Source organism: Flavobacterium gillisiae (genome assembly GCF_900107635.1).
Taxonomy (GTDB): Bacteria; Bacteroidota; Bacteroidia; order Flavobacteriales; family Flavobacteriaceae; genus Flavobacterium; species Flavobacterium gillisiae.
On sequence record NZ_FNRD01000002.1, the window covers coordinates 346,027 to 395,584 of the forward strand.

Consider the following 49,558-nt stretch of genomic DNA (forward strand, 5'->3'; position numbering starts at 1 on the left):
AAGTATGCTACTTAACCCTAAATTTTATTTGGGGTTAGGTCGTTTTATTTAAAAAAAGAGTGCGCAGTAGTATCTTGTTTTTCAGTTCCAGCCTCATCGAAAATTCTTAGTTGCTTAATCCAGTATACCATTGCAGCTGCACAAATAATCATGAAAATCCAGTTGATTGTATTGGCAACAAACCATGAGCTAAGTTCTAGTGAACGTAAAAAATCTAAGGGAGCAAATAATATATTTACAAATAGGTATTGAATTCCTTCAAAAAATGCTTTCATATCGTTTAAATTATGTTGTTGTTCTTTTTAATTTCCCAGAAGTAAAAAACGCTTTTGTTAAGAATCTTTTTCAACTTGGGGGTTTCCTTTTTAAACAAGTATTATATTTACAGTTTTAAAGTCACAAAAGTATAAAATATCCTTATGATTACAAGTCTTTTTAAAAAATCTACACCATTAAATTTTTCTCTGGTTGTAATTTTAATACTGAGTTTTTTTTCAATATATCAAATTCAGGATTTGGTCTGGACAGATTCCACTATATTGATTCTTCAAAAAGTGGGGATTTTACTTGTTTTATTAGGCTCTATTTTCCTGACAAATTTCATTTCGACAAAGAACGGATTGAGTAAAGACAGTAGTTACACGATCTTTTTCTATTTTCTATTTTTAATTTTCTTCCCTTCGGTTTTAGACAACATTAATTTAGTTTTTGCCAATTTCTTTATCCTTTTAGCCCTGCGAAGATTACTTTCCCTTCAGTCACTAAAAGCGTCCAAAGAAAAAATATTTGATGCCTCCTTATGGATTTTTGTAGCCGCTTTATTTCATTTTTGGTGTATTCTCTATTTAGTTTTGGTGTTTATTTCGATAATTTTCCATGTTTCAAGAGACTATAGAAATTGGATATTGCCCATTATTGCCTTTTTTGCAGTAGGAACTCTTTTTGCACTTAGTTCGATACTTTTTGACATCAGCGCATTAGAATATATCAATAGCAGCGTTAAAACCAGTTTTAAAATAAATTATTTTACTAATAATTATCAAAACGGTGCTTTGTCAATCTATGCGACAGTGGCTTTGTTTTTTGTTGTTTCGATGTTTGCGACGCTATCTAGTAGATTATCAATAACGCATTCTTCTTTCAAAAAAATCATCGCTTCCTTTTTTATTGGCGTAGTGATTTTCTTGGTTTCTTCAAATAAAAGCAATGATTTACTGATATTTACAATTGCTCCTTTGGCTATAATGGCAACAAACCATATCGAAATGCCTCAGTTAAAATTGAAACAAGAAATGGTTTTGGTTGTTCTTATAGCCTGCAGCTTTTTTGCTTTTTTCTCTCAGTTATAATTTAGTTCCATAAGATAAGTCTCCTGCGTCACCTAGTCCAGGAACAATATAACTATGCTCGTTTAGTTTCTCGTCTAAAGAGGCTACCCATAAATGACAAGTGTCCGGTAAGTGTTGTTCCAGGTAAGCTATTCCCTCAGGTGCAGCAATTACAACGGCAATATGAATTTCTTTTGCTTCTCCTCTTTCCATTAAGCGGTTAAAGACTGCCACGATCGATTGTCCGGTGGCAAGCATAGGATCTACTAGTAATAAATATTTCCCATTAAAATCTGCGATAGCCTGGTATTCTACAAGAATATCAAAGTAATCATCGTTGTTTGGATGGTGTCTTGATGCAGAAATAAAACCATTTTCAGCCGAATCGAAATAATTTAAAAAACCCGTGTGCATTGGGAATCCGGCACGTAAAATAGAACAGATTACTAATTGATCGGAAATCTCAGTGGTCTTTTTGATGCCTAGTGGAGTTTGGATTTCGACTGCTTTATAATGCAAATCTTTACTCAATTCATACGCCATTATTTCTCCTATTCGCTCAATATTTCTTCTAAAACGCATGCTGTCATTATGTATATTTACATTTCTGATTTGTCCCAAAAAATGATTAAGAACGCTATTGTTTTCCGATAGATTGTGAATTTGCATGATTTGTTTAATTAACATTTTTAGTTCCCAAATCAAATTTTAATGCTGATTTTTGGGTTCTAGATTAGATTTGTGATTTGTAATTTTTTTATAAAAGTATAAAAAGTATCTTTGTAACTATAAAATATAAAAATATGTTTTCAAAATTAGCGTACTCCGTATTCGAACAAAGCATCAAAGATTATCATCAATTTGATAATGTAGATCAGCCTATAAATAACCCTTTTCCTAAAGAGCAATTTGAACATTTATTGTATCTAAAAAACTGGATTGACACAGTTCAATGGCATTTTGAAGATATCATTAGGGATCCAAATATTGACCCTGTTGCTGCTTTGACGTTGAAAAGAAGAATTGACGCTTCTAATCAGGAACGTACTGATATGGTAGAATATATTGATGGTTATTTTTTACAAAAATATAGCGATGTAAAAGCAAAAGATAATGCAAAAATCAACTCAGAAAGTCCAGCTTGGGCTTTTGACAGATTGTCAATTTTAGCATTGAAAATTTATCATATGAATGAAGAAGCGACTCGTGCAGAAGCGTCTCAAGATCATAGAGATAAATGTCAGACGAAATTAAATATCCTGTTAGAACAAAGAACTGACTTGTCTACTGCAATTGATGATTTATTAGTTGACATCTCTAGTGGAGATAAATTCATGAAGGTGTACAAGCAAATGAAAATGTACAATGATGACGAGTTAAATCCTGTTTTGTACCAAGGAAAAAAATAGTTGACAAGTACTAATTTGTCAAATAAAATAAAGCATATAGCCGTCATGAGACTTTCCGCAATGGGAGATGTCGCCATGACGGTTCCTGTTTTAAGGGCTTTTGTAAATCAATATCCTGATGTTAAGCTAACGGTCATATCCCGTCCTTTTTTCAAACCTTTTTTTCAAGAAATACCAAACCTTTCTTTTTTTGATTTCGATGAAAAAGAACGGCATAAAGGAACCGTAGGCTTGTTTCGCTTATTTGAAGATGTGAAAAAATTAGATATCGATGCTTTCGCCGATTTGCATAACGTTTTACGTTCTAAAGTTGTTAGGACATTATTTGCCCTAAGCGGAAAAAAAACCGCGTATACGGACAAGGGACGTGAAGGTAAAAAAACATTAACTCGTGCCGAAAATAAAATCTTCCAGCCTTTACCCACGGTGTTTGAAAGACATACAAAAGTGTTTGAAGAACTCGGTTTTCCGATAGATTTGTCAAACCCGATATTTCCCAAAAAAGCCAATTTAGATAAAGAAACAGTAAATCTTATTGGAACAGATAATAAAAAATTAATTGGAATCGCTCCCTTTGCACAATACGATTCTAAAGTGTATCCCTTGGATTTAATGCAAGAAGTTATCCGTCAATTGGCTGATAATCCAAATTATAAAGTTCTGCTTTTTGGAGGAGGAAAGAAAGAAGTGGAAATCTTAGCTTCTCTTTCAGACTCAAAAGACAATGTAATTAACATGGCAGGCAAAATCAAATTTCAGCAGGAGTTACAACTTATAAGTACTCTTGATGTAATGCTTTCTATGGATTCTGGAAATGCCCATATTGCAGCAATGCTGGGAGTAAAAGTCATTACACTTTGGGGTGCTACGCATCCGTATGCTGGATTTGTTCCTTTTAATCAATCATTATCGAATTCTTTAGTTTCTGATAGGGAAAAGTACCCTATGTTGCCAACATCCGTATATGGCAATAAAAAAGTGGAAGGTTATGAAGATGCTATGCGAACGATTGAGGTTACTGCTGTAGTAAATATTTTAAGTAAGTAACATCATATTTTTAGCTTCCTTTTTTTTGAAAGAATAATTTTAGCAGTTATTTAACGTTTAGGCCTAGCTATATTAGTATTAATAATACTACTTTTATTTTGTGTAAGTTAGTTCTTACGCAAGAAATTAAGTCGGTATTTAAATTGCCATAATATATCTAAAGGAGCGTACTACAAACAAAAACTATTTATGCAGAAAATTAAAGGGTTAATCATAATTGTGTTCTTATTTTCAATTTCAGCATTTTCTCAAAAAGCAAATCTTTCGGGTGTTATAATTGATAGTAAAGATAAAACTCCCGTTTACAATTCAGTTGTTGCTTTATTAATCCCCAATGATTCCATTCTATATAAATTTACCCGATCAGATAGAGAGGGAATATTTAATCTCAAAAATGTAAAAGTAGGAAACTATATATTAATGACCTCTAATAATCAATATGCAGATTATGTAGATGCTATAATCGTTGATGAAACCGAAAAAAAATTAGGAACTATCGCTTTAAAAAGTAAAATAGAACTACTTAGAGAAGTAGTTATAAAGTCGGGTTCAATTCGAATTAAAGGAGATACAACGAGCTACCGGGCAAGTGATTTTAAAGTGGATGCTAATGCAAACGTAGAAGAATTACTAAAAAAATTACCAGGTATTCAAGTTGGTAAAGATGGGGTTATTAAAGCAATGGGGGAAACAGTACAAAAAGTATTGGTAGATGGTGAAGAATTCTTTGGAGACGACCCGAGCATGGCGGTAAAAAACTTACGAGCTGATGCCGTTAAGGAAGTACAAGTTTTTGACAAGAAAAGTGATCAAGCAGAGTTTACAGGAATAGATGATGGTGACTCAAAGAAAACCATTAACCTAAGATTGAAGGATGATAAAAAGAAAGGCTTCTTTGGTAAAATTGATGGAGCAAATCAACCATTTACGGATGCTGATTCCAGATATAACACTAATTTATTGATTAGTAGTTTTAAAGGTAAAAGAAAGGTATCAGCTTTTTTACTAAATGGAAACACTGGGCAAGATGGCTTAGGCTGGGAAGATGGCGAGAAATATGGAGCACGTGATAGTAATATAAATATGAGTATGGATGATGACGGAAACGTAAGTTATGAATGGGCTAGTGGTAATACTGATGATGAACCTTATGTTGATACACAGAATGGATTTATTAAAAATACCAATGCAGGTTTGCAGTACAGTAATAAGTGGAATGATAAACAAACATTAAATTTATCACCAAAATACAATAAGCAGATATACACAAACAACAACAGTAGAGTTTCTCAAACACAAGTAGGAGAAACGCAATTAAATGAAAATAGATCCACAACAACTAATGTAAACAGAGGTAATTTTAAGCTCAATGCTACGTATGACGTAAAATTAGATTCAATAAACTCCTTAAAAATCACTGCCAAAACTAATTTTTATAGGACCGATAGTGATGAATTTACTAACGGAGTTACTACTGGTGAAGGTGGAATTTTAAAAAATAAACAAGAAAAAACATTTACTACAAATTCCGATAAATCATCATTGTTTACTAGTATTTTATTTAAACATAAATTTGCCAAAGCCCGTCGTACATTTTCTGTAAATAGCAGTTGGAATATTTTAAATACAAATTCGGATAATTTTTTAAAATCGTCTAACGAAAGTTATGTTGATGGTGAATTCTCTTCAAGAGATGATGTTGATCAAAATAAAATAGGAGATAAAACAAATCAAAAATTTGCTGTCAATTTCAGTTATACTGAGCCACTTGCAAAGAAAATCGCTTTACAATTTGCCTATCAAATTACTTATGATAAGGGCATGAACAACTACTTCACATACGATTATTCGGATATTACAGGTAAGTATGATGTTATTGTAAATTCATTGTCCAATGAGTTTAAGCAAACAATGATTACAAATAGACCTGTTATGAAATTAAGTTATAATGCTAAAAAAATCAATTATAGCATTGGAAGTGGTTTTGGTTTTACTTCTTTTGATTTGTTAGATCAAACTTTAGATAAAGAATACAAACAAAAGTATACCAACTTTTTTCCATCGGCAAGTTTCTCTTATAAGTATAAAAACAATGGTAATTTACGTGTAAATTATCAAGGCGCAACCACGCAGCCAACGCTAGATCAATTGCAACCTTTGAGAAACAATCAAGACTTTTTTAATCAAATTTTAGGTAATCCAGATTTAAAACAATCTTTTACAAATAGTATAAACCTATCCCAGCATAGTTACGATCTTTTGACGGAAACTCAAATCTATCAAGGCCTTTCTTTTAGGACAACAAGTAATTTAATTTCTTATAGTAGAGTTATAGATCCTGAAACTGCTAAAACTATTTCTAAGCCAATAAATACAAATGGAAATTTCTCAGGTAATTTTTATTTTGGATATGGATTTAAAGTAAAAAAAATAGATTTAAATGTTAATCTTAATCCATCATTTAGCTATAATAAAACAGTACTTAGTATTAATGACAAATTGATTAATTCCAAGAATTTAAACTCAGGGCTTTCGCTTTTTTTATATAAGTCAAAAGAAAAGAAATATGACTTTAGTTTAAGTAATACTTTTTCGTTTAATAGAAACAGTACCTCTCAAAACGATGAAATAAAGTCATTTAATACTAATAATTTGAATCTAAACATAGGCGTTTATTTCAGAGAAAAATGGAAAATTTCCACAGATTATAATTTTGTTTCTAGGCAAAAAACGATTGATTTTCAAGACAACCTTACCAATCAATTATGGAATGCAAGATTACAACGCACCTTTAAAAGTGACGAGTTTACAGCATATATTTTAGTAAAAGATATTTTGAATCAAAATATCGGCATCAATAGAGCTATTTATCAAAATACAATTAGCGAGGAGCGAAACGATAGATTAAAAAGATATGCGATGATTGGTTTTACTTGGAATTTTAAAAATAGTGGTGAATCAAAAAAATAAATAACAACATTATGAAATCAATACTTTTTTTTATTACTGCCCTAATTTTTACTAGCACTTCAATAGCACAGCAATATGTTGATCAAGCGGTAATTGAATATGAAGTGAATACCAATGTAAAAAAAACGATGAGCAATGATAGTTGGGATGAGATGATGAAAGAGAATCTGTCTGATCTTAAAACTTCCTACTTCACCTATACTTTTGCAGATAACAAAAGTATATTCAAATTTGATAGATGGAGTCCAAAAACAAAAGTTCCAAAACACCAAAAAGAATCAGATGAGGAGAATATCTGGTATTTTGATTTTACTGCAGGAAGAATGAATATGCAAAAACAAATCGTAGGAACTAATTTTGTTATTGCCGACAGTATTCCAAATATTCAATGGAAAATCACGAATGAAAACAGAGAAATAGCGGGTTATAATTGCCGAAAAGCAGTAGGGAAAATAATGGATGATGTATATATATTTGCTTTTTATACTGATGATATTACTATTACTGGTGGTCCTTGTTCTATAAATGGTTTGCCAGGTATGATTTTAGGACTTACAATACCAAGACTATATACGTCATATATAGCTACCAAGGTTGATGTAATGATCAGTAACACTTCAGATATAAAACCCATCACAGCCAAAAAAACCTATGATTTAATAAGTTTAAAATTGCTAATAGAAGAGAAAACAAAAGATTGGTATAGCTATGGTGATGATAAAGAAGAAAATAAGAGACAAAAGACTATTTTCTTGCTGAATGCTTTTTTATAATTTGTAGTACGTCTACACAAAATAACGCATTCATTGCTGTTAAGATATACACTGGTGAATCTAAAGAACAATTTTAGTAGTTAAAGAGTACTTAATCAGGATTTTGAGTATTTTGAATACAAAAAAAGAGTTTACATAGTAAACTCTTTTTTTGTATTCAAAACAGCTATAGTAGCTTGTACACTTTCCTAAACATCATCATAATCTACATAAATCGTTTCTGATGTAGGATGTGCTTGACAACTAAGGATTAATCCGTCTGCAATTTCTTTATCAGTTAGGATGGAATTCTTCGTCATTTCAGCAGTTCCTGAAGTTACTCTACAAAGACAGCTGCTGCAAATTCCGCCTTGACAGGAGTAAGGAGCATCAATTCCTTGTTTTAGGGCAGCTTCAAGGATGGTTTGTTTTTGAGACATTTCAAAGGTGGTTTCTTCGTCGTCTACCATAATGGTAATTTTCGAATGTCCTCCTAAATCTTTTATTACGTTTTCATGAGAAGACGAAGTAAAAAGCTCAAATTTTATAGCCGATTCTTTTACGTTTTTCTCTTTCAAAACGCCAGTAACTAATTCGATCATTTCCTCTGGTCCACATAAATAGAACTTATCAAATTCCAGTTCCTTGTGTTTGTTGTTTAGAACAAAATTCACCGTTGATTTATCGATTCGACCAAATAATGCATTTTCTACTTTGGCTTGACTATAAATATAGTGAGGGAAAAGGCGACCTACATATTGTAATTGCAAATCGTGCAATTCGTTGTTAAAGATCGTTTCTTCGGCAGTTTTGTTACCATAAACTAGTACAAAAGAACTTTTTGGTTCGCTTTTCAATACACTTTTAATGATGGAAATCACAGGTGTTATTCCGCTTCCGGATACAAAAGCCACGTAATTCTTTTGTTTTTCTATTTCAGGTTCTAATATAAATTTTCCCTCTGGTTTATTTACTTCAAGTGCATCTCCCGCTTTTAATTTGGTATTGGCAAATTGAGAAAAAGCACCATTTTTTACTGCTTTTACCGCGATACGCAATTCACCACTTTCCGGGGAAGAACAGATTGAATAAGCACGGCGAATTTCTTGACCGTCCAGCGTTAAGCGGATATTGACGTATTGTCCGGCAATAAAAGTATAATTAGGTTTTAATTCCTCAGGAACGTTAAAGAGTATGGAAACCGCATCCTTGGTTTCGCGACGTACTTCTTTTATGATTAGTTTTAAAAATGAAGGCATGGGATATATTTTTTTACAAATATACTAAACAGAATAGGTTTCTTAAATCAAAGTGTTTGAAAAATTTACATACCTAAAAGTGTTATGTATAAGATTCTTATGTATATTTGTTTTTCAATAGGAGATTGCTTCGTGCCTCGAAATGACAAAAAAATGAAAAACTCACAGTTGTATAAAGGAAGTTTAAATACCATTATCATGAAATTGCTAGAAGAAAATGGTAAGATGTACGGTTACGAAATCACCCAAAAAGTAAAAGCGATTACAGCCGGAGAACTTAATATCACCGAAGGTGCGCTCTATCCTGCCTTACACAAACTAGAGGCCGAAGGTATACTGGATGTGGAGATTGAAAAAGTGGATAACCGCATGCGAAAATATTACAAGCTGACGGAAGCAGGAACGAAGGAAACCGTGAACCGCCTCGCAGAATTGGAAGATTTTATTAGAACCATGCAATCATTAGTAAATCCTAAACTAGAATTTTAATTTTATGGAAAAGAAATTAAAGGATGGAAAAAAGACAAGAAAATCACACTAATTAAAACAATTAACCCAGATTTGAATTTTCTTAATTACATGTTTGAATAGCGTTGTAGAGATGCTTCGATCCTCAGCATGACAACCGGAGTAAGGAGATTGATAATTAAAAGCAAATATTTAAAAGAAGTAAAAAACAACACCAACTTTCATAGAGAAATAACATGAAACTAACCGCCCCACAAATAGAGCATCTTTTCACTTTCACGCGCCAGCATTATGTGGAATGGTATGACTTACAATCAGAACTCGTAGATCATTTGGCGAATGCTATCGAAACCCAATGGCAGGAAAACCCCAAGCTTAGTTTTGACGAAGCCTTGAATATTGAGTTCAAGAAGTTTGGCGTTTTTGGTTTTATGGATGTGGTAGAAAAGAGGCAAGCCGTTTTGAGAAAAAAATACAACGGCCTAGTTTGGGAGCATATTAAAGGTTTTTTTGGTATCCCAAAGATTGTTTTAACGATAACAATGACCTTGGTTTTATTTAGTATTTTGAAAGTGAGCATTTATAGCGGATGGATTTTTATGGGGTTGTATCTTATTTTGATGGTATTTTCATTTTATAAAATTTTCAAAAACAGGAAAAAAAAGCAGTTGAAAGCGCAGACAAAAGAAAAAATTTGGTTGTTTGAAGAAATAATTAATCAATATGGAAGTATTGCTGGAATCATTGTTTTGCCATTTAATATCTTTAATCAATTAATAGATCAGACTGATAATTTTTTTGGGAATGTCTATTGGGTGCTGGGATTGAGTTTCTTTTCTGTAGTGTTTTTTATACTTGTTTTTATCATTTTTAAAATCATTCCGGCCAAAACAGAGGAGTATTTGCTAGCAACTTATCCAGAATATAAATTAGAAAAGCTGTAACATATTCTTACTTTTGATTACTTACTGTAAAACCAAATTTATGTTTAAACATTTTATAAATTTAGAATTGAAAGCCTTTTTCCGTTCAGCGAGTGTTGGAAAAAGCATTGGCTTAAAAATTTTAATGGGCTTTTTAGTAGTTTATTTTTTACTTGTTTTTTTAGTATTAGGAATTGCATTATATCCAATGTTAGAGAAAGTATTCCCAGGTCAAAAACCATTGACGATAGTCAATAGTTTTGTGATTTTCTGGTTGGCTTTCGAACTGGTGTTTCGTTTTTTTATGCAAAGTTTACCGGTGATGAATATTAAACCATTATTAGTATTGCCTATAAAAAAAGAATCGGTAATCCACTTTGTTTTGCTGAAGAGTTTAATTTCGATCTACAACATTTTTCCCTTATTGGTTATTATCCCTTTTGGGGTTTTTAATATTATCAAAGGGAATGATGGCACATTGAACATGATTGTTTGGATGTTTGGTATGTATATTTTAGCTTTAATAGTCAATTATGCTAATTTTTTAATAAAAAAGAAATTTGCCGAAAACATCAAAGCCTTTCTTCCCTTTGTAGTTTTAGGAATGGTGTTTTTTGGTCTGGATTATTTTGGGGTTTTTAAAATCACCACGCTTTCAGGCGTTGTTCTTGATACTTTAGTGTTGCAGCCAATATTAGTTTTAGTACCAATCCTGATTTTAGCGGGATTCTACTTTTTAAATTTCAAGTATCTAAAAAATAATTTTTATCTGGATAATTCGCTGCAATCGAAAGTGGAGGAGGCAAAAACGTCTGATTTGAGTTGGACGAAGCGCTTTGGAGAGATTGCACCTTTTCTGCAATTGGACTTAAAAATGATTTGGAGAAACAAAAGGCCCAAAACCACAATTTGGATTTCTTTGATTTTCTTGGCTTATGGTTTAATGATTTATACGAATCCAACTTACAAAGACACGCCAGCCTTTTCTGTATTGGTCGGAATTTTAATGACTGGGGTATTCATGATCAATTACGGTCAATTTGTTCCCTCTTGGGACAGTAATTATTACGGAATGATGATGTCACAAAACATTCCCATGAAACAATATTTAGCTTCAAAAGCTGGATTAATGTCAGTTTCAGTTGTGATTTTGGCGATTTTAAGTACTCCTTATCTTTATTTTGGATGGAATGTATTAGCCATTAACCTGGCCTGTGCGACTTATAATTTGGGTGTCAACATACCGGTTTTATTATTTGCAGGTTCGTTTAACAAAAAAAGAATTGATTTAGAGAAAAGTCCGTTCATGAATTACCAGGGAACAGGAGCTACGCAATGGATTGTTGGATTGCCTTTGATGCTGATCCCAACCTTGATTTTTTATGGTATTTATAAATTGATAAATGCAGAGGTAGCAATCATCGTAATTGCGACAATTGGTGTGATTGGATTGGTATTGAGAAATTATCTTTTGAATACAATCGCAGCCGGTTATACCAAAAGAAAATACGCAACCATCAACGGTTTCAAACAACAAGAAAATTAGTAATGATAACTTTTGAGTCGTCACAATACATAAAAATATAATGATACAGGTAAATCAGCTTTCAAAAAAATATAACGGAACTACAGTTTTAAATATCGAACATCTTGAAATCCCAAAAGGACAAAGTTTGGGTCTCGTGGGAAATAACGGTGCCGGAAAAACAACCTTTTTTAGTTTACTTTTGGATTTAATCCAGCCTTCAACGGGGAGTATAATAAACAATGGCATTTTGGTAAATGCTAGTGAAGATTGGAAACCTTTTACAGCGGCATTTATTGATGAAAGCTTCTTGATAGGCTATCTTACACCGGAAGAGTATTTTTATTTTATTGGTGATTTACGGGGTCAAAACAAGGCCGATATTGATGCTTTACTAGAAAAATATGAAGAGTTTTTTAATGGTGAAATTCTGAAAAATAAAAAATACCTGCGTGATTTATCCAAAGGAAACCAAAAGAAAGTAGGTATAATTGCGACCTTAATAGGTAATCCAGAAGTGGTTATTCTAGATGAGCCTTTTGCTAATTTAGACCCTACAACGGTTAATAGATTGAAAAAAGTAATTAAAGAACTTGCTGAAAATAAGGACATCACAATTTTAGTTTCAAGCCATGATTTGCAGCACACAGTAGAAGTTTGTGATCGAATAGTAGCTTTAAATAAAGGGGAAATCGTAAAAGATATTCAGACGTCTGAGGAAACGCTACAGGAGTTAGAAATGTTTTTCGCGGTTTAAACTTCCATATTTCAAAAAGAAACGTATTTTTACCAGTCATTATACTAAAAAGCTTTTTTAAAAGTTTAATGATAAAAACGTTAGCAATTGAAAACCAATATATTAAAATATTCAATTCCATTAGGGTTTCTGTGTTTTTTGGTAGCCTGTTCTACCAGGAACAGCAGTTTTTTGTCTAGGAATTCTCATGCTCTAAGTACAAAATATAATATTTTGTACAATGGTGGAATTGGCTTAGACAAAGGAATGGTAGGCATAGAAGCCAATAGCAAAGACAATTTCTGGAAACGTTTGCCTATCGAAAGGATGCAAGTGACCGATGAAGTTACGTCAGATGAAAAAACAAAAAATTCTGATTTTGAATTGGGCGAAACTAAGGCGACTAAAGCGATTCAGAAGCATTCCATGAATATCGACGGAAGAGAAAGAAACTCTCAAATTGATGAGGCTTATTTACTTTTAGGTAAAGCAAGATACTACGATCAAAGATTTGTTCCCGCATTAGACGCATTCAATTATATTCTATATAAATACCCAAATAGCAGCAGGATTTATGAGGCTAAAATTTGGCGTGGAAAAACTAATATGCGATTGGGTAACGATGCTTTGGTTGTAAAAAACATGAGCAATCTTTTGAACGAGCAAAAACTTAAAAATCAAGTTGTTGCTGATGTAAATGCTCTTTTATCTGAAGCCTACTTGAACTTAGAAGAAAAAGACTCCGCTTTAATAAAATTAAAAATTGCCCAAAAATTCACCAAACAAAACAAAGAAAAGTCAAGATATCGATTTATACTTGGTCAACTTTACGAAGAGTTAGGCAAGAAAGATAGTGCGATTTACAGCTATGAGTCGGTTATAAATATGAATCGAAAATCGGAAAGGAAATACGTTATTCAAGCACAAGCTAGAAAAGCGCAGTTGTTTGACTATCAAAATGGGGACACTACCGCCTTTGTTAAAAACTATAAAAAGCTGATTGCCGACAGAGAAAACAGACCGTTCTTAGATGTCTTAAACTATCAAATGGGAGTTTTTTACGACAAACAGAACAATCAGAAAAAAGCGTTAGATTTTTATAATACGTCACTTAAAAAAACTACTGCCGACCAGTATTTAGTAGCTTCAAATTACAGAAATATAGGGAATATGTATTTTAGAAATGCAGCATATCCAGTTGCCGCAAAGTATTACGACAGCACCTTAGTGAACCTTGATATTAAAACAAGGGAATTCATTCATATTCAAAAAATCAGAAAAGATTTAGATGAAGTAATTTTGTATGAGGCGATTGCTTCAAGAAACGACAGTATCTTAAATGTAGTATCGATGTCAGAAGCTGGCAGAATTTCTTATTTCGAAAATTATATAGACACCTTAAAAAAGAAGGATGAAGCCAAAAGGATTATAGAAGAGAAATTAAAAGAAAAGCAAGAAAATATAGAAAGAAATAGTAAGACAGCGTCTAATGATCCTGCTGTTTCTGCTCAAAATTTAGGACGACCAGCACGCAATTCGCCACTTAGTCCACCTTCTATGACCGCTTCTAATACAGCGGCAAGTCTTTTCTATTTTTATAACACTACGACTGTTTCTTTTGGGAAAGTAGAATTCAAAAAAATATGGGGAAATCGAAGTTCAGCAGGCAACTGGAGGCTTTCATCAACTAATAGGACGAATGTGGTTTCAAAAGATACTTTGAATGCGGATGCAACGCAGTTGGAAGATAAATTAAACGAGGAAGAGAACACGATAGTTGAAGAATATACTGCAGGTTTTTATTTAAAACAACTTCCAAGTACGAAAGTAGCAATTGACAGCATTGGAAAGGAACGCAATACAGCCTATTATCAACTTGGGGTAATTTATAAGGAAAAGTTCAAAGAATATGAATTAGCAGCGAACAAGCTGGAGCAACTATTGCAAAATAGTCCGGAAGAAAAATTGATTCTTCCTACGATGTATAATTTATATAAGATATACCAAATTACAAACAGCAGCATGGCGCAAGCAATGAAAGAAAGGATTAATTCCCAATTTCCAAATTCTCGCTATGCTCAAATAATAAACAATACAAATCCAGCTGGGACAGTATTGAGGGATACTCCTGAAGGAGCGTATGACACTTTATACAAACAATACGAAGAAGAAAAATTCACGACGGTTTTAGAGCAGTCTGATGGATTAATCAATCAGTTTTCTGGGGATGAAATCGTTTCGAAATTCGAATTTTTGAAAGCGAATGCCATTGGAAAACTTAAAGGATTAAAAGCTTACAAAAACGCATTGCAGTTTGTGGCGGATAATTACCCAAATAGTGAAGAGGGTAAAAAAGCTCAAGAAATTTTGAAGGACCAAATTCCGTTTTTAGAAAAATTAGATTTTACAACTACAGATACTAAAAACTGGAAAGTACTCTACAAAGTAGCGGTATCAGACGAAAATGGTACAAAAGCAATGGAGGAAAAGATTAAAAAATTCAGGACTGGTAGTACCTTTCAAGATTTAAATTATTCTTTGGATGCGTATAATGGAACCGAAAATTTCATAACGATTCACGGTATAAATTCAGAAGCGTATGCTAGAAATATCAGTACAATTCTAAGAGATAATAAGGATTTTAAAATAGCAACAGCTGCTGTTATTCTTACGAATGAAAATTATAAAGTAGTCCAAATTAAAAAAAATCTTGATGTCTATTTAGGATTAAAAAAAGAATAAAAATGTTTAATAGAAAAGCAAAGCCCTACACGGAGCTATTAGGAAAAACGAATAGAATCGTAGAAGGAACAATTATAAAGGGAGATATCGTTTCCCAGGCTGATTTTAGGCTTGACGGAGAATTGATAGGGAACTTTCAGTCTACCGGAAAATTAGTAGTAGGCCCTGCCGGAAGTATAACGGGTGATATTAATTGTAAAAACGCAGATATAGAAGGGAAATTTGAAGGAACGATTCATGTTACTGAAATCCTAAACGTAAAATCTAAAGCAAGTATTAACGGCGAAGTAACCGTAGGTAAATTATCTGTGGAACCTGGTGCTGATTTCAGTGCGTCCTGTATAATGAAGATTGATCAAGCAAATTTCTTATTAACTGATGGAAAAGAAACCCAACAAAAAACAAGCTAGCAAATGGATAGCGTTAATTAATATACCCATTCAAATGGGGGTTATCATCTTTTTGTTTGCCTATGGCGGAAACTGGCTGGATGAAAATTACCCCAACCCAAAAGTATATTACAATAAAATTCTAGTCATGGTAGGTGTTGTTATTGCTTTGTACAATGTTATTAGACAAGTGAACGAAATAAATAAATCTCAATAAAATTTTAATTAATAAAAGTAAATTAAGTCTCAAGTCATTGTACTTTGACGACAAAATAAACACAGCATGAATTTAAAAAATCAAAAACCTCTTCTAAGTTTAACCCTTTTGGCCGTGATGGCTTATTTGTTACATAAAATTATTTTCTACGTTTTGAAAATCGATGTCGCAGTATTCCAGTATTCAATTGAAGTGCTCTATTTATTGTTTTTCGGTATGTCTACTTTGATATTCATTGTATTACTAAAAGTGAAAGAAAAAAGCTTTGATAATGTAGGAATGTCTTTTCTTTTAGGAACAAGTATCAAAATGGTTTTTTGTTATTTGATTTTAAAACCTATCTTGCACATTACAACATATGATAATACAATAGAGAAAGTTAATTTTTTTGGGATGTTTATTCTTTTTTTAGTAATGGAGACCGTTTTAACGATAAGAATATTAAAAGAAAAGCAATAGATCCGTAAATAGATGAAGGATTTAAAAAAAATATGTTTTTATATCCTTTTGGATATTAATAAAAAATGTACATTTGCACCAAATTTCAGAAACGTAAAAAATTAAGATATTTAACAGTTATGGTGATTTCAAACAGACCACTTAGATTTATAATAGCGACTTTAGTAGCGTGTCTTCCTTTAATGACTTTTGCAAATCCCGAAGTGGATTCGGTAAAAGTTCATACTGAAGTTGCACACGAAACAACAGAACAAAGCCATGAAGGAGCTCATGCTGAACCTACAGATGTAAAATCTAAAATCAAAGCATTCATTGGTCATCACGTTTTAGACTCTCATGACTTTACTTTTTTCTCTGATGAAGTAGAAGGAAAGCATTATGGTTTTTCATTACCAGTAATCCTTTGGGATAATGGTTTGCAACTTTTTTCATCTTCTGAATTCGAACATGGAGAAGCAGTTGCCGAATCTAACGGTAATTTCTATGCGATAAATCATCACGATGGAAAAATATACAAAACGGATGCTTCAGGAAAAATAATAGAAGACGAAAAAACAGGTTTCCCTGAAAATGAACGTCCCTTAGATTTCTCAATCACAAAAACAGTATTGTCTATATTCATTGCTGCGATTTTAATGGTATTGATTTTTGCTGGTTTGGCGAAGACCTATTCTAAAAATGGTGGAATTGCTTCTGGAGCTGGAAGAATATTTGAACCAGTGGTTCTTTTTATTCGTGACGAAATTGCTATTCCTAACATTGGAGAAAAACACTACAAGAGATACATGAGTTATTTATTGACTATATTTTTCTTTGTATTGTTCTTAAATATTTTTGGATTGATGCCTTTCGGTATAAATGTTACGGGTAATTTAACAATTACATTTGCATTAGCAATCATGACATTTTTAATTACAAACCTTACGGCTAATAAAAACTATTGGGGTCACATTTTCTGGATGCCAGGTGTACCAAAAGTAATGCGTATCGTATTAGCACCAATTGAATTGCTAGGAGTTATAATCAAACCTTTTTCATTAATGATTCGTTTGTATGCAAACATTTTTGCAGGACACATTGTATTGATGAGTATTATTGGTTTGATGTTTATTTTCAAAAGCTGGTTGGGAAGTAGTTTATCATTTGCATTGTCGTTTGCACTTTCTATCTTAGAGATATTGGTTGCATTTTTACAAGCTTATATTTTTACATTGCTATCAGCGCTGTACTTTGGTTCAGCAGTAGAAGAGCACCACCATGAGGAGGCGCACTAATAAATTGAATGTTTAATTTTTAATTATATATATTATGGAAGGTTTAAATTATGTAGGAGCTGGATTAATCGTAATCGGAGCAGGTTTAGGTATTGGTAGAATTGGTGGTTCAGCAATGGACGCTATTGCTCGTCAACCAGAAGCTTCAGGAAAAATCCAAACAGCTATGCTTATCGCAGCTGCATTAATTGAAGGTATTGGTTTCGCTGCATTATTTGCTGCTTAATTAAAACTCAAAAAGCAATAGTTGCAACGGTTGGTTGTAACTATTGTTTTTATTATTAAATTAAATATTATTATAGATACATAACATGGAAAAGTTAATACATCAGTTTGAGTTAGGTTTGTTCTTTTGGCAAGTATTAATATTTGTTGGATTAATATTCTTATTGAAAAAATTTGCTTGGAAACCAATTCTTGATGCAGTAAATGATAGAGAAGAAGGAATTAAAAATGCTTTGCTTTCTGCTGAAAATGCAAGAAAAGAAATGCAAAACCTTCAAGCTGACAACCAACGTATTTTACAAGAAGCAAGAATGGAACGTGATAACATGCTAAAAGATGCACGTGAAATTAAAGAAAAAATGATTGCTGATTCCAAAGAAGAAGCGCAAGCTCAAGGTCTGAAAATGATCGAACAAGCAAAAGCAGCAATCGAAAGCGAAAAAAATGCAGCTATGGCTGAATTGAAACTACAAGTTTCTACTTTGTCATTGAGTATCGCAGAAAAATTATTGAAAGACGAATTATCTAATAAAGAAGCTCAAACTAAATTAGTTGAGAAGATGTTAGGTGACGTAAAGCTAAACTAATATTATGGCAAGTACAAGAGCAGCAATTCGTTATGCAAAAGCAATTCTAGAGATCGCACAATCTAAAGGAGTGGCTGAAGCAGTTAGTGATGATATGAATTCTATCGCTTCAACTATAAGTGGAAATGTAGAATTGAGCACTTTTATCCAAAACCCTACTTTGAGAGTAGAAGTTAAGGAAAATGCCTTATTGGAAGTTTTTGCAAATACCAATAGCGTAACAAAAAGTTTATTTCATTTGTTGTTCGAAAACAAAAGATTTGAAATTTTGGAAGCTGTTGCAGTAGAATACAGCAAATTATTTGATATCATGAATGGTGTTGAAGTAGCTCAAGTTACTACAGCCATTGCAATGGATGCAGCACTAGAAGCTAAAGTTTTAGCTAAAATTGCTACATTATCAGATAAAAAAATCACGATCGAAAATAACGTAGATCCTTCAATTATTGGTGGGTTTATTTTGAGAATAGGCGACAAGCAGTACAATGCTTCAATAGCCAACAGATTACAAGTATTAAAAAGAGAATTAAGTAACTAGTTTTATTGCACATTTAAGTGTCTAAATTATAAATTAAGATGGCGGAAATCAAACCTGCTGAAATTTCAGCAATATTAAGAAAGCAAGTAGAAGGTTTTGAATCTGGCGCAACGCTAGAGGAAGTAGGAACCGTACTTCAAGTTGGAGATGGTATTGCTCGTATTTACGGGCTTTCGAATGTTCAATACGGTGAGTTAGTAGAATTTGACAATGGCTTAGAAGCTATTGTATTGAATCTTGAAGAAGACAATGTTGGTGTGGTACTTTTAGGACCATCAACAGGAATCAAAGAAGGTTCTACTGCAAAAAGAACACAACGTATTGCTTCTCTTAAAGTTGGAGAGCAAATGGTAGGACGTGTAGTTAACACACTTGGTTTTCCAATTGATGGAAAAGGACCAATCGGTGGAGACTTATACGAAATGCCTTTAGAAAGAAAAGCTCCTGGAGTTATCTTCCGTCAACCAGTTACTGAACCATTACAAACAGGGATAAAAGCAGTAGATGCTATGATACCAGTTGGTCGTGGACAACGTGAGTTGGTTATTGGTGACCGTCAAACAGGAAAATCAACTGTTTGTATTGACACTATCTTAAATCAAAAAGAATTTTACGATGCAGGAAAACCTGTATTCTGTATATATGTTGCAATTGGGCAAAAAGCTTCGACTGTAGCAGGAATCGCAAAAATGTTAGAAGAAAAAGGAGCAATGGCTTATACCATTATTGTTGCTGCTAATGCTTCTGATCCAGCTCCGATGCAAGTTTACGCGCCAATGGCCGGAGCTGCAATTGGAGAATATTTTAGAGATTCTGGTCGTCCAGCTTTAATTGTTTATGATGATTTATCTAAACAAGCTGTTGCTTACCGTGAGGTTTCTCTTTTATTAAGAAGACCACCGGGACGTGAAGCATATCCTGGAGATGTTTTTTACTTACACAGTCGTTTATTAGAGCGTGCTTGTAAAGTAATTGCTGATGATGGAATTGCTAAAAACATGAACGATTTACCAGATTCATTAAAAGGTATCGTTAAAGGTGGTGGTTCATTGACTGCTTTGCCTATTATCGAAACTCAAGCTGGTGACGTTTCTGCTTATATCCCAACAAACGTAATTTCGATTACTGATGGTCAAATTTTCCTTGATGGAGATTTGTTTAACTCTGGAGTACGTCCTGCAATCAACGTAGGTATCTCGGTATCTCGTGTTGGAGGAAATGCACAAATTAAATCAATGAAAAAAGTAGCAGGTACTTTGAAACTAGATCAAGCACAATTCCGTGAATTGGAAGCGTTTGCTAAATTTGGTTCTGACTTAGATGCAGTTACTTTAAACGTAATTGAAAAAGGAAGAAGAAACGTTGAGATCTTGAAACAAGGTTTGAATGATCCTTATACTGTTGAAGATCAAGTTGCAATTATCTATGCTGGTTCAAAAAACCTATTGAGAAATGTTCCTGTGAATAAAGTGAAAGAATTTGAGAAAGATTTCTTAGAATTCCTTAACAACAAACACAGAGCAACTCTAGATGCTTTGAAAGCAGGGAAACTTACAGATGAGATTACTGATGTAATTCAAACTGTAGCAAAAGAAATTTCAGCAAAATATAACTAAAAAGTACTAAGTAAAGAGTATTAAGTATTAAGTATTAAGAAATTCTTGATATTTAATACTCTTTATTTGAATCTTACATACTTACAAAAAATGGCAAATTTAAAGGAAATCCGTAATAGAATTACTTCCGTTTCATCTACGATGCAAATTACATCAGCGATGAAAATGGTTTCTGCAGCAAAGCTAAAAAAAGCACAAGATGCAATTACAGCCATGCGCCCTTATGCCGAAAAATTAACGGAATTATTACAAAATCTTTCAGCTACACTAGAAGGTGATGCAGGTGGAGAGTTTACGACACAACGTGAAGTAAAAAAAGTATTGGTTGTTGCTATTACTTCAAATAGAGGTTTATGTGGTGCATTTAATTCAAACGTAATTAAGGCAGCAAAAAGTCGTTCTGTGTTTTACGCAGGAAAACAAGTTGATATTTTTGCGATAGGTAAAAAAGGAAACGATGTTTTGGTTAAGACCAATACAATAGTTGACAATCAAAGTGCTGTTTACGATGATTTAACTTTTGATAATGTAGCTGTAATCGCAGACACATTAACAGAGAAATTCCTTTCTGGAGAATATGATAAAATTGAGTTGATCTACAATCAATTTAAAAATGCCGCAACTCAAATCGTTCAAACTGAACAGTTTTTACCGTTGGCACCAATAAAATCAGATTTAACAGCTTCAGTAGGTGATTATATTTTTGAACCATCGAAAGAAGAGATTGTTTTGACTTTGATTCCAAAATCATTGAAAACACAATTGTACAAAGGTATCAGAGATTCTTTTGCTTCAGAACATGGTGCTCGTATGACTGCTATGCACAAAGCAACTGATAATGCAACTGAATTGAGAAATCAATTGAAATTGACTTACAATAAAGCACGTCAAGCTTCTATTACTAATGAGATCTTAGAGATTGTTGGTGGAGCAGAAGCATTGAACGGATAATATTTGTTCCTCATAACATACAAAAGCCTCGCAATTGCGAGGCTTTTTTTATGTATATAAAGAAACTTTAGGTTTTATTAGAAGTAGTCCGTTCTGAGTTATTTGTCGTATTTCATAAATATTAATGATTAATCAGGTATATATACGTAGTCCAATTTATAAAGGAAAACCTAGATTTGAGCTGTCATAAATTTGCGGTAAACATGGAAAATTATTTAATTACTTTGTCTGAAAACATACTGTTTCAAGCACAAAATAAACAAGACACGACATATTTAAGAAGAGAGTTGCATTATCTTAAATTGAGAAAGCTAGAAGTGTTTTTAGATTCAGATGAATTAAAGAATAGGTTTTGGACGAATATTTATAATGCCTTTTTTTTAATTATAGCTGGGGAAGCTATGCAAATGAATGCGGCTTACAAATACAAAAGAATCAAGATTTCTGGGAATATTTTGTCCTTGGATGATATAGAATATAAGATTCTGAAACGTAATAATAATAGGTTTAGCCAAAAACTAAAAACCGTTATATTTTCATCCAGTTTTGTAAAAGGGTTAGCTGTAGCAAATGTAGGTCTTAGCACGCAGCTGATATTAAACCGATCCACACGGTGTACCAATCATAATGATAAAGCGCTTAGTTAAAGAAAATAGTACTACTTGTAATAATCCTTTTTTAAATATTTATGACAACTTTAATTGTTCGGATTATTCACTACTTCATTTTTTGACTATTTTTATGGTTTTATAAACCATTCCCCATTGAAAACACGAGAACTCACCACCGTAGCCGAAATGCTTAACAATATTGAATTGATGCGGTTTCTGTATCCAAGCTTTACGTTTGAGAAATATGAAGCCTATCTCAAAGATATGGTTCCACATAATTACAAGCAACTAGCAGTATATGAGAATGATATTTGCGTTGCCGTAACCGGATTTTGGACTGCAACAAAATTATGGTCGGGTAGATACATTGAGATTGATAACTTTATCGTTCACCCTGACCATCGTTCTAAAGGACTTGGTAAAATGATGACTGATTACATTGATGTAAAGGCAAAAGAAGAAGGCTGTAGTATGATAGTTCTCGATGCTTTTACAGGAAATTTCACGGCACATCGATTTTATTACAACCAAGGTTACGGGCCGAAAGGCTTTCATTTTGTAAAAATTATTAATGAAGATGGATTATCTTAAATCATTTACAATGGGTTCGATTAAAAAATTAGTATTCTTAATCTTGATTGCAGGCAGTCTTTCTTTTTGTGCCTCAAAGCAGACATGTCAAATGGATTTCCCACAAGAAATAGCAGCAGTGTATTTTCAAAAAGTAAATAGCGGAGAAGGGCAAGTTGCGCCTCGTACTGATTTTTATATCGAGTTTGAGAAGCCGCTGGCCAAAGAAATTGTTTTGGATAAGGTCTATTTCCAAGATATGGTAGGAGTAGTTGAAATAGAAAGTGACACTACTTTTGTAGCGCATTTTTATCAAGATTCAACGGATCATGATTTGGTTTTACACAGCGACCCCACAAAAGAATACGGCAATAAGGCACCTATTATAACGGAGCCCAAATTTGATTTGCAGCGCACCGAGGCGGTATTAGAATATAGAAAACGCGAGAAAACGTTTTTTTATAAAATCTTGGCAATAAAAGAAAGACCAATGATTCTAAATCCATCAGGGATTAAACCAAAGAAATAGTTATTTTTGTTCTCTAAATATTAATAAGACGTACCACTTTGGGATTATATAAAAAACTTTTTAAACAAACAGCCATATACGGACTCGCGACAGTTTTACCGAGAATGTTCAGTTTTTTGTTAGTTCCGCTTTATACTGATTTGCTTCCAAAAGCAGAGTACGGAAAAGTGTCTGTTATTTTTGCCTACATGATATTTTTTAATGTTATTCTGGCTTACGGAATGGAAACAGCTTTCTTTAGGTTTTATAACAAGGAGCCCAATAAAAAAGCAGTGGTTGAAACGTCTATGGTTTCAATTTTTTGGACTACCATTTCGTTTTTAGTAATCGCTCTATTATTTAGAAGTTCTTTGGCCGATTGGTCTGGGATAGATTCCCAATACATAACCTATACGATTTGGATTTTGGCATTGGATGCCTTGGTCATTATCCCGTTTTCAAAATTAAGAGTCGATCAGAAACCGATGGTCTATGCAGGAATAAAAATTGGTAACGTCTTGGTGAATTTGGTTCTGAGTGTTGTTTTTTTACTATATATCCCCATGTTAATCGAAGCAAATCCCCATGGGTTTTTGCGTTCTGTTTATGTGGATAATTTTCAAATAGGCTATATATTCTTGGCTAATATTATTGCGAGTTTATTGACTTTTGTGGCGCTGTCCCCTGATTATGTTTACTTAAATTGGAAAATGGATACTGATTTGTGGAAGCGAATGATGCGCTATGGAATGCCTATCATGGTGGCAGGAATTGCGTTTGCCATCAACGAACAATTCGATAAAATTCTTTTATCAAAATTATTGCCGGCTGATATTGCTGAATCAGAGGTAGGAGTTTATTCTGCCTGTTATAAACTGGGATTGTTTATGGTTTTGTACAGGACCGCTTATACTTTAGGAATTGAACCTTTCTTTTTTAGTCATTCCTCTGATAAAAACGCACCTCAAACTTATGCGATGGTGACCAAGTATTTTGTCATCTTCGGATCTTTTATATTATTGTCTGTAATCGTTTTTGCCGATCTTTTTAAACTGCTGATGATTCGCGACAGCTCGTATTGGGAAGCGATGAAAGTAGTGCCGTTAATTATTCTGGCTAATTTCTTTTTGGGGATTTACACTAACCTTTCTGTTTGGTACAAACTAATTGACAAGACTTACATCGGAGCTTATATTTCCATAGTAGGTGCGGTAATTACTTTAGTGCTTAACTTTTTACTTATTCCTACGATGAGTTATTACGGTTCGGCCATAGCGACAATTGCCGCTTACGGAAGCATGATGACAATTTCCTATTACCTAGGAAATAAATATTATCCTATTCCTTATGATTTGAAGAAAATAGGAGGGTATCTCTCGCTATCCATACTTTTTTCAGCCGTATCTTTTTACGGTTTCAGAGAGAATTATTATGTTGGAGTCGGTTTATTAATCGTGTTCCTTTATTTTATTTATCACAATGAAAAAGTAATATTGCGGAAAATTATAAAAGGGTAGAAATAATTAGGAGCTATTTCCTGCCATTCGCTATATCTTTTTATCCTGATAAAAATCAGGATAAAAAGATATAGCGAATGGCAGGGCTAAAAAAAAGAACACTTTTTGCCAACTCACGATTGGTCTCATAAAAACAAATAAAAATGAAAATAAACATTATCAATAAATCACAACATGCCTTGCCTAACTATGAGACGATAGCTTCGGCAGGAATGGATTTAAGAGCAAACCTTACTGAAGCCGTAACATTGCAGCCTTTAGGGAGAACAGTGGTTAAAACGGGTCTTTTTATTGAATTACCTATAGGCTACGAAGCACAAGTACGACCAAGAAGCGGACTGGCTTTCAAGAATGGAATAACAGTGCTGAATAGCCCTGGAACAGTTGATGCAGATTATCGTGGTGAAATTGGTGTGATTTTAGTAAATTTATCCAATGAAGCTTTTGTGATCCAAAACGGAGAACGTATTGCACAACTGATTATCGCTAAACACGAACGCGCGGACTGGATTGAGGTTGAGGAATTATCTGAAACTTCTCGCGGAGAAGGCGGATTCGGAAGCACGGGAGTGAAGTAGTTTTCAGACTCAGTATTTTGATATTGGGATTAAAATAAATAAAATTAACAATAAGGGATGAGATTGCTTCGTTCCTCGCAATGACAAAAACATGAAAATAATAGTTCCAATGGCTGGACGTGGTTCACGTCTTCGCCCACATACCTTAACCATTCCAAAACCATTAATTCCTATTGCGGGAAAACCAATTGTACACCGCTTAGTTGAAGATATTGCCAAAATTCTAGATGAGCCTATTGATGAAGTCGCTTTCATATTAGGAGACCCTGCTTTTTTTGGAGATGATCTTGTGAAAAGTTTAGAAGAATTGGCAGAAAGTTTAGGTGCTAAAGCATCTATTTATCGCCAACTGGAACCTTTAGGAACAGGTCATGCTATAATGTGTGCCAAAGATTCACTTTCTGGGCCAGCCGTAATTGCTTATGCAGATACGCTTATTAGAGCTGATTTTGATTTAGATCCTGAAGCAGACGCTGTTATTTGGGTTAAGCAAGTAGATCAGCCAGAAGCCTATGGTGTGGTAAAATTAAATGACGCGAATGAAATTGTCGAATTGGTTGAAAAACCACAAGACTTTGTTAGCGATTTAGCTGTTATTGGTATCTATTACTTTAAAGAGGTAGGGGTTTTAAAAGAAGAACTTCAAAATGTTTTAGACAACAACATTCAAAATGGTGGAGAGTACCAAATTAATGATGGTATTAAAGCAATGATGGCCAAAGGAAAAGTCTTTAAAACGGGAAATGTCGACGAGTGGATGGACTGTGGAAATAAAAATGTGACTGTAGAAACAAATTCCAGAATGCTAGGTTTTTTACAGAAGGAAGATACAACGTTAGTGGCTGTAAATGTTAGAATAGACAATTCAACAATTATTCCACCTTGTTATATTGGAGATGATGTGTATTTAATTAATTCTACTGTAGGGCCAAATGTTTCTTTAGGAAAAGGAAGTCATGTTACAGGAAGTGTGATTAAAAACAGTTTGATTCAGACGCATGCGCACATCAGCAATGCAAAGTTGGACAATGCGATGATTGGGAATCATGTTCGTTTTGACGGTGATTTTACTAGCATAAGCATTGGGGATTATTCGGTATTAGAATAACGAATTTTTCCTGTTATCTAGTTTTTTAACTGGAACGCATAAAAAGCTATTTCGCAACAGCTTAATTTGAGCTGTTGCGTTTTTAAAAAAGAGTCAATGAAAAAATCGGCTTTATGGATTCTATTTCTTGTTTTGCTAAGCAATTCAACATTGCTATTGGCACAAACGGAGCCGGAAGAGATAAGGTTAAATAATGACAAATTTCAGGATTATTTTTATGAGTCCTTGAAGCAAAAAGCAATTGAAAATTACGATAAAGCTATTTTGGCTTTGGAGCAATGTTTAAAAATTGAACCTGAGAACGCCACTGTTCATTTTGAATTAGGGAAAAATTACCTGGCCTTAAAAAATTATAAAAATGCGTACAGTTCTTTTGAGCGTGCTACACAAATCGACCCCACAAACAAATGGTTTTGGGTAGGAATGTATGACGTCGATTATGAAACTAAAGACTACGTCAACGCCATAAAAACGATCGGCAAACTCATCCCTTTTGACGCTAAATTCAAAGAAGATCTGACCTCGCTATATATGAGTACTAGTCAATTTGATAAAGCATTGGATCTCATCAATGAACTCAATCAATCTTCTGGAAAATCAGAACGCAGGGAGTCCTACAAAATGCAAATTTTATCCCAAGGGAAATATCAAAACGCAGAGATCACTAATTTAATTGATCAAATACAAAAGTTCCCGAAAGAGGAATCCAACTACATTTCACTAATTTATCTGTATTCAAAAAATAATGAAACCGATAAAGTGTTGGAAACGGCACGAAAATTGGAAACAGCAATACCGACATCCGAATGGGCACAAGTGAGTTTATTCAAATATCACTTGGCAAATAATGACGGAAAAAAAGCGATTAATGCAATGAATATTGCTTTGGCTAGTGCCAAAATAGATTCTAAAATAAAACACCGAATTCTGAATGAATTCTTAATTTATGTAAATGCAAATCCGCAGTTTGCTCCTGATTTAGAAAAAGCGGTTAGTTATTTTGATGACGATCCGGAAGTGAATGTGTCTAAGGAAATAGGGAAGTTTTATCACAATAAGAAACAATGGGATAAAGCCATTGGGTATTATGAAAAGGCAAATGCTAAAAGCACGGATACTGATATTGAAACGAATTTACTTTTGCTTCAAGCGTATACGGAAACAAAGGAATTTACAAAGGCAGCAAAAAAAGCCATGGATATGGTGGATATTTTTCCTGCACAACCGCAATTTTATTATTACTCAGGTTTAGCCTACAATCAATTGAGCCAATTTAAAAAAGCAAAAGAAATGTTGGAAATGGGACTAGATTATCTGGTAGATGACAACGCATTAGAAATAAACTTCAACATACAACTTGGTGAAGCTTACAATGGTTTAGGAGATGTAAAGAAAAAAGATTTCTATTTTTCCAAAGCCAATCAATTATTAAAACAATAAAATTCAAATGAATAAATTTTTAGCATTACTGGCAGTTGTTCTTCTCGTTTCGTGCAAGTCGAAAGCCATCGTGACCGAAGCTACTGTTCCGGTTACTTATTTAAAGTCAAGTAAAATAATTGCAAATCACTACAACAATAAAAGTGATTTTTCTACATTATATATAAAGGCTAATGCCAAATATTCAGATGATAGACAATCACAGAATGTTACTGCCGAAATTAAAATTAAGAAAGACGAGCAAATTTTAGTTAGCATTCGTTTTCTAGGAATCACTATGGCAAAAGCAAGTATTACACCAACGTCAGTGAGCTATTATGAAAAAATAAAAGGCACTTATTTTGAGGGCGATTTTAGTGCTTTGAGCCAATGGCTTGGTACTGATTTGGATTTTAATAAGATTCAAAACATGTTGTTAGGGGAGGCTTTGGATGATTTGTCAAAAGGGAAATACAAAGAATCATTAGTGGAACAGTTGTACCGATTAGATGATTTAGCAAATGACAATACCAAGAAGACATTCTACATCAACGCAGCAAATTTTAGTGTGCAAAAACAAGAAATCACACAAACAGCTGAAGGCAGAATGATTCAGGTTGCTTATGCAGATATCAAAGAATACAAAGAAGGAATGTTGCCGGGCAATGTGGTGATTAATACGTATCAGCCCAAAGGGAAATCCGTAATTGATTTAGATTACAATAATATTACGTTTAATGAGGAACTTTCTTTTCCATATAGTGTTCCAAATGGTTACAATAGAATTATAATTAAGTAAATTTGCAAAAATATATTTTTACGATGCCAAAATTTCTCCTTAGCCTACTGTTTATGTGCATGACTTCTATGATGTGGAGTCAGTCTTCGCAACAAGAAAAGTTAGAACAACGAAAAGCCGAAATCCAAAAGGAGATTAGAGAAAATGAGAAGATGTTGCAAAACGTTAAATCAAAGGAAAAATCGGCGATGAATGTGTTTTTGATCCAAAAAAACAAAATCAGACTTAAAGAAACCTTGATCAATACGACCGAAAAGCAAACTAAGCTTTTGGCGAATGATATGTATATTAATCAAATGAAAATCAACAAACTCAACAAAGAGCTTTTGGTTCTCAAAGAAGATTATGCTACGATGATCGTGAAGTCATATAAAAGCCGTTCAGAACAAAGTAGAGCGATGTTTATTTTGTCTGCAGAGAATTTTTTGCAAGCTTATAAAAGAGCGCAGTATTTGAAACAATACACCAGCTTTAGAAAAAATCAAGGAGAAGAAATAAAAACCAAGTCAACCCAGCTGGTTAACTTTAACGATAAATTGAACGGTCAAAAAGTAGCCAAGCAAAAGCTCTTAGTTGAAAACAAGAAAGAAAAAGAGACACTTGAAAAAGAGAAGCAAGAGCAGGAGAAATTGGTAAATTCGATTAAGAAAGATAAAAACAGAATCGTATCTGACATTAGAAAAAAACAACGCGAGTCTAAAACTATTGACAAGCAAATTGACCGTTTGATTCGAGAAGCGATTGCGGAAGCAAATAGAAAAGCGGCATTAGAGAAAGCAAGAGCAAAAGCATTAGCAGAGAAACCAAATGCAACGCCAAAAGAGGTTGCTGCTGCAGTTGCTAAAGCGCCTGTATCTTCTTCCAGAATTGAGCTTACGCCAGAAGATAAATTAATTGCAGATAGCTTTAAAGCAAATAGAGGAAGTCTTCCTTGGCCTGTAGAGAAAGGATTTATATCATTAGGATACGGAGATCAAGCACACCCTATTTACAACACCTTAGTCATTCATAATAGTGGTGTCGAAATCACTACGAATGAAGGCGCTACGGCGAGAGCCGTTTTTGGCGGAGAAGTAGCTAGTGTTATGGTGCTATCACCGGTAAATAAAGCGGTAATGATACAACACGGGGATTATTTCACGATCTATCAAAACCTAAGTTCGGTGTCTGTAAGTAAAGGAGATAAAATCAGTATCAAACAAAGTTTGGGTAGAGTAAGAACAAATGGAGATACGGGTAAAACGGTAATCAAATTTCTATTGCTGCAAAATACGACTTACACGAATCCGCAAGGATGGTTGTCGAATAAATAATTAGTACGTTATTTCATTAGGGTAATAAACAAAAAAAGCGAATCATATGATTCGCTTTTTTTGTTATGAGTTAGTTCGTTATTACTGTTGCTGCTGTTCCGCATCGTCTAGTTCTTTTTGAAATTCAACAGATACGTCTTGGAGTTGCACATCATTTACTTCTTCAAAATGCCTGCCGTCTTCATAACCTATGGAAACGGATACAGATAGTGTTGTCTTAGCTAATCCTTTAAACGTTCCTTTAATAGGCGTGCATTCAGTGAAATTAAGGCCTACAGAGAGCTTAACATGATTGTCCATAGTCCAAATGTTATTGGTAGGATCTATACCAAGCCAACCTTGTATAGGGGAATAAATTTCTACCCATGCATGTGTTGCGCCTTCACCTCGAAGCCCACTTTCATTAGGACATATATATCCACTTACATACCTAGACGGAATACCAGCAGTTCGTAGAAGTTGTAATAAGACAAGGGCAAAATCTTGACAAACCCCTTTCCGATGTTCTAAAATCTCGTCTACCGTGGTTTCGATATTTGTAATTCCTTTGGTATACGTAAAATTAGTAAATACATATTCGTTGCATTGTTGTGCAATTTCAATAATCGATTTATCACAATAATCAATTTCTTCTAAGATCTTGATAATTTCTATTTGCTTCGTAATTGTTTCGGGGTGCGAGAGTCGTAATAAGTAAATATCATTTTCTAGTTTAGTTAGTAAGTCGGCTACTTTGACATTGTCTATTTCGGGTATTTTTTGTGAATGTGTAGTGCGTACTAACAGATTAGTTTCAACAATCATTTCTGAGTGTGCCTCCATGATATTAAAATTACCCACGCGATTTCCGTGGTAATCCATAGAAATCGCTACCTCTGGGTTTTTTGTAATTGAAAGCTGAAATTGCAATACATCTTGATTTTCAAAATTATGCGGAAACAATCTAATTTCATTTATACTTTCTTTAATTGGCCAGTTATATTGGTATTTTGTGATATGTACAATATTAAAAACAGCCATTTTTTTTAGGAATAAGAGAAGAATAATTTAGAAAAATCGATCGAAAATTGAGTTATTTCTGTCCTTGTATTATTCAACAAATCTTCTAATTGTTGATTTGTAAGTTGGTGATAATCGGTAAACTCCAACGAGCTTTTTAATCGACCAAATTGATTGCGCATCGTTACCGCTTCGCTTGCATTATTGTCTTTTAAAATGATATTTAAATACGATTCGATTAAGGTTAAAGTATAGATTACGGAGTGAGCAAAATCCTTATTAAAGATTAAGTGTTGTACTACCTTGCGATTGTGAGCGATGTTACTATAGCTTTTTTGATAAAATTCATAGCCAGAAAGGGATAGCAGTAACTTTCTCCAATAGAGCAAATCCTCCTTGCCTTCTAGATTATAATTAATAGGCTCATAATAAGATTGTGTCATAGAAATGGTTTGTAAACATCTTTCAATGTGTTTTCCAATTCTTGAAAATGCCCAACCCAAACCTCTAGGCATGGTGACTTGATAAATACCGTTATATAGTAAAAAATCTTTATTCAGTTTAACCAAAACGGTCATTGCTTCAGGAGTTTCTAGTTTCTTGGGCAATTCTGGGTCATTAATAAAATGATACATAGAGTTAATATGTTCCCATAACTCTTTGGTTATTTTATCTTGAGAACCTCTTGCATTTTCTCTCGCTTTAGAGATAAGACATTTAATAGAGCTTGTGTTTTTTGCTTCACAAATAATGTGCTTTAAAACAAAGTTAGTATTGTGTTGTACTGCTAAAATTTCCTCAGAAGGTAAATTAGTAAAGTTTTCTAATAATGGTTTATACCCTTGATAGTCATTTGTTTCTTGATCAAAAGACATGATATATAGTGTGTTGAGCGTAAGCAACATGCCGTCTGCTCTTTCCATGTATCTGTTGAGCCAAAACATCCCATCAGCAACTCGGCTTAGCATATTTACTTCCATAGTGTTTGTTTTATTGGTTCTATTTTATTGACTATTTCATTACCCATGTATCCTTACTTCCGCCACCTTGTGAAGAGTTAACAACAAGTGAACCTTCAGTAAGGGCTACTCTTGTTAAACCACCAGGTACAATTTGCACTCCATTAGGACCACATAAAGCGTAAGGGCGTAAATCAACATGTCTCAGCTTGAGTTCTCCATCGATAAAACAAGGAACCGTACTGAGCTGGATAATAGGTTGTGCAATAAAGTTTCGTGGATTCTTTACAATAGCAATTTTAGCGTCTTCTAGTTCTTTTTCGGAGGCTTTGTTTCCCATCACCATTCCGTAACCACCACTTCCATTGGTTTCTTTGATTACCATATTTCCCATATCGGCAAATACAAATTCACGTTCTTCTAGATTTTCCATCTGGTAGGTAGGAACGTTTTTAAGAATAGGTTCTTCGTTTAGATAATACTTAATCATATCTGGTACATAAGCATAAACTGCTTTATCATCAGCAACACCATTTCCAACGGCATTGACTAAGGCTACAGTACCTAATTTATAAGCACTTATTAACCCAGGAACTCCTAAGGCGCTATCTGGTCTAAAAACTAATGGATCTAAATATTCATCATCTAGGCGTCTATAGATAACATCAACTTGTTGAAGACCGGATGTTGTTTTCATATACACCTTACCATTGTTTACCACTAAATCTCTTCCTTCAACTAACGGGATTCCCATTTGTCGAGCTAAAAAAGTATGTTCGTAATAGGCAGAATTATATACCCCTGGCGTCATTAAAACCACATTAGGTTTAGAAATATTTCTAGGAGAAAGTGATACTAAGATATTATGAAGAATCATAGGGTAGTTAACTACCATGCTTACATTGTTAGCGGTAAACATTTCCGGAAAAATACGCTTAGTAATCTCTCTGTTTTCTAGCATGTAACTCACACCACTAGGACAGCGTAAATTGTCTTCTAAGACATAAAACTCTCCTTTTTCTCCTCTAATTAAATCAATACCTGCAATATGTACATGAATGTCATGAGGTACTTTAATTCCATGAACTTCGGGAAGATAATGCGGACAAGTTGTTATTAGTGCTGCTGGAATAATACCTTCTTTTACAATGAGTTGCTCATTGTAGATGTCTTCTAAAAATAGATTAAGGGCTCTTAAACGTTGCGTAATTCCTGTTTCTACTTCGTTCCATTCATTTTTTGTAAGAATCCTAGGGATTATGTCAAACGGAAAAATTCTTTCTATTCCTTGATCTTCATCACTGTAAACAGTAAATGTGATTCCCTGGTTCATAAAAATGTCAGAAGCCAGACTGTGTTTCTTATTTAAACTTTCAAGATTTAAACCTTCTAATGTTTGTAATACTTGGCGGTATGATTCTCTTACCCCATCTTTAGAAAACATTTCATCCCATCCCCTTGGGTTTAAATTAGGTGTTAATTTTACCATGTTCTCTGTTGTTGAATAATTAATAAAAAACGAGTTTGTAGCAAACAAACCGTAATTTTTTAGTTAAAAATACGATTTTAATACTTTCAAATAAGTTTTTTATTGCAAAATTAACGACAAATATATTATTCGCTTAAAGTTGGCTTTCTATTTAAGAATTGTTGTTTTTTTATCTTTTTTTTTGAGATTCAATAGCATTTAATATGGTTCGAATTTTGAGCACCCCCTTTTAAAATAGGGGGTACCGTTCAGTCGCGACTAAGAAATCAACTTAAAAAACCAACATAAGTAATAGTGTTTTCGGATTTACATCTTACACCGTGGATTATCAGGAAAAAAACAGGAGTTGTTTTAAACCACAATAAAATTATTTAGTGAAAGTGGATTCCGTCGCTTTCATCATTCCTTCCGTATTCCAAGTACCGGAAACAATCATACGTCTGATGGTGTAAAGAGGATCGATCGAATCTCTTTTGGTCGAAAGGATAAACGCCATTTGGTAGCCGCTCTTTTTTATTTCAGGAATCGCTGCGGTATTCCACAAACCAAAAGGATATGCAAAATAGCTTACCGGCGTTCCTGTGATTTCTTCCAGTTTCGCTTTCGGTTTTACCAATTGCGTATTCCAGTCGTCACCGGAGTATTTCGTTACCATGTGATGATCCCAGGTATGTGCTGCGATGACATTACCGGTATCTGATAATTCTTTGATTTGTTCTTTAGATAAATAGTTGGGACGGTTAATGGAAACAGTCATAACAAAAAACACGCCTTTAAAACCATATTTTTCCATTTCGGCTGCGCCAATGGAGTATTGTTCTCCGCGGGTATCGTCAAAGGTGATCATGATGGGTTTTGAAGGTAGCGGGCCGTCATGCACTAAATACTCGTACAATTGCGCAGGTAATATCGTATGATATCCTGCTACTGACAATGCTTTCATTTGCGCCGCAAAGTCTGCTGGTTTTACGGAATAAACTTTAGTCATAGGACCAGCACTAGCATCAAAATTCTTAATGTTATGATAGCACAAAATAGGCACTTCCTTTTTGGAAAGAATGGTCGCCGCATTATTAGTCACTTTTTGTACTTCGGCTTTTTGTTCAACCTCATTTACCACAGTTATTTTCTGTGGAGCTTCTTTGTTAGTTTCCTCTGCTTTTGATTGGCAGCCTTCTAAAATAACAAGTCCTAAAATCAGACAGGCGAAATAATTTTTCATTGTGCTGTATTTATTGAAATTGAATGTAGCTTGGTTTTGGTGTGAATTTCAGCAATTCTTCAGGAGTGTACATTTTCCAGTTATTCCAATTGTCATTTTTGTAAAACAATTTAAATCCAGTAAACTGCACCGGCTCTCTATAAATATAAGTCAGGTAGGTCGATCTTTTCAAGACTCTGCTTCCAAAGCCGTCCATATCCATCACTACTTGCACCTCAGGAAGCTTTTTTATTCTTTTATAGTCAGTTACCATTCCTTGGGTAAAACGGTGTACAACAAGAACTTTAGGTGTTAGCTTGTTTTCGCGAACGACCTTAGCCAGAATGTCAATGGCGTCATTGATATCATCAGCAGTAAAACTACCAATTTTAGTTCCTGGAACGTGTCCATTTTTTAGTGAAAACTCAGGGTCAATTCCTAGGTGAACATTAGGTAAGGAAAGATATTTTACCAGTTCAGTTACTTCTGCCTTAACAGTACTGTGTCCTACTTGAATATCTAAAAACACCAAAGCATCAATGGGTTTTGCCCATTTAAGAACCGTGTCTATTTGTTTAAATGGCATACGCATGCGGTGCATGTTGTCTTTTCCAGGTGCTCCTTGTGCTGTTACTGCAATATAATGCAAAGCTGGAATTGCCTTCGTACTAGAATCTGCCGCCTGCCATTTAGCGACTTCTCCTTGTAATTGTTTGATCATTTGGGCTCTTGGAATTTCTCCTAAGATTCCCATTCTTGTCGAATATAAATTTCCGTAAAAGGCGATAATTCTATTGTATGGCAATAATGCGCCCGGTAATGGATAAGGCGTTTTTACCGGCCATCTTCCCGTGGTGTCGTTATTACTTAAAGCCAGCATTCTTCTATTGTAGTCCGCAGTATCGATTGTGGTGACCGCTTTTTTCTTCACAGAATCAACAGCGACTACAGCTGTTTTTTCAAGCTCATTTTTTTCTTCGGCAGCTTTGCTTTTATTGCAGCTGGAAACAAAAATGAAAAGCGAAGGTATAAGAAGTGCAAGTGCGTAATTTTTCATAAAATAAATCTTGGGTTTACTACAAAGGTATTGTTTTAAATGAACGGCGTATGCATTAAAAAAGTATTCTGAAGTCCTATTTTTTATATAATTCACAGATAGTGTTGTGCAGATGGCCAATAGTGGTTTTTTTGAAAAAAGTATAGCTTACTAAAGCGGATTAGAATTGCAGGAAACAAACTATAAATTGACGTGGACAAGGATTGGTTTTTGATTGCAAAGCAGAATACCCTAACTTTATAACCCTTTTCAACTCTTAATTTAAAATCAAGTCGGTGTACAACAAGCTTCCGTTTTTTTTCCTGTTTATGCTATTGCAGCAAGGCGTTGCTTTTAGTCAAATCACCAAGGATACCACGGCACTTGCTGCAGTAACCATAGTAGCTTCTCCTACAACGGCTACACTTCAAAACGCGGCTGCGTCCCTAGCGGTTATTAGCAGAAAGGAGCTCGATAAGAGTGACGGTATCATTTTGACTTCGGTACTCAATAAAATTCCTGGTTTGTATATGCAACAAGGCGCTTTGAACACCATTAAAATTAGTATTCGCGGTATTGGTTCCCGTTCCCAATATGGAACCCAAAAAATAAAGGCTTATTTCGAAGGTATTCCGTTAACCACTGCCGAAGGAGAATCGACAATTGAAGATATAGATTTGGAGACTATTGGGAGTGTCGAAATCATTAAAGGACCTAATAGCACCAGTTTTGGTTCGGGTTTGGGAGGTGTAATCAATTTGTTTGCACGCGAAATTCCTACTGATGAATTCCAAGCTAAATCAATTACAACCTATGGAAGCTTCGGACTCTTGAAACAAAATTTTTCAGCGAATTATGGCAAATCCTCCTCTATGGGTTCCGTTAATTATAGTCATTTACAAAGTGATGGCTTTCGCCAAAATTCCTCTTATGACCGAAAATCACTGACACTACAAGCCCAACAAAAGATAAACTCCAAAGGAGAATTATCTTTTATCGGAATGTATACCCAACTCAAAGCCTACATTCCCAGCTCTATTAATGAAGACGATTTCAACAACAATCCCGAGAAAGCGGCAAGCAATTGGGCTCAGGCGCAAGGCTATGAATCGTATGATAAATGGATGATGGGCGTGGGCTACCGTCAGCAATTATCCTCAAAATGGTCTTTTAAATCCAGTGTTTTTTCGAATATTAAAAAAGCCTACGAGCCACGACCTTTCAATATTTTGGATGATGAAAGCAGCAGTATTGGTTTTCGTTCTAGTTTGAATTATAAAAATACATTTTTGTCGGTGCCATTTGAAACGAGTTTAGGAACAGAGATGGCTTTTGATGAGTATAGTTTTTCTCTTTTCGAAAATGTATATGCTTCGCAAACCAATCCAGGAAGTGTTGCCGGAGATGAATTCAGCAAGAAAAACCAGAAAAGCAGCTACCAAAATTATTTTGTACAAGCTGATTTTTCATTGTCGGCAAAACTTCATTTAGAAACAGGTCTGGCTTTTAATACTACACGCTATTCGTTACGGGATCTTTTTGCGGAAGCGGCGACAATTCCAGACCTAGCCTATACCTTTGGGAAAGTATGGTCACCCAGAGCGGGACTTTCCTATAGTTTTACCAAGACCAAAACGATCTATGCCTCGATAAGTAAAGGGTTTTCGACTCCATCTGTTGCGGAGACGCTGACTCCCGAAGGACAAATTAATACCAATCTAAAACCCGAAATAGGGTGGAACTATGAACTGGGATTGAAGGCGCACGGACTGAACAATAAATTATACACAGAGCTGACTTTTTTTAGTACTCAAATCACTAATTTATTGGTGGCAAGACGCACCGCCGAAGATCAATACATCGGAATCAATGCGGGGGCGAGTTCGCATATTGGAATGGAATTTCTTGTCAATTACCAACTCTTACAAACAAGCCAATATCAAGTGTCAACTTATTTTTCGGCGGCAGTGAATAGTTTTAAATTCAAGGATTTTGTGGATGGTACAAATGACTATTCAGGAAACCAACTCACGGCGGTACCAGATGCGCTATGGAATGTAGGAGTGGATTTGAGTAATACAAGCGGATTTAAATTACACACTGCTTTTAGTAAAGTGGGTTCTATGCCGCTAAACGATCAAAACTCAAAATACACCCAAGCCTATTCTCTTTTAGATCTTAAAACAAGCTATAGTTTTATGCTTTTAAAAAGACTGAAAACGGAGTTAAGTACGGGAATCAATAATGCGACAAATACGCAGTATGCCGCTAGTGTTTTGCCTAATGCAGCGGGATTTGGTCAAGCCAAACCAAGGTATTATTATCCCGGAAATCCCCGGAATTATTATGGCGGAATTAGCCTGAGTTATCTTTTTTAGTAGCAAATTTGTTGGGTTTAATTTTCAGTTTTTATACCAATATAAAGGATGGAACGCGGATGAAACGGATTTTAGCGGATTACCGCAGATTGTGATTGATGAAATCCGTTTTTAACCGCCAAATCTGATGTCATCAATGGATTTTTTTTTGTGATGTCTGAAGAAGTGATTGCACAAGACACTTTCAATGGAGTTTTTCTAAATGTTATTAATTTTGGTTTCCAGTATTTATAATTTTCTTTTTTGCTTGATCAAAAAAGAAACAAAAAAATCAAGTCTACACACCCTCGTCGGTCAAATAAGTTCTCAAATGCTAAAAGAAAAGAACTCGCTACGCTCAAACAGCTTTTCTTTTTACGCATTCTTCGAACATTTGACGCTCGACTGCGGATGCTAATGACCTTTGATTCTCGTAAATTAGAGCGATTTGGTTTTCATTTTATAATTAGATCGAAAGCTCCAAATAGTTGTTTTTTTGCTTTTTCATAAAAGAAGTTTTGACTTAAACTGAAGTTGTAGAGAATCACCCTCTCACATAATATTTACTGTTTTACCAGTGCTACTTCTTCAAGGCTAACACTCTTTTTTTGTTTGTTGCCCCAGGAATTCATGATGTAATTCATCACATCTGTGACTTCTTGATTGCTCAGTCCCATGGCGGGCATGGCGCTGTTGAATTTTTTGCCATTGACGACAATAGGGCCGCTCAATCCAAATTTTAGCGCGTGAATACTCTGGGTTCTTTTTTCGGTGAGCCAATTGGATCCATCCAAAGTGGGGAAATTAACGCCATCGCCTTTTCCGTTTGCCAGGTGGCACTGCATACAAAAATCAGCATAGACTTCTTTTCCGTCTGCGATGCTTTTTTGTAAAGGCGTTTGTTGTTGGATTTCTAAAATAGGAAGGTAGTTCGTTTTTGAACTAACACTTGGGTTCGAATAATATAAATAAGCGGACGCAAATAAGGCAATTCCGAGATGTAGTTTAGCGATCATCAATTTAATTTCTTTAGGTTTAATTGCGTAAAGTGCTGCTTTGATTTTTTTGCCACAGATTCACTGATTAAAAAATAATTTTTACTATCTGTTAATTTGTAGCTATTATTTCACTAATACCATTTGGACTTTTTCTCGAGGTCATTTAATTGGGTATAATTTTTAAAATACCTTTTCCTTCTACCGCTAGATAAATATAACCGTCCGGTGCTTGCGCCACGTTACGTACGCGACCAATATCAGTGGCGATTTTTTGTCGGCCTGTGATTTTATCTCCGTCTAATTTTACTAATTCGAGGTACTGAAATTTCAACGAACCCACAAGTAAGTCACCTTTCCATTCTGGGTAACGGTCGCCAGTTACAAACGTCATTCCCGAAGGCGCAATAGAGGGAACCCAATAATAAATGGGATCTTCCATACCTGGTTTTTGGGATATGTTACTAATGCTCGTGCCGTCATAGTCGATACCATAGGTCACGACAGGCCAACCGTAGTTAGCGCCTTTTTTAATAATGTTGATTTCGTCTCCACCTTTTGGACCGTGTTCATGATCCCAAATAGCGCCTGTAACGGGATTCTTTACTAATCCCTGCGGATTGCGATGGCCGTAGGAATAAATAGCTTCCTTAGCGCCTGCTTTCCCCACAAAAGGATTGTCTGCGGGAATGCTGCCGTCATCGTTCAGTCGATAAATTTTTCCATTGTCACGAGTGATATCTTGTGGATTGACAAAATGTGCCCCGCGCTCTCCTGCCGAGAAATACAAATAACCTTCGTTGTCAAAAACGATGCGGGAACCAAAATGCTGTCCCTTGGTCGTATTGGGTTCGCATTTGTATAGGGATTGTATTTGCGTTAGACTTTCATTTTCGAGTTTGGCTCTAATGAGTTTGGTGTTTCCGCCTTCTCCCTCGCCTTCCGTGGAAGCGTAGGTGATGTATATCCAACCATTCTTGGCATAATCAGGATGCAAGACAATATCGAGCAAACCGCCTTGACCGCGATTGTAGACTGGCGGAACATTTTTCACTTCGGTTTTTCCGCCGTTTTTAATGTGGTACAAAACCCCGCTTTTCTCTGTGACTAACATGGAGCCATCCGGCAACCAAGCCATTCCCCAAGGAATAGGAATTCCATCAACAACGGTTTCCAAAGTATAGTTTTTTACTTCGTCCTGCAGTGCGACATCTTTTGGATTGGGCTGTGCTTGACAACTGTATATAAAAAAAGGTACAAGTAGTAGAATAAATTTGTTCATGATATTCAATTTAAAAAACGAGTTTTAAAGATAATAAAAGAATATCAGTCGATTAGCTATTTTTTAAAATTTTAGTTTTGAAAGCAATTGCTATTTCTACGACATCGATACATTTAATCAGTGTTACTTATGCTTCCATAGACCAGAATCAAGGTATGGCCCAACTATTTTTAGTGCTCCTTCAGTATTACTAACATACACTTACATCCAAAATAAGATTGAATCATTAAACAGTAATAATTGAAACAAACTCCCCGACAACTCTCATTTCAGCACCATTATCTTCATCGATAATAATATTTTTATAAGATTCTTCAAATGAATTTGGTCTTAATACAATTGAAGTATGTTCCCAACCTTCCTCAGAAACTACTTTCTCACTAGAATAAGTCTTAATTGTAAAAGCAGAATTGAAATCTTGGTCTTGAATATCTATGTTTTCCACCAAAACAATTTTACCGTTTCTACTGCCCCCATTATAAGGTTTAAATAAGCAAATAGAACCATTTGGAATTACTCTGTTCATTGACTCACCAACAATTTTACATGCAAAACAATCACTGTTTTTATTAGTATTTTTCGGTCCTTCAATTAAAGTATAATCTTTTTCAGATTGAATCTCACTAAATGTTCCTGCGGCTGCATAAAAATCATAAAGCGGGATTAGATTCCTTATTGTTGGTTCAAAATTTATAATTTCTTGTAATGGGATAATAACATCTTTCTTTTCAGGTTTATTAACTTTAGCTGTTGCCTTATTTTCCAGATAGTTATACATAGAAGTTGAAACAGGGTTTGCTAAATTGAAACGAATTTTGACAACTGAAACCTGTTTACCACTATCATTTTTCATGGTGGTTTGTTCAACCTGATTCAATTCAGGGCTTACTTCTCCCATATAATAGAAGTCCATTCCTTCATCATTGTTTTTTTTGATAAATAGAGGGAGTCTGATGGCACCGTTTTTTCCTAAAATAGATTGAACATCATTACTATTAATTTTCCTATTGGATTTTGACATCCAGTTAAACTCTTTATTATTTATAAATTCATCCTCATATTTTGTTGACTCAGAAATGTCGTCTTCTTTATGATAATTTACGAAAATTGGACAATGTGCATTATCGGGACTTACTAAATAGCCTCCTACGTTTTGAGCAACAGGATTTTCCGAGACATTTAATATTCTAAATACATCTTTACGAGAGTATTTTCGATAAAGTATAAATCCATTCTGCCAATTGCCTTGGTCAAATAATTTGTCAAACTCATAGATTGAATACTCAGCCGAATCAATAAGATAACTTTTAAAGTCTTTGTGGTTTAAGTAGGAAAGAAATGTACTTGAAAAGTGCAGGTTGTCATTATTAATTTTTAAAATATCCAAATCATAAATTTCTTTTGCTGAAATTAATTTCCCTTCTTTTTTTTCTCTAATAAATTCAAAATTTAAGTTAGAAACAGATGATTTAATAGTTTCGTCAGAAACAACATAATGATATTTTTTTAAAATAGTTTCCTTTAAATCTTTTATCGAAAGTTTCCCATATTTAATTAATAATTTGATGATTAGACTTTCTTCAACTCTTTTAGAATTATTTATTTCTTTCGAAAATAATTCTAAAAGTTTAACCTGTTGTTTAGATAATTCTGAATTGTATTCCTTTTCAACTTTGACAATAAAATTGTAATACGAACTAGAATAATGGACATACAAATAAGGGTCTCTAGAACCATGTTCAATGAAATCCATCATCATTGGAATTCTACCTAACTTGAATTTTAACAGGTTGTAATCCTTTTTCAAATCAGAGAATAACTGCATGTTCGCAGAGTCGATAGATTGAAATATTTTTTCTTTGGTAATTTCATCAAAATTAATAGTCGAAGCTCCAGGAATCATTCTGCTACCTTCGGTAATTAATTTTCTCAAAGAGTCTTTATTGTATGAAGTATCTCCGTATAATGCAATAGGAATTAAATAATTATTCTCGTAGTTGCCAATGAAATCAATTACGGTTACATAGCTTTTCCCATCAACTTTTCTTAATCCACGGCCTAATTGCTGAATGAAAATAATCGCCGATTCTGTAGGTCGAAGCATGATAATTTGATTGATTTTTGGAATATCAATCCCTTCATTGAAAATATCAACTGTAAAAATGTAATCAAGCTTTTCATGTAAATTATCCGATTCTAATCTTTCAATCGCTTTAGCTCTTTCTTCTTCAGAACTATCTCCTGTTAAGGCAATGGTTCTATATCCTTTGAGATTTAATAATGAGGAAAGTTCAATTGCTTCATTCTTTCTTGAACAAAAAATAAGACCTCTAGTTATGCCGTTATCACTTCCGTAAAATTTTGCTTGTTCAATGATTCTGTTTACTCGATCGTTAGAAACTAATAAGTTAAAAGTTGATTTATTATCAATCTCATTATTATCAATTAGCAAATCAGTGACACCATAGTAATGAAATGGACTAAGCATTTCTTCTTCCATTGCTCTGTTCAATCTGATTTCGTAAGCAATATTGTGGTCAAATAATTGAAATATATCGTTCCCATCAGTTCTTTCAGGAGTGGCAGTCATTCCTAAAAGAAATTTTGGTTCAAAATAGTCTATTAATCGCAAATAGGAATCTGCTCCTGATCTGTGAGTTTCGTCAATGATAATATAGTCAAAATGATCTTTTGAGAAGTTCTCAAGGTGTGTGGATTTTGAAATAGTTTGTATTGTTGAAAACACAAAATCACATTCTAATTCTCTTTTTTCACCAGAATATAAACCCATTGTTTTATCCTTCCCGAAAACTCTTCGAAATGTTTTTAATGAATCTTTGGCAATGGTTAATCTATGAACTACAAACAATAATTTTTTTGGGTTAAAAGCTTTTGCATCGAAAGCCGATAAATAGGTTTTTCCTGTTCCGGTAGCAGAAATTATTAATGCTTTATTCTTTTTATCGTTTCTTAAGTTCTTTAAATTTCCCAATGCTTCTATTTGCATTGCATTGGGAGTTATAGTAGTTTGGGATTCAATTAACGACTCTAATTTGTTGTTTTTATTTAGAAGAAATTGCTTTTGATATATTTCTTCATAAAGCAAAATATATTCTTCTGTTACAGGAGTTGCTTTTTCAAAATCGGATTTAAATTCATTGATTACTTTTTCAACAAGACCACTTTCATCTAACGCAGAGACTTTAATATTCCATTCTTTGTTAGTTGACAAGGCTTGAGCAGTTAAATTACTACTACCAACAATTAGATTGTAATGCTCTTTATTTTTAAAGATGTATCCTTTTGCATGTGCATTTCCTGTTGTTGCAATTCTTAGGTCTATATTTTTGAATTGAGATAACCTTTTAAGCGCTTCAGGTTGCGTGAAGTTTAGATATTGAGAAACTAGAACTTTTCCTTTTATTTCACGTTTTTCTAGTTCTTGTAGTTTATTAATTATTGTAGCAACGCCACTTGTGGTGACAAATGCAACTGAGATGTAAAACTGGTTGCAATTTTCAAGTTCATGAAGTATTGATGACAAAACTTTTTTTGGTGGATTTTTTTGATTGACAAGCAACTCAGGTTGATACGCTATGTTAGATAAAATATTTTTATCTACATAACCTGTTTGTAAACTTGAATTGAAAATTGCAGCTAACTTATCCATTCATTATTAATTTATTTACTATTGGAATATCAGCCGCCGCCCAATCAAGTTTTTTAAGTTCTGATAGAGTTAACCATTCTTGTGCTATATGTTCATTAAGTATGAGTTCTTTTGTTTGAACTTCACAAATATAACTGTGCATCGTCAATTCAAAATCAGGATATTCATGTGAAACAGTTAGAAATAATTCCTGGATGTCTGTTGTGATATTTAACTCTTCAAATAATTCTCGTTTTAAAGCCTCTTTTTGTGTTTCGCCTTGTTCAATTTTCCCGCCTGGGAATTCAAATTTTTCTGATATATAGGAGAGTTTGTTTTTAGGTCTTTGAACACATAAAATTCTATTCTCAAAATATATTATTGCAGCTACTACCTCAATTTTTTTCATTCTTAACCTCTGTTTTACTTTGAATACTTACCCAGTAACATTTTTACGATGTTTCGTCTACTTTTTACTATTAAATTGTGTTTTCAGGTTTCCTCAAATATAACTAAACGGAGAAGTAAAAAAGTGCAATATATTGAACAATTTATCAACAAATCAAGTTGTTTATAGTAAATACATGTGATATAGTTCTCATTAACTCAAATCCCCTAGCCCTGACCGCAGCGGAACTCCTTATGCAAGGGCCTTGTGTGTTTTTCTTTGGGCAAAAGAGCGACCGGAGGAAGCTCCTTTTTGGCCGTAGAAAAAACAAGGGCATCAATAAGAGTGGAGCGTAGGGCAGGATATAGCTTCTTATAATGGCTAAGAGGTCACGAAGTATTGAAAAAGAAAAAAGACCATCGGCTACGATGGTCTTTAATAGGTTAGTATATCGAATTTTGTTGTTTTTAATTCATTAAATAAGGTTCTTGCCATTCAGCAACATTCATTACTTGAATTGTTCTAGTTTTCCAATAATCAATTTGTTGAATTGCAGTAACTTTAATTGTCAAGGTAATTGGGTCGATGGTATTATCATTCATTAGGGCTAAATATATTTTACCAGCTAAGGGAGTTCTCATTTGTGACGCTTCATTTATAACATCTCCTGATTTATAAGTGTAAAATTGTTGTCCTGCATTGAAGAGTTGGACGCTATTTTGATCACTTAAAAACCAATATTTAACATTATCTTCTCCTTGTACTTTACTAAAATACGACATTCCAGTTAGTGCCAAAGCGGCCATTGGGTCATAAGTTGAAAGTGTTGAAAAAGATGAGGTCGCTTGGTCGGTAAAATTGTTTCGAGCATTGTCAAACTCTTTTTTGCCCTCATTTCCGGTACCAATATAAAAACTCCATGAGACGGTGTTTTCTGGCAAATCATAATCGATAATTTGGTAATTTTTATTTCCATTAAACGCAGTTGTCGATGAAATTTGAGGATTTGCAGAATATATTTCTTTTGCAATATTTTCGCTCTTTTCTAAATATTTTTCTACAGTAGGGGTATATGTTGTGTCTCTAATTGTTTTCCAAAACACATTGGAATTAAACTTTTTTGTAGATTCTGATGAGGGAACTCTTTGTATTTTTATCTTACATATGCGTTTTCCTAATGAGGAATTATAAAATCTAAATTTATAAATACCATTGTTTTGTATGTTCAAGGTTTTATTTATAATTTTTAAGGATTTATAATCTGTAAATTTTGAAGACGTTGGCATTTCAATAATTTCTATTTCTTTCAATTCCTTTCCACTCAATTCTTCAAAGTTGAAAATCATTTGGTCTCCTTCTGCAAACCCGTAATAAAAAACTTGTTCATCAAGTGCCCCTATTTTTAACGTGTTTTCTGCAATATCTATTATAGTTTGTGCAAAGCTTATTTTGTAAAAAAACGTAAATAGTAGAAATAAGAAGTATTTTTTTTTCATTGTAGGTTGTTTAAATAAATTTGTATTTTCCGCAGCAAAATAACAATAAAAGTATCTATTTTCTTATAAAAATATTTTTTTTAATTAAAAAAATGAACTACATCTTATATAATTAAATTTATAAATCAGGTTTGATGATTGAAGCTTGGATTATTAAATGCCATGTACCCTAGCCCTGACCGCAGTGGAACTCCTTATGCAAGGGCCTTGTGTGTTTTTCTTTGGGCAAAAGAGCGACCGGAGGAAGCTCCTTTTTGGCCGTAGAAAAAAACAAGGGCATCAATAAGAGTGGAGCGTAGAGCAGGATAAAGCTCCTGGATATAAATCGGCTTTGGATTAAAAATGAAAAAGACCATCGTTACCGACGGTCTCTTTCTTCAGGATAGTTGTTTAACCAAAACCAATTTGAATAACCGCTATCCTTAAGGGGGCAAAAGCATTTGGGATAAACTTTGGTGGGAAATTCCGCCGGGCTACAGAAGCGGCTGTTGCAGTCAAGAACAGCGTTACCAATGCTTGAGGTATTGAAACTTCCCTTAGTCAACACGCTTTTCCAAGGTGCTGTGTCCAAAGCTTTATTTTTATAGTTCTGATGTTAATCAAAGCTAACGGACTGTTTTTCTACTGTTTAGTACGCTAAAAAACCAAAACGATGGTAGCAAAAAAGACTATCGTTACCGATAGCCCTTTCTTCACTTTGTGTACGCATCCAAAAAACCTACAAGAATAATGGATACTGCAAAGCAATATCGTATGCTACTGAGAACAAACATAAGGGAGTTTATTGGTCTTAGTTTACGGTTTCCCGTAAAGGCCTGATTTTCTTTGTAAATAGTGTGTTAAAAAGGGTGGTAATTTCTTTTAATGGGTTGGGAGACTACTTTTTTTGAATTCGGAAAAATGAAAAAAGAGTCCAATAAAAAACCATCTGGGAGGATGGCTTTTGAGTTGGTTGAGGTTATTACTGTTTTTTTAGGTTTTGGAAATAGACCGTTTAGAGGATTTGCTCCTTTTTGATTCTTTGGTGGTAAGTAGAAATTTAAATGTGATTTTGTAGTGGGCAGCGCGTCAATGGAGTTGGATGCTAACTGCTGGTTTAAACGGGGTAGATTTGCGGTTTTGTATACAACACGATGATTTTATTATTAGCAATAAATCATATGTGGGTTCAATCGGATGTTGACGGCAGTATGTTTAATATTTAACGTGCCATTTATAATTGATCATGGCCCAGCCTTCGTAATCTTCGTCCTTATTTACTGATGGGTATTCGTATTTCCAACCGTCAACGAGTAAGCTTCCGTCCTTTTCGATTACATAGGTTTGGACTGCTTTCTCTGCGGTATTGTTTTGAAGAGATAGGACGTTTTCTTTTGTCAATTTACATCTTGGGCAGTCGATGATACTTCCGTCGTCAAAATAGGCACGCAAACTGACATTTGAGTAGTATAAAAATCGGAGTTTTCGGATTTTAGATTTTTCTTTGTTGTTTGTATCTGTTGAAGCAGTTTGTGTTTCTACACCAACTTCTTGTTCGTTTAGACTAGTTTGAGTTGTGTCAGGCGCCTCTGTTGGAAGGTCTTTTTCTCTTAACTCTAGTTCTTTTTCTTGCAGTTGCAATTCCTTAGCCTTAAGTACTAACTCTTCTTGCTTTGCTTTTTGATCATTGCAGCTAAAAAGGGTTAAAGAAAGCACGATAATAAGTATAAATCTTGTCATTTTGTTTTGTCTAATAGTTCTTAAAAGTACTGAAAATCAGTTATACAATCCGTAATATGGCTTTTGTCTACCTAGATTAAGTGTGTTCTGGTCGTCAGGAGCTTGTTTTAATATGTAGCAAGTTATTTATTTAATCAACAGTAGCAAAAGGAATACTCGCTTTTAGTGGTATTTCGGTTTTTATTTGGTCTTATTTTGGAGTATTTCATCTCTTTATTCGGTTTTCTTCGAATTATTTTGCTGTAACGCTCTGATGTGATTTGCTTTTTCGAATAAGTGAGAACTCGGTGGCGATTTCCATGAGTCCATCATTATCTAAAAGTAGAGTTGCTGTAAAGATTCCCTAGCGATGTAGTGTTTTGGTCGTTTTTAGATTGCTATTAGAGCCGCAAATTTCTTTAGGTAGGGAATTGGACTTCTGGTTGCTTATTGACGGGAATATGCTCTTGGTTTTAGATGAGAACGATGTGGTTTTTGTTGCCGAGTTACACTGATCTTCGTCAATGCATCATTTCTTTTTTTAAAATTATTAATTTCCCAAAAGCGAACTAATTATTTTTGTTTAACTTTGCACAACATATGTTAAACAAAATATATTTTTGGTCTTGATAAATATTTTGTTGTATTCAAATAAAATAAAGAACATGAAAAGTAAAATACCGGATAACGTTGTGTTTTCAGAAGAGGAAGGATTTAATGCCAATATATTGCCTTATGCTACAAATGTGGGTGCGCCAGCAATTAGAATGGACGATGTGGTGTCGTGGAAGAGCAGAGGGATTAGTAATGTAAACAAAGAGTTTGAAAATAAGTTTAATGAACTCAAAGCGCAATATCAAAATCTAATGGAGGAATACGAGTGGAATGAATTAGTTTATAATTCTAAATTTTCATTTGAGCCCGTAGTGGGTGAAATCTATCATTTGTATCGAGATGCGGCAGGGGTAAATTTTCTTTCGCTGATAGGGCCGCAAGAGTGGAATAAGGAGCACATTGGTACTTTTAAGCTGAACAGTGATAAGAAATGGATATTTCTCCAGTAAGAATAGAATGGTGGTTTTTTCTTGATGCATGTTTCTAATTATTTAGAGTTAAATAATTAGGGATCAAGACAAAAAGTTGTGGGGAAATATTAAAATCTAGATATTTGTGTTTCCAAATTATACCAAATGCAAGATTCATATAGCGAACTAATCAAGTTATTATTACCTGAAATCATTGTTGAATACTTTGAATTGACTTCTTATAAGAAAGGAGATGAAGTTTTACATATATACCTTAAAGAGATCAATTCGATTCCTAAAGAATATAGAACGTTTAAATTAAGTTCAAAAGGTTTCTTTGACGAGATTACAGTTCAGGATTTTCCTATTCGTGGACATCAGGTATATCTTCATATTACTCGCAGAAGATGGCTTAATGAAGATACAGGAAAAGTGGTTTTTAGAGATTGGAATTTAGTAGCGGACGGAACTCGTGTAACACAAGAGTTTGCGTCTTTTTTAAAAGAGATCAATAGATTCCAGTCCAAACAATTGTAATGCTATTGCTTCTTTCTACGGGGTTTCTGGAAGGAATTTGCAATATCAGTACAAAGATTATTTAAGTGATTTTAAAGCTTGGAAACAAAAGTCGCACGCAAAACAATGGCTTGTCTTTCCTGAAAACATTGGGAAACGTTTGTCGATAGATGAAACATCCCTCTCCAATGGCGAACTCTATACTATTGTAACCAACAAAGCTGGCAAAGGCAGAAAAGGGACTATAGTAGCCATGGTTGCTGGAAACAAAGCAGAAACAGTAATTGCTATATTAGAAAAAATACCGCTAAAACTAAGAAATTCTGTTACCGAAATAACACTCGATATGGCGGCTAACATGGGGCTTATTGCTAAGAAATGCTTTTCTAATGCAGTAAGAATTACGGATCGATTTCATGTCCAAAAACTAGCCCTCGAAGCTTTACAAGAAATCAGAATAAAATATAGGTGGCAAGCAATTGATATGGAGAATGAAGCTATTGAAAAAGCTAAAATCTCAAAAACTAAATACGAGCCTATAATACTATCTAACGGCGACACAATTAAGCAATTATTAGCCAGAAGTCGCTACATCTTGTATAAAAACAAATCTAAATGGACACAAAACCA

Annotated in this window: 45 protein-coding genes and 1 pseudogene; 32 read left to right on the forward strand and 14 right to left on the reverse strand. The window is 34.1% G+C overall.

The genetic code is table 11. The features are described from left to right. Positions 1–44 precede the first annotated feature (44 nt). Positions 45–287, reverse strand: a pseudogene (locus tag BLV35_RS05005) (DUF6341 family protein); the annotation flags it as partial. Between the two features lie 132 nt (positions 288–419). Between BLV35_RS05005 and BLV35_RS05010 the strand changes: the two are divergent. After that, positions 420–1,349, forward strand: a complete 930-nt coding sequence (locus BLV35_RS05010) for a DUF6427 family protein (RefSeq protein WP_091085648.1) — start codon at positions 420–422, stop codon at positions 1,347–1,349. Here the strand turns inward: BLV35_RS05010 and upp are convergent. After that, positions 1,344–1,997 carry a uracil phosphoribosyltransferase gene (gene upp / locus BLV35_RS05015; RefSeq protein ID WP_091085829.1) on the reverse strand — a complete coding sequence of 218 codons (654 nt, stop codon included), beginning with the start codon at positions 1,995–1,997 and terminating at the stop codon, positions 1,344–1,346. The genes BLV35_RS05010 and upp overlap by 6 nt on opposite strands. Positions 1,998–2,131: 134 nt before the next feature. Here upp and BLV35_RS05020 point away from each other — a divergent pair, with 134 nt between their 5' ends. The 4 genes from BLV35_RS05020 to BLV35_RS05035 all read left to right on the forward strand — a co-directional run bounded on the left by BLV35_RS05020 (position 2,132) and on the right by BLV35_RS05035 (position 7,527). Further along, complete coding sequence (locus BLV35_RS05020; RefSeq protein WP_091085653.1) at positions 2,132–2,737, forward strand: DUF4254 domain-containing protein; 606 nt, start codon at positions 2,132–2,134, stop codon at positions 2,735–2,737. A 45-nt stretch (positions 2,738–2,782) separates the two neighbouring features. Then, positions 2,783–3,784 (forward strand): glycosyltransferase family 9 protein, encoded by a 1,002-nt coding sequence (locus tag BLV35_RS05025; RefSeq protein WP_091085655.1) that lies wholly within the window; start codon positions 2,783–2,785, stop codon positions 3,782–3,784. Between the two features lie 189 nt (positions 3,785–3,973). Further along, positions 3,974–6,754 (forward strand): outer membrane beta-barrel protein, encoded by a 2,781-nt coding sequence (locus BLV35_RS05030; protein WP_091085658.1) that lies wholly within the window; start codon positions 3,974–3,976, stop codon positions 6,752–6,754. Positions 6,755–6,765: 11 nt separating this feature from the next. Then, positions 6,766–7,527, forward strand: coding sequence for a GLPGLI family protein (locus tag BLV35_RS05035; RefSeq protein WP_091085664.1), 762 nt, complete (start codon positions 6,766–6,768; stop codon positions 7,525–7,527). A gap of 188 nt (positions 7,528–7,715) precedes the next feature. Here BLV35_RS05035 and BLV35_RS05040 read toward each other — a convergent pair whose 3' ends face one another. Further along, the gene (locus BLV35_RS05040; protein ID WP_091085668.1) at positions 7,716–8,765 is read right to left on the reverse strand and encodes a ferredoxin--NADP reductase; all 1,050 of its coding nucleotides are present in this window, start codon (positions 8,763–8,765) and stop codon (positions 7,716–7,718) included. A gap of 153 nt (positions 8,766–8,918) precedes the next feature. Between BLV35_RS05040 and BLV35_RS05045 the strand changes: the two genes are divergently transcribed. The 23 genes from BLV35_RS05045 to BLV35_RS05160 all read left to right on the forward strand — a co-directional run bounded on the left by BLV35_RS05045 (position 8,919) and on the right by BLV35_RS05160 (position 29,838). Continuing rightward, positions 8,919–9,254, forward strand: a complete 336-nt coding sequence (locus BLV35_RS05045) for a PadR family transcriptional regulator (RefSeq protein WP_091085833.1) — start codon at positions 8,919–8,921, stop codon at positions 9,252–9,254. A gap of 215 nt (positions 9,255–9,469) precedes the next feature. After that, a complete protein-coding gene (locus BLV35_RS05055; protein WP_091085671.1) occupies positions 9,470–10,177 on the forward strand; it encodes a hypothetical protein in 708 nt (235 codons plus the stop codon). Positions 10,178–10,217: 40 nt separating this feature from the next. Beyond that, a complete protein-coding gene (locus BLV35_RS05060) occupies positions 10,218–11,702 on the forward strand; it encodes a DUF5687 family protein (RefSeq protein ID WP_245712012.1) in 1,485 nt (494 codons plus the stop codon). Between the two features lie 40 nt (positions 11,703–11,742). Then, on the forward strand, positions 11,743–12,438 hold the full coding sequence (locus BLV35_RS05065; RefSeq protein ID WP_091085676.1) for an ABC transporter ATP-binding protein: 696 nt from the start codon (positions 11,743–11,745) through the stop codon (positions 12,436–12,438). Positions 12,439–12,525: 87 nt separating this feature from the next. Beyond that, entirely contained in the window at positions 12,526–15,159 is a 2,634-nt protein-coding gene (porW, locus tag BLV35_RS05070; protein WP_091085678.1) for a type IX secretion system periplasmic lipoprotein PorW/SprE, read from the forward strand. A 2-nt stretch (positions 15,160–15,161) separates the two neighbouring features. After that, positions 15,162–15,569, forward strand: coding sequence for a bactofilin family protein (locus tag BLV35_RS05075; RefSeq protein WP_091085681.1), 408 nt, complete (start codon positions 15,162–15,164; stop codon positions 15,567–15,569). Further along, complete coding sequence (locus BLV35_RS05080; protein WP_091085685.1) at positions 15,538–15,765, forward strand: AtpZ/AtpI family protein; 228 nt, start codon at positions 15,538–15,540, stop codon at positions 15,763–15,765. Before BLV35_RS05075 ends, BLV35_RS05080 begins: the two co-directional genes overlap by 32 nt. 66 nt (positions 15,766–15,831) lie before the next feature. Continuing rightward, the gene (locus BLV35_RS05085; RefSeq protein WP_091085688.1) at positions 15,832–16,224 is read left to right on the forward strand and encodes a hypothetical protein; all 393 of its coding nucleotides are present in this window, start codon (positions 15,832–15,834) and stop codon (positions 16,222–16,224) included. A gap of 119 nt (positions 16,225–16,343) precedes the next feature. Next, the gene (atpB, locus tag BLV35_RS05090; protein ID WP_091085840.1) at positions 16,344–17,498 is read left to right on the forward strand and encodes a F0F1 ATP synthase subunit A; all 1,155 of its coding nucleotides are present in this window, start codon (positions 16,344–16,346) and stop codon (positions 17,496–17,498) included. A 34-nt stretch (positions 17,499–17,532) separates the two neighbouring features. Beyond that, positions 17,533–17,724, forward strand: a complete 192-nt coding sequence (gene atpE, locus BLV35_RS05095; protein ID WP_074720412.1) for an ATP synthase F0 subunit C — start codon at positions 17,533–17,535, stop codon at positions 17,722–17,724. 85 nt (positions 17,725–17,809) lie between these two features. Next, complete coding sequence (locus tag BLV35_RS05100) at positions 17,810–18,310, forward strand: F0F1 ATP synthase subunit B (RefSeq protein ID WP_091085691.1); 501 nt, start codon at positions 17,810–17,812, stop codon at positions 18,308–18,310. 4 nt (positions 18,311–18,314) lie between these two features. Beyond that, positions 18,315–18,848 (forward strand): ATP synthase F1 subunit delta, encoded by a 534-nt coding sequence (gene atpH / locus BLV35_RS05105; protein WP_091085693.1) that lies wholly within the window; start codon positions 18,315–18,317, stop codon positions 18,846–18,848. Between the two features lie 38 nt (positions 18,849–18,886). Further along, positions 18,887–20,464 carry a F0F1 ATP synthase subunit alpha gene (atpA, locus tag BLV35_RS05110; RefSeq protein ID WP_091085696.1) on the forward strand — a complete coding sequence of 526 codons (1,578 nt, stop codon included), beginning with the start codon at positions 18,887–18,889 and terminating at the stop codon, positions 20,462–20,464. 90 nt (positions 20,465–20,554) lie between these two features. Beyond that, complete coding sequence (gene atpG / locus BLV35_RS05115) at positions 20,555–21,415, forward strand: ATP synthase F1 subunit gamma (protein ID WP_091085699.1); 861 nt, start codon at positions 20,555–20,557, stop codon at positions 21,413–21,415. A 203-nt stretch (positions 21,416–21,618) separates the two neighbouring features. Continuing rightward, complete coding sequence (locus BLV35_RS05120) at positions 21,619–22,062, forward strand: DUF547 domain-containing protein (protein WP_091085700.1); 444 nt, start codon at positions 21,619–21,621, stop codon at positions 22,060–22,062. A 150-nt stretch (positions 22,063–22,212) separates the two neighbouring features. Further along, a complete protein-coding gene (locus BLV35_RS05125; RefSeq protein WP_091085844.1) occupies positions 22,213–22,617 on the forward strand; it encodes a GNAT family N-acetyltransferase in 405 nt (134 codons plus the stop codon). 10 nt (positions 22,618–22,627) lie between these two features. Beyond that, positions 22,628–23,125 (forward strand): hypothetical protein, encoded by a 498-nt coding sequence (locus BLV35_RS05130; protein WP_143031836.1) that lies wholly within the window; start codon positions 22,628–22,630, stop codon positions 23,123–23,125. Between the two features lie 38 nt (positions 23,126–23,163). Then, on the forward strand, positions 23,164–24,621 hold the full coding sequence (locus BLV35_RS05135) for a lipopolysaccharide biosynthesis protein (protein WP_091085705.1): 1,458 nt from the start codon (positions 23,164–23,166) through the stop codon (positions 24,619–24,621). Positions 24,622–24,764: 143 nt separating this feature from the next. Beyond that, positions 24,765–25,199, forward strand: a complete 435-nt coding sequence (dut, locus tag BLV35_RS05140; protein ID WP_091085707.1) for a dUTP diphosphatase — start codon at positions 24,765–24,767, stop codon at positions 25,197–25,199. 91 nt (positions 25,200–25,290) lie between these two features. Continuing rightward, complete coding sequence (locus BLV35_RS05145) at positions 25,291–26,307, forward strand: sugar phosphate nucleotidyltransferase (protein ID WP_091085709.1); 1,017 nt, start codon at positions 25,291–25,293, stop codon at positions 26,305–26,307. Between the two features lie 96 nt (positions 26,308–26,403). Continuing rightward, positions 26,404–27,747, forward strand: a complete 1,344-nt coding sequence (locus tag BLV35_RS05150; RefSeq protein ID WP_091085715.1) for a tetratricopeptide repeat protein — start codon at positions 26,404–26,406, stop codon at positions 27,745–27,747. Between the two features lie 7 nt (positions 27,748–27,754). Beyond that, entirely contained in the window at positions 27,755–28,525 is a 771-nt protein-coding gene (locus BLV35_RS05155; protein WP_091085717.1) for a lipoprotein insertase outer membrane protein LolB1, read from the forward strand. A gap of 23 nt (positions 28,526–28,548) precedes the next feature. Then, entirely contained in the window at positions 28,549–29,838 is a 1,290-nt protein-coding gene (locus BLV35_RS05160) for a murein hydrolase activator EnvC family protein (protein ID WP_176980576.1), read from the forward strand. 81 nt (positions 29,839–29,919) lie between these two features. On the opposite strand, the gene BLV35_RS05165 is transcribed toward BLV35_RS05160, so the two are convergent. The 5 genes from BLV35_RS05165 to BLV35_RS05185 all read right to left on the reverse strand — a co-directional run bounded on the left by BLV35_RS05165 (position 29,920) and on the right by BLV35_RS05185 (position 35,543). Continuing rightward, positions 29,920–30,858 carry a transglutaminase family protein gene (locus tag BLV35_RS05165; RefSeq protein ID WP_091085722.1) on the reverse strand — a complete coding sequence of 313 codons (939 nt, stop codon included), beginning with the start codon at positions 30,856–30,858 and terminating at the stop codon, positions 29,920–29,922. A 5-nt stretch (positions 30,859–30,863) separates the two neighbouring features. Continuing rightward, a complete protein-coding gene (locus BLV35_RS05170; protein WP_091085724.1) occupies positions 30,864–31,817 on the reverse strand; it encodes an alpha-E domain-containing protein in 954 nt (317 codons plus the stop codon). A 31-nt stretch (positions 31,818–31,848) separates the two neighbouring features. Continuing rightward, positions 31,849–33,285, reverse strand: a complete 1,437-nt coding sequence (locus BLV35_RS05175; RefSeq protein ID WP_091085727.1) for a circularly permuted type 2 ATP-grasp protein — start codon at positions 33,283–33,285, stop codon at positions 31,849–31,851. A 367-nt stretch (positions 33,286–33,652) separates the two neighbouring features. After that, positions 33,653–34,507 carry a polysaccharide deacetylase family protein gene (locus BLV35_RS05180; RefSeq protein ID WP_091085730.1) on the reverse strand — a complete coding sequence of 285 codons (855 nt, stop codon included), beginning with the start codon at positions 34,505–34,507 and terminating at the stop codon, positions 33,653–33,655. Between the two features lie 10 nt (positions 34,508–34,517). Next, entirely contained in the window at positions 34,518–35,543 is a 1,026-nt protein-coding gene (locus BLV35_RS05185) for a hypothetical protein (RefSeq protein ID WP_091085733.1), read from the reverse strand. A 275-nt stretch (positions 35,544–35,818) separates the two neighbouring features. On the opposite strand from BLV35_RS05185, the gene BLV35_RS05190 reads away from it, so the two are divergent. After that, positions 35,819–37,900, forward strand: a complete 2,082-nt coding sequence (locus BLV35_RS05190; protein ID WP_245712013.1) for a TonB-dependent receptor family protein — start codon at positions 35,819–35,821, stop codon at positions 37,898–37,900. Positions 37,901–38,442: 542 nt separating this feature from the next. Here the strand turns inward: BLV35_RS05190 and BLV35_RS05195 are convergent. The 6 genes from BLV35_RS05195 to BLV35_RS05220 all read right to left on the reverse strand — a co-directional run bounded on the left by BLV35_RS05195 (position 38,443) and on the right by BLV35_RS05220 (position 47,408). Continuing rightward, positions 38,443–38,895, reverse strand: a complete 453-nt coding sequence (locus BLV35_RS05195; RefSeq protein WP_245712014.1) for a c-type cytochrome — start codon at positions 38,893–38,895, stop codon at positions 38,443–38,445. Between the two features lie 145 nt (positions 38,896–39,040). Next, positions 39,041–40,156, reverse strand: coding sequence for a PQQ-dependent sugar dehydrogenase (locus BLV35_RS05200; RefSeq protein WP_091085741.1), 1,116 nt, complete (start codon positions 40,154–40,156; stop codon positions 39,041–39,043). A 226-nt stretch (positions 40,157–40,382) separates the two neighbouring features. Continuing rightward, positions 40,383–43,826 (reverse strand): DUF3427 domain-containing protein, encoded by a 3,444-nt coding sequence (locus BLV35_RS05205; RefSeq protein WP_091085744.1) that lies wholly within the window; start codon positions 43,824–43,826, stop codon positions 40,383–40,385. Then, a complete protein-coding gene (locus BLV35_RS05210) occupies positions 43,819–44,214 on the reverse strand; it encodes a (deoxy)nucleoside triphosphate pyrophosphohydrolase (protein WP_091085747.1) in 396 nt (131 codons plus the stop codon). The genes BLV35_RS05205 and BLV35_RS05210 overlap by 8 nt, the downstream gene beginning before the upstream one ends. Before the next feature lie 446 nt (positions 44,215–44,660). Beyond that, positions 44,661–45,689, reverse strand: coding sequence for a hypothetical protein (locus BLV35_RS05215; RefSeq protein WP_091085750.1), 1,029 nt, complete (start codon positions 45,687–45,689; stop codon positions 44,661–44,663). 1,194 nt (positions 45,690–46,883) lie between these two features. Continuing rightward, positions 46,884–47,408 (reverse strand): hypothetical protein, encoded by a 525-nt coding sequence (locus BLV35_RS05220; protein ID WP_091085752.1) that lies wholly within the window; start codon positions 47,406–47,408, stop codon positions 46,884–46,886. A gap of 644 nt (positions 47,409–48,052) precedes the next feature. Between BLV35_RS05220 and BLV35_RS05225 the strand changes: the two genes are divergently transcribed. The 3 genes from BLV35_RS05225 to BLV35_RS05235 all read left to right on the forward strand — a co-directional run. Next, positions 48,053–48,451 (forward strand): DUF2452 domain-containing protein, encoded by a 399-nt coding sequence (locus tag BLV35_RS05225; RefSeq protein WP_091085755.1) that lies wholly within the window; start codon positions 48,053–48,055, stop codon positions 48,449–48,451. Positions 48,452–48,577: 126 nt separating this feature from the next. Further along, entirely contained in the window at positions 48,578–48,949 is a 372-nt protein-coding gene (locus tag BLV35_RS05230) for an ISAon1 family transposase N-terminal region protein (RefSeq protein ID WP_091085757.1), read from the forward strand. 4 nt (positions 48,950–48,953) lie between these two features. After that, the coding region (locus BLV35_RS05235; protein WP_449403926.1) for an ISAon1 family transposase at positions 48,954–49,558 on the forward strand (605 nt) is incomplete at its 3' end.

Coding starts and splice junctions, on each gene's coding strand:
- BLV35_RS05205 (WP_091085744.1), bottom strand. CDS start 43,826: ATGGATAAGTTAGCTGCAATTTTCAATTCAAGTTTACAAACAGGTTAT.
- atpH (WP_091085693.1), top strand. CDS start 18,315: ATGGCAAGTACAAGAGCAGCAATTCGTTATGCAAAAGCAATTCTAGAG.
- BLV35_RS05030 (WP_091085658.1), top strand. CDS start 3,974: ATGCAGAAAATTAAAGGGTTAATCATAATTGTGTTCTTATTTTCAATT.
- BLV35_RS05035 (WP_091085664.1), top strand. CDS start 6,766: ATGAAATCAATACTTTTTTTTATTACTGCCCTAATTTTTACTAGCACT.
- BLV35_RS05025 (WP_091085655.1), top strand. CDS start 2,783: ATGAGACTTTCCGCAATGGGAGATGTCGCCATGACGGTTCCTGTTTTA.
- BLV35_RS05195 (WP_245712014.1), bottom strand. CDS start 38,895: ATGATCGCTAAACTACATCTCGGAATTGCCTTATTTGCGTCCGCTTAT.
- BLV35_RS05215 (WP_091085750.1), bottom strand. CDS start 45,689: ATGAAAAAAAAATACTTCTTATTTCTACTATTTACGTTTTTTTACAAA.
- BLV35_RS05120 (WP_091085700.1), top strand. CDS start 21,619: ATGGAAAATTATTTAATTACTTTGTCTGAAAACATACTGTTTCAAGCA.
- BLV35_RS05160 (WP_176980576.1), top strand. CDS start 28,549: ATGCCAAAATTTCTCCTTAGCCTACTGTTTATGTGCATGACTTCTATG.
- BLV35_RS05155 (WP_091085717.1), top strand. CDS start 27,755: ATGAATAAATTTTTAGCATTACTGGCAGTTGTTCTTCTCGTTTCGTGC.
- BLV35_RS05020 (WP_091085653.1), top strand. CDS start 2,132: ATGTTTTCAAAATTAGCGTACTCCGTATTCGAACAAAGCATCAAAGAT.
- upp (WP_091085829.1), bottom strand. CDS start 1,997: ATGCAAATTCACAATCTATCGGAAAACAATAGCGTTCTTAATCATTTT.
- BLV35_RS05220 (WP_091085752.1), bottom strand. CDS start 47,408: ATGACAAGATTTATACTTATTATCGTGCTTTCTTTAACCCTTTTTAGC.
- BLV35_RS05085 (WP_091085688.1), top strand. CDS start 15,832: ATGAATTTAAAAAATCAAAAACCTCTTCTAAGTTTAACCCTTTTGGCC.
- BLV35_RS05010 (WP_091085648.1), top strand. CDS start 420: ATGATTACAAGTCTTTTTAAAAAATCTACACCATTAAATTTTTCTCTG.
- BLV35_RS05170 (WP_091085724.1), bottom strand. CDS start 31,817: ATGGAAGTAAATATGCTAAGCCGAGTTGCTGATGGGATGTTTTGGCTC.
- BLV35_RS05075 (WP_091085681.1), top strand. CDS start 15,162: ATGTTTAATAGAAAAGCAAAGCCCTACACGGAGCTATTAGGAAAAACG.
- BLV35_RS05055 (WP_091085671.1), top strand. CDS start 9,470: ATGAAACTAACCGCCCCACAAATAGAGCATCTTTTCACTTTCACGCGC.
- atpA (WP_091085696.1), top strand. CDS start 18,887: ATGGCGGAAATCAAACCTGCTGAAATTTCAGCAATATTAAGAAAGCAA.
- BLV35_RS05225 (WP_091085755.1), top strand. CDS start 48,053: ATGAAAAGTAAAATACCGGATAACGTTGTGTTTTCAGAAGAGGAAGGA.
- BLV35_RS05080 (WP_091085685.1), top strand. CDS start 15,538: ATGGAAAAGAAACCCAACAAAAAACAAGCTAGCAAATGGATAGCGTTA.
- BLV35_RS05185 (WP_091085733.1), bottom strand. CDS start 35,543: ATGAAAAATTACGCACTTGCACTTCTTATACCTTCGCTTTTCATTTTT.
- dut (WP_091085707.1), top strand. CDS start 24,765: ATGAAAATAAACATTATCAATAAATCACAACATGCCTTGCCTAACTAT.
- BLV35_RS05150 (WP_091085715.1), top strand. CDS start 26,404: ATGAAAAAATCGGCTTTATGGATTCTATTTCTTGTTTTGCTAAGCAAT.
- atpE (WP_074720412.1), top strand. CDS start 17,533: ATGGAAGGTTTAAATTATGTAGGAGCTGGATTAATCGTAATCGGAGCA.
- BLV35_RS05230 (WP_091085757.1), top strand. CDS start 48,578: ATGCAAGATTCATATAGCGAACTAATCAAGTTATTATTACCTGAAATC.
- atpB (WP_091085840.1), top strand. CDS start 16,344: ATGGTGATTTCAAACAGACCACTTAGATTTATAATAGCGACTTTAGTA.
- BLV35_RS05100 (WP_091085691.1), top strand. CDS start 17,810: ATGGAAAAGTTAATACATCAGTTTGAGTTAGGTTTGTTCTTTTGGCAA.
- BLV35_RS05060 (WP_245712012.1), top strand. CDS start 10,218: ATGTTTAAACATTTTATAAATTTAGAATTGAAAGCCTTTTTCCGTTCA.
- BLV35_RS05145 (WP_091085709.1), top strand. CDS start 25,291: ATGAAAATAATAGTTCCAATGGCTGGACGTGGTTCACGTCTTCGCCCA.
- BLV35_RS05130 (WP_143031836.1), top strand. CDS start 22,628: ATGGGTTCGATTAAAAAATTAGTATTCTTAATCTTGATTGCAGGCAGT.
- BLV35_RS05210 (WP_091085747.1), bottom strand. CDS start 44,214: ATGAAAAAAATTGAGGTAGTAGCTGCAATAATATATTTTGAGAATAGA.
- BLV35_RS05065 (WP_091085676.1), top strand. CDS start 11,743: ATGATACAGGTAAATCAGCTTTCAAAAAAATATAACGGAACTACAGTT.
- BLV35_RS05125 (WP_091085844.1), top strand. CDS start 22,213: ATGCTTAACAATATTGAATTGATGCGGTTTCTGTATCCAAGCTTTACG.
- BLV35_RS05045 (WP_091085833.1), top strand. CDS start 8,919: ATGAAAAACTCACAGTTGTATAAAGGAAGTTTAAATACCATTATCATG.
- BLV35_RS05200 (WP_091085741.1), bottom strand. CDS start 40,156: ATGAACAAATTTATTCTACTACTTGTACCTTTTTTTATATACAGTTGT.
- BLV35_RS05180 (WP_091085730.1), bottom strand. CDS start 34,507: ATGAAAAATTATTTCGCCTGTCTGATTTTAGGACTTGTTATTTTAGAA.
- BLV35_RS05165 (WP_091085722.1), bottom strand. CDS start 30,858: ATGGCTGTTTTTAATATTGTACATATCACAAAATACCAATATAACTGG.
- BLV35_RS05040 (WP_091085668.1), bottom strand. CDS start 8,765: ATGCCTTCATTTTTAAAACTAATCATAAAAGAAGTACGTCGCGAAACC.
- atpG (WP_091085699.1), top strand. CDS start 20,555: ATGGCAAATTTAAAGGAAATCCGTAATAGAATTACTTCCGTTTCATCT.
- BLV35_RS05175 (WP_091085727.1), bottom strand. CDS start 33,285: ATGGTAAAATTAACACCTAATTTAAACCCAAGGGGATGGGATGAAATG.